This window comes from Arthrobacter vasquezii (assembly GCF_029455255.1).
GTDB lineage: Bacteria > Actinomycetota > Actinomycetes > Actinomycetales > Micrococcaceae > Arthrobacter_D > Arthrobacter_D parietis.
Genome location: NZ_JAROKN010000009.1, coordinates 1 through 56,997 on the forward strand (window position 1 = coordinate 1; position 56,997 = coordinate 56,997).

Annotated in this window: 54 protein-coding genes, 1 tRNA gene and 1 riboswitch; of the genes, 32 read left to right on the plus strand and 23 right to left on the minus strand. The window is 63.7% G+C overall.

Going from position 1 to position 56,997, the window contains the following annotated elements; genetic code table 11:
* Positions 1-515, minus strand: a 515-nt coding sequence (locus P4U43_RS05755; RefSeq protein WP_404800708.1) for a diaminopimelate decarboxylase family protein, incomplete at its 3' end; no start/stop codon positions are given.
* Position 516: 1 nt separating this feature from the next.
* Positions 517-2,157, minus strand: a complete 1,641-nt coding sequence (gene argS, locus P4U43_RS05760; protein ID WP_277357860.1) for an arginine--tRNA ligase — start codon at positions 2,155-2,157, stop codon at positions 517-519.
* Positions 2,158-2,331: 174 nt separating this feature from the next.
* Between argS and P4U43_RS05765 the strand changes: the two genes are divergently transcribed.
* The 9 genes from P4U43_RS05765 (at position 2,332) to P4U43_RS05805 (ending at position 9,565) form a co-directional block, all read left to right on the plus strand.
* Positions 2,332-2,796 (plus strand): FMN-binding protein, encoded by a 465-nt coding sequence (locus P4U43_RS05765; protein WP_277357861.1) that lies wholly within the window; start codon positions 2,332-2,334, stop codon positions 2,794-2,796.
* Positions 2,793-3,662: an FAD:protein FMN transferase gene (locus P4U43_RS05770; protein ID WP_277357862.1), complete on the plus strand. Its 870-nt coding sequence runs from the start codon at positions 2,793-2,795 to the stop codon at positions 3,660-3,662. Before P4U43_RS05765 ends, P4U43_RS05770 begins: the two co-directional genes overlap by 4 nt.
* On the plus strand, positions 3,663-5,174 hold the full coding sequence (locus P4U43_RS05775) for a ferredoxin--NADP reductase (RefSeq protein WP_277357863.1): 1,512 nt from the start codon (positions 3,663-3,665) through the stop codon (positions 5,172-5,174).
* A gap of 99 nt (positions 5,175-5,273) precedes the next feature.
* A tRNA-Arg gene (locus P4U43_RS05780) sits at positions 5,274-5,346 on the plus strand.
* Between the two features lie 78 nt (positions 5,347-5,424).
* Positions 5,425-6,198, plus strand: coding sequence for a DUF4129 domain-containing protein (locus tag P4U43_RS05785; protein WP_277357864.1), 774 nt, complete (start codon positions 5,425-5,427; stop codon positions 6,196-6,198).
* Positions 6,195-6,698 carry a hypothetical protein gene (locus tag P4U43_RS05790; protein WP_277357865.1) on the plus strand — a complete coding sequence of 168 codons (504 nt, stop codon included), beginning with the start codon at positions 6,195-6,197 and terminating at the stop codon, positions 6,696-6,698. Before P4U43_RS05785 ends, P4U43_RS05790 begins: the two co-directional genes overlap by 4 nt.
* Positions 6,695-7,672 carry an AAA family ATPase gene (locus P4U43_RS05795; protein WP_277357866.1) on the plus strand — a complete coding sequence of 326 codons (978 nt, stop codon included), beginning with the start codon at positions 6,695-6,697 and terminating at the stop codon, positions 7,670-7,672. The genes P4U43_RS05790 and P4U43_RS05795 overlap by 4 nt, the downstream gene beginning before the upstream one ends.
* The gene (locus P4U43_RS05800) at positions 7,662-9,038 is read left to right on the plus strand and encodes a DUF58 domain-containing protein (RefSeq protein WP_277357867.1); all 1,377 of its coding nucleotides are present in this window, start codon (positions 7,662-7,664) and stop codon (positions 9,036-9,038) included. The genes P4U43_RS05795 and P4U43_RS05800 overlap by 11 nt, the downstream gene beginning before the upstream one ends.
* A gap of 8 nt (positions 9,039-9,046) precedes the next feature.
* Positions 9,047-9,565 carry a hypothetical protein gene (locus P4U43_RS05805; RefSeq protein ID WP_277357868.1) on the plus strand — a complete coding sequence of 173 codons (519 nt, stop codon included), beginning with the start codon at positions 9,047-9,049 and terminating at the stop codon, positions 9,563-9,565.
* On the opposite strand, the gene P4U43_RS05810 is transcribed toward P4U43_RS05805, so the two are convergent.
* Positions 9,543-10,124, minus strand: coding sequence for a DinB family protein (locus P4U43_RS05810; RefSeq protein ID WP_277357869.1), 582 nt, complete (start codon positions 10,122-10,124; stop codon positions 9,543-9,545). The two genes, P4U43_RS05805 and P4U43_RS05810, sit on opposite strands and share 23 nt — an antisense overlap.
* An 87-nt stretch (positions 10,125-10,211) precedes the next feature.
* Between P4U43_RS05810 and P4U43_RS05815 the strand changes: the two genes are divergently transcribed.
* The 3 genes from P4U43_RS05815 to hrpA are packed head-to-tail and all read left to right on the plus strand — an operon-like array spanning position 10,212 to position 15,903.
* Complete coding sequence (locus tag P4U43_RS05815) at positions 10,212-11,219, plus strand: helix-turn-helix transcriptional regulator (RefSeq protein WP_277357870.1); 1,008 nt, start codon at positions 10,212-10,214, stop codon at positions 11,217-11,219.
* Between the two features lie 33 nt (positions 11,220-11,252).
* Positions 11,253-11,939, plus strand: a complete 687-nt coding sequence (locus tag P4U43_RS05820; protein ID WP_277357871.1) for a DNA alkylation repair protein — start codon at positions 11,253-11,255, stop codon at positions 11,937-11,939.
* 37 nt (positions 11,940-11,976) lie between these two features.
* Positions 11,977-15,903: an ATP-dependent RNA helicase HrpA gene (gene hrpA, locus P4U43_RS05825; RefSeq protein ID WP_277357872.1), complete on the plus strand. Its 3,927-nt coding sequence runs from the start codon at positions 11,977-11,979 to the stop codon at positions 15,901-15,903.
* A gap of 85 nt (positions 15,904-15,988) precedes the next feature.
* On the opposite strand, the gene P4U43_RS05830 is transcribed toward hrpA, so the two are convergent.
* Genes P4U43_RS05830 through P4U43_RS05840 form a run of 3 tightly spaced genes read right to left on the minus strand, consistent with a single transcriptional unit; the run spans position 15,989 to position 18,360 of the window.
* Positions 15,989-16,414, minus strand: a complete 426-nt coding sequence (locus P4U43_RS05830; protein ID WP_277357873.1) for an HIT family protein — start codon at positions 16,412-16,414, stop codon at positions 15,989-15,991.
* Complete coding sequence (locus P4U43_RS05835) at positions 16,411-17,472, minus strand: NAD(P)-dependent alcohol dehydrogenase (protein WP_277357874.1); 1,062 nt, start codon at positions 17,470-17,472, stop codon at positions 16,411-16,413. The genes P4U43_RS05830 and P4U43_RS05835 overlap by 4 nt, the downstream gene beginning before the upstream one ends.
* Before the next feature lie 54 nt (positions 17,473-17,526).
* Positions 17,527-18,360: a sulfurtransferase gene (locus tag P4U43_RS05840; protein WP_277357875.1), complete on the minus strand. Its 834-nt coding sequence runs from the start codon at positions 18,358-18,360 to the stop codon at positions 17,527-17,529.
* 159 nt (positions 18,361-18,519) lie between these two features.
* On the opposite strand from P4U43_RS05840, the gene P4U43_RS05845 reads away from it, so the two are divergent.
* The gene (locus P4U43_RS05845) at positions 18,520-20,202 is read left to right on the plus strand and encodes an alkaline phosphatase D family protein (protein WP_277357876.1); all 1,683 of its coding nucleotides are present in this window, start codon (positions 18,520-18,522) and stop codon (positions 20,200-20,202) included.
* A 10-nt stretch (positions 20,203-20,212) separates the two neighbouring features.
* On the opposite strand, the gene P4U43_RS05850 is transcribed toward P4U43_RS05845, so the two are convergent.
* Positions 20,213-20,875, minus strand: coding sequence for an MBL fold metallo-hydrolase (locus tag P4U43_RS05850; protein WP_277357877.1), 663 nt, complete (start codon positions 20,873-20,875; stop codon positions 20,213-20,215).
* A gap of 151 nt (positions 20,876-21,026) precedes the next feature.
* On the opposite strand from P4U43_RS05850, the gene P4U43_RS05855 reads away from it, so the two are divergent.
* Positions 21,027-21,458 carry a Fur family transcriptional regulator gene (locus P4U43_RS05855; RefSeq protein WP_056548042.1) on the plus strand — a complete coding sequence of 144 codons (432 nt, stop codon included), beginning with the start codon at positions 21,027-21,029 and terminating at the stop codon, positions 21,456-21,458.
* Here the strand turns inward: P4U43_RS05855 and P4U43_RS05860 are convergent.
* The 6 genes from P4U43_RS05860 to guaB1 form a co-directional block, all read right to left on the minus strand.
* A complete protein-coding gene (locus P4U43_RS05860) occupies positions 21,455-22,336 on the minus strand; it encodes a metal ABC transporter permease (protein ID WP_277357878.1) in 882 nt (293 codons plus the stop codon). The genes P4U43_RS05855 and P4U43_RS05860 overlap by 4 nt on opposite strands.
* A complete protein-coding gene (locus tag P4U43_RS05865; protein WP_277357879.1) occupies positions 22,333-23,163 on the minus strand; it encodes a metal ABC transporter ATP-binding protein in 831 nt (276 codons plus the stop codon). Before P4U43_RS05865 ends, P4U43_RS05860 begins: the two co-directional genes overlap by 4 nt.
* A gap of 44 nt (positions 23,164-23,207) precedes the next feature.
* Complete coding sequence (locus P4U43_RS05870) at positions 23,208-24,179, minus strand: metal ABC transporter solute-binding protein, Zn/Mn family (protein ID WP_277357880.1); 972 nt, start codon at positions 24,177-24,179, stop codon at positions 23,208-23,210.
* A gap of 133 nt (positions 24,180-24,312) precedes the next feature.
* On the minus strand, positions 24,313-25,413 hold the full coding sequence (locus P4U43_RS05875) for a hemolysin family protein (RefSeq protein ID WP_277357881.1): 1,101 nt from the start codon (positions 25,411-25,413) through the stop codon (positions 24,313-24,315).
* On the minus strand, positions 25,410-26,759 hold the full coding sequence (locus tag P4U43_RS05880; protein WP_277357882.1) for a hemolysin family protein: 1,350 nt from the start codon (positions 26,757-26,759) through the stop codon (positions 25,410-25,412). The genes P4U43_RS05875 and P4U43_RS05880 overlap by 4 nt, the downstream gene beginning before the upstream one ends.
* A 390-nt stretch (positions 26,760-27,149) precedes the next feature.
* A complete protein-coding gene (gene guaB1 / locus P4U43_RS05885) occupies positions 27,150-28,598 on the minus strand; it encodes a GMP reductase (protein ID WP_056548034.1) in 1,449 nt (482 codons plus the stop codon).
* 233 nt (positions 28,599-28,831) lie between these two features.
* On the opposite strand from guaB1, the gene P4U43_RS05890 reads away from it, so the two are divergent.
* Entirely contained in the window at positions 28,832-32,686 is a 3,855-nt protein-coding gene (locus P4U43_RS05890) for a multifunctional oxoglutarate decarboxylase/oxoglutarate dehydrogenase thiamine pyrophosphate-binding subunit/dihydrolipoyllysine-residue succinyltransferase subunit (protein ID WP_277357883.1), read from the plus strand.
* Positions 32,687-32,815: 129 nt separating this feature from the next.
* Complete coding sequence (locus P4U43_RS05895; protein WP_277357884.1) at positions 32,816-33,415, plus strand: GDSL-type esterase/lipase family protein; 600 nt, start codon at positions 32,816-32,818, stop codon at positions 33,413-33,415.
* Between the two features lie 43 nt (positions 33,416-33,458).
* On the opposite strand, the gene P4U43_RS05900 is transcribed toward P4U43_RS05895, so the two are convergent.
* Entirely contained in the window at positions 33,459-34,430 is a 972-nt protein-coding gene (locus P4U43_RS05900) for a zinc-binding dehydrogenase (protein ID WP_277357885.1), read from the minus strand.
* A 193-nt stretch (positions 34,431-34,623) separates the two neighbouring features.
* On the opposite strand from P4U43_RS05900, the gene P4U43_RS18055 reads away from it, so the two are divergent.
* Positions 34,624-34,698: a 50S ribosomal protein bL37 gene (locus tag P4U43_RS18055; protein ID WP_369299106.1), complete on the plus strand. Its 75-nt coding sequence runs from the start codon at positions 34,624-34,626 to the stop codon at positions 34,696-34,698.
* 82 nt (positions 34,699-34,780) lie between these two features.
* On the opposite strand, the gene rsrA is transcribed toward P4U43_RS18055, so the two are convergent.
* Positions 34,781-35,041: a mycothiol system anti-sigma-R factor gene (rsrA, locus tag P4U43_RS05905; protein ID WP_056548021.1), complete on the minus strand. Its 261-nt coding sequence runs from the start codon at positions 35,039-35,041 to the stop codon at positions 34,781-34,783.
* Complete coding sequence (locus tag P4U43_RS05910; protein ID WP_235563265.1) at positions 35,038-35,715, minus strand: sigma-70 family RNA polymerase sigma factor; 678 nt, start codon at positions 35,713-35,715, stop codon at positions 35,038-35,040. Before P4U43_RS05910 ends, rsrA begins: the two co-directional genes overlap by 4 nt.
* 308 nt (positions 35,716-36,023) lie before the next feature.
* On the opposite strand from P4U43_RS05910, the gene P4U43_RS05915 reads away from it, so the two are divergent.
* The 7 genes from P4U43_RS05915 (at position 36,024) to P4U43_RS05945 (ending at position 42,874) form a co-directional block, all read left to right on the plus strand.
* Positions 36,024-36,572 carry a DoxX family protein gene (locus tag P4U43_RS05915; protein ID WP_277357886.1) on the plus strand — a complete coding sequence of 183 codons (549 nt, stop codon included), beginning with the start codon at positions 36,024-36,026 and terminating at the stop codon, positions 36,570-36,572.
* 5 nt (positions 36,573-36,577) lie between these two features.
* Entirely contained in the window at positions 36,578-37,912 is a 1,335-nt protein-coding gene (gene aroA, locus P4U43_RS05920) for a 3-phosphoshikimate 1-carboxyvinyltransferase (protein WP_277357887.1), read from the plus strand.
* Positions 37,909-39,030 (plus strand): ribosome small subunit-dependent GTPase A, encoded by a 1,122-nt coding sequence (gene rsgA / locus P4U43_RS05925; RefSeq protein ID WP_277357888.1) that lies wholly within the window; start codon positions 37,909-37,911, stop codon positions 39,028-39,030. The genes aroA and rsgA overlap by 4 nt, the downstream gene beginning before the upstream one ends.
* A 174-nt stretch (positions 39,031-39,204) precedes the next feature.
* Positions 39,205-39,408 (plus strand): cold-shock protein, encoded by a 204-nt coding sequence (locus P4U43_RS05930; RefSeq protein ID WP_026545912.1) that lies wholly within the window; start codon positions 39,205-39,207, stop codon positions 39,406-39,408.
* Between the two features lie 211 nt (positions 39,409-39,619).
* Positions 39,620-40,444: a histidinol-phosphatase gene (gene hisN / locus P4U43_RS05935; RefSeq protein ID WP_056548009.1), complete on the plus strand. Its 825-nt coding sequence runs from the start codon at positions 39,620-39,622 to the stop codon at positions 40,442-40,444.
* A gap of 70 nt (positions 40,445-40,514) precedes the next feature.
* A riboswitch (SAM riboswitch) is annotated at positions 40,515-40,629 on the plus strand.
* Positions 40,630-40,724: 95 nt separating this feature from the next.
* Positions 40,725-42,023 (plus strand): aminotransferase class V-fold PLP-dependent enzyme, encoded by a 1,299-nt coding sequence (locus P4U43_RS05940; protein WP_277357929.1) that lies wholly within the window; start codon positions 40,725-40,727, stop codon positions 42,021-42,023.
* A gap of 92 nt (positions 42,024-42,115) precedes the next feature.
* Entirely contained in the window at positions 42,116-42,874 is a 759-nt protein-coding gene (locus P4U43_RS05945) for a class I SAM-dependent methyltransferase (protein WP_277357889.1), read from the plus strand.
* Here P4U43_RS05945 and P4U43_RS05950 read toward each other — a convergent pair.
* A complete protein-coding gene (locus P4U43_RS05950; RefSeq protein WP_200954787.1) occupies positions 42,871-43,035 on the minus strand; it encodes a hypothetical protein in 165 nt (54 codons plus the stop codon). The genes P4U43_RS05945 and P4U43_RS05950 overlap by 4 nt on opposite strands.
* 152 nt (positions 43,036-43,187) lie before the next feature.
* Here P4U43_RS05950 and P4U43_RS05955 point away from each other — a divergent pair, with 152 nt between their 5' ends.
* The 7 genes from P4U43_RS05955 (at position 43,188) to P4U43_RS05985 (ending at position 48,441) form a co-directional block, all read left to right on the plus strand.
* Positions 43,188-44,099, plus strand: coding sequence for a metal ABC transporter substrate-binding protein (locus tag P4U43_RS05955; RefSeq protein WP_277357890.1), 912 nt, complete (start codon positions 43,188-43,190; stop codon positions 44,097-44,099).
* Positions 44,096-44,872: a metal ABC transporter ATP-binding protein gene (locus P4U43_RS05960; RefSeq protein WP_277357891.1), complete on the plus strand. Its 777-nt coding sequence runs from the start codon at positions 44,096-44,098 to the stop codon at positions 44,870-44,872. The genes P4U43_RS05955 and P4U43_RS05960 overlap by 4 nt, the downstream gene beginning before the upstream one ends.
* On the plus strand, positions 44,873-45,751 hold the full coding sequence (locus P4U43_RS05965; protein WP_277357892.1) for a metal ABC transporter permease: 879 nt from the start codon (positions 44,873-44,875) through the stop codon (positions 45,749-45,751). It begins immediately after the preceding gene.
* Position 45,752: 1 nt separating this feature from the next.
* Positions 45,753-46,478, plus strand: a complete 726-nt coding sequence (locus tag P4U43_RS05970) for a metal-dependent transcriptional regulator (protein ID WP_277357893.1) — start codon at positions 45,753-45,755, stop codon at positions 46,476-46,478.
* Positions 46,475-46,873: a fluoride efflux transporter FluC gene (locus P4U43_RS05975; RefSeq protein ID WP_277357894.1), complete on the plus strand. Its 399-nt coding sequence runs from the start codon at positions 46,475-46,477 to the stop codon at positions 46,871-46,873. The genes P4U43_RS05970 and P4U43_RS05975 overlap by 4 nt, the downstream gene beginning before the upstream one ends.
* Positions 46,870-47,268 (plus strand): fluoride efflux transporter FluC, encoded by a 399-nt coding sequence (locus tag P4U43_RS05980; protein WP_277357895.1) that lies wholly within the window; start codon positions 46,870-46,872, stop codon positions 47,266-47,268. Before P4U43_RS05975 ends, P4U43_RS05980 begins: the two co-directional genes overlap by 4 nt.
* Before the next feature lie 72 nt (positions 47,269-47,340).
* Entirely contained in the window at positions 47,341-48,441 is a 1,101-nt protein-coding gene (locus P4U43_RS05985) for a carboxylate-amine ligase (protein ID WP_277357896.1), read from the plus strand.
* 68 nt (positions 48,442-48,509) lie between these two features.
* Here the strand turns inward: P4U43_RS05985 and P4U43_RS05990 are convergent, their stop codons facing one another.
* The 5 genes from P4U43_RS05990 to P4U43_RS06010 are packed head-to-tail and all read right to left on the minus strand — an operon-like array spanning position 48,510 to position 55,458.
* The gene (locus P4U43_RS05990; RefSeq protein WP_277357897.1) at positions 48,510-50,234 is read right to left on the minus strand and encodes an alpha-glucosidase; all 1,725 of its coding nucleotides are present in this window, start codon (positions 50,232-50,234) and stop codon (positions 48,510-48,512) included.
* Positions 50,231-51,124 (minus strand): carbohydrate ABC transporter permease, encoded by an 894-nt coding sequence (locus tag P4U43_RS05995; RefSeq protein WP_277357898.1) that lies wholly within the window; start codon positions 51,122-51,124, stop codon positions 50,231-50,233. The genes P4U43_RS05990 and P4U43_RS05995 overlap by 4 nt, the downstream gene beginning before the upstream one ends.
* Positions 51,124-52,014 carry a carbohydrate ABC transporter permease gene (locus P4U43_RS06000; protein WP_277357899.1) on the minus strand — a complete coding sequence of 297 codons (891 nt, stop codon included), beginning with the start codon at positions 52,012-52,014 and terminating at the stop codon, positions 51,124-51,126. The genes P4U43_RS05995 and P4U43_RS06000 overlap by 1 nt, the downstream gene beginning before the upstream one ends.
* Complete coding sequence (locus P4U43_RS06005) at positions 52,011-53,288, minus strand: ABC transporter substrate-binding protein (protein WP_277357900.1); 1,278 nt, start codon at positions 53,286-53,288, stop codon at positions 52,011-52,013. Before P4U43_RS06005 ends, P4U43_RS06000 begins: the two co-directional genes overlap by 4 nt.
* Positions 53,289-53,298: 10 nt before the next feature.
* Positions 53,299-55,458, minus strand: coding sequence for an alpha-galactosidase (locus tag P4U43_RS06010; RefSeq protein WP_277357901.1), 2,160 nt, complete (start codon positions 55,456-55,458; stop codon positions 53,299-53,301).
* Between the two features lie 130 nt (positions 55,459-55,588).
* Between P4U43_RS06010 and P4U43_RS06015 the strand changes: the two genes are divergently transcribed.
* Positions 55,589-56,728, plus strand: a complete 1,140-nt coding sequence (locus P4U43_RS06015) for an ROK family transcriptional regulator (protein WP_277357902.1) — start codon at positions 55,589-55,591, stop codon at positions 56,726-56,728.
* 1 nt (position 56,729) lies between these two features.
* Here P4U43_RS06015 and P4U43_RS06020 read toward each other — a convergent pair whose 3' ends face one another.
* A complete protein-coding gene (locus tag P4U43_RS06020; protein WP_277357903.1) occupies positions 56,730-56,954 on the minus strand; it encodes a hypothetical protein in 225 nt (74 codons plus the stop codon).
* Positions 56,955-56,997 lie beyond the last annotated feature (43 nt).

Consider the following 56,997-nt stretch of genomic DNA (forward strand, 5'->3'; position numbering starts at 1 on the left):
CGGGCCTGGGCGAGCGCGCCGACCCGCTGCAGCTCGTCGAGGCTGTCAACCACGATGCGGCCGACCTCGAGATCGAGCGCACGGTTCAGCTCGGCGTCGGACTTGTTATTGCCGTGGAGTGCCAGCTGGCGTCCCTGCAGGCCGGCGCGTACCGCCACCGACAATTCACCACCGGACGCGGTGTCCAGGCGCAGACCCTCCTCCGATATCCAGTGCGCGACCTCCGAACAGAGGAATGATTTGCCCGCGTAGTAGACGTCCACTCCCCCGCACAGATCGCGGAATGCAGCATTGAATGCATCCCGGAAGTTCCGTGCCCGGGTGCGGAAATCCGTTTCCGATACCACGTACACGGGCGTCCCGAATTTCTCAGCGAGTTCGGTCACAGAAACACCGTCCACGGACACGGCGCCGCTTCGCGTCCTGGTGACAGTGGATGCCCACAACGCCGGGTTGAGCTCGTTGGCGTCAGCCGGGTAGGTAAGCCAGCCGGGAGCCAGAGGTGAGGCGGGCACGCTACATCCGTTCCGGCGCGGAGACGCCCAGCAGATCGAGGCCGTTGGCGAGCACCTGCGTCACGGCGTCATTCAGCCAGAGCCGGGTGCGGTTGGTGTCAGTGACCGGCTCATCACCCAAAGGCGTCACGCGGCAGGCGTCATACCAGCGGTGATACGCACCGGCAATGACCTCAAGATGCCGCGCAACCCGATGCGGCTCACGGAACTTCGCAGCCTGCGCCACAACGGCCGGGTAGGAACCGAGGTGGGCAAGCAGCTCACTGTCCGCCGGCTGGTCGAGGGCACCGGCGTCGAACGCCGAGCGGCCAACTCCGGCGGCGGCCGCGTTGCGTGCCACGGCGCAGGTGCGGGCGTGGGCGTACTGCACGTAGAACACCGGATTTTCGTTGGTGTTCTTCTTCAGCAGCTCCGGATCAAGGGACATCGCCGAATCAGCGGGAGACCTGCCGAGCGAGTACCGCAGCGCGTCCGCTCCCAGCCAGTCGAGGAGATCGCGGAGTTCGATGATGTTTCCGGCGCGCTTGGACAACCGGGCACCATTCACCGAAACCATCTGTCCGATGAGCACCTCGATATTGGCGTCCATGTTGTCTCCGGCGCAGGCGGCGATGGCCTTCAGGCGGCCGATGTAACCGTGGTGATCGGCACCGAGCAGGTAGATCTTCTCGGTGAAACCGCGGTCCTTCTTTGAGAGGTAGTACGCGGCATCCGAAGCGAAGTAGGTCGGCTCGCCGTTGGCGCGGATGAGGACGCGGTCCTTGTCATCGCCAAAATCGGTGGTGCGCAGCCAGACCGCACCGCCGTCGTCGAACACGTGGCCCTGCTCGCGCAGCCGGTCCACCGCCTGTTCAACAGCTCCGCCGGAGTGCAGACCTGTTTCGGAGAAGTAGACATCGAAGTGGACACGGAAAGCCGCCAGGGTCTCCTTGATATCATCCATCTGCGCGCGGTAGGCAATGTCCCGGATTACAGGCAACGCTTCGTCGTCGGGCAGGTCCGCGACCTCGGGGCGCTCAGCGAGCACCGTGCGTCCGAGATCGGCAATGTACTCACCCGGGTAGCCGCCCTCCGGCGTCGGCCGGCCCTTGACGGAAGCCAGCACGGACGCGGCAAAGTTATTCATCTGGGTACCGGCATCGTTGATGTAGTACTCCTTGGTGACATCCGCACCGCTCGCGATCAGCACGCGCGCAAGTGAGTCACCGAGGGCAGCCCAGCGGGTGTGCGCCAGATGCAGCGGGCCGGTGGGGTTCGCAGAGACGAATTCCATATTGATTGTGTGGCCTGCCAGCGCGGAGTTGGTCCCGTACACCGGGCCCGCCTCAACGATGTTCCGCGCCAATTCCCCGGCGGCGGCTGCGTCCACTCGGATGTTGAGGAATCCCGGACCCGCGATTTCCACGGAGGCAACGCCGTCGAGCGCGTCCAGGCGGCCCTTGAGCAGTTCCGCGAACGCACGCGGATTCATTCCGGCCTTCTTCGACAGCTGCAGCGCGATATTGGTGGCCCAGTCCCCATGCTCGCGGCTCTTGGGCCGCTCAACCCGCACCTCTGAGGGCAGCTCCACATCGATCTCGCCGGCAGCGACGGCGTCTTTCAGGCATGAGGAGATTGCGGAGGAGAGTTCTTCGGGAGTCACTCATCCAGCATAACGGCGCGGGTCTAATCCCCCGGATTCTGTGACGGACGCCTTACTCGGGGTTCATCCATACCGTGGCCCATCCGGAGTACTGCACTGAACCGAATCAAGTTCGCTAGCGTTGTACTTCGAGCGCAGACCGGCCCCAGCTGCGTCTGAAACCAAGGAGATTCTGTGACCCCCGCCGTAAACAAGCCATACCAGCGCTGGGCCCTGACGGGGCTCGCCGCCGTTTCCCTCCTGGGGTCGGCTGCCTGTGCTGCCAGCCCGACGCCGGCACCGGGCGCAGGTGGGGATGCCGCCAACGCAGCGGAACCGGACACCGCGGGGTCCGCAACCGGCGACTACGCCGACGGCACGTACTCGGCCACCGGCTCCTACCAGACCCCGGGCGGTGAGGAGGAGATCGGAGTAACGGTCACGCTCGCATCGGGCAGTGTCAGCGACGTACAGACAGAGCCGATGCCGAGCAATCCCACCACGGAGCTCTACCAGGGCAAATTCAGCAGCGGCATCGCGGAACAAGTCGTCGGAATGCCGCTCAGTGAACTGAACGTTGACAAAGTGTCCGGATCATCCCTGACCAGCGGCGGATTCAGCGACGCCATCGAGCAGATCAAGGGCGAAGCCGCACAGTGAGCCCCGCGGGCCAGTGGCAGCGGTTCAGCTTCGACGCCATCGGCACCGCCTGGCACATCGACACCCCTGCGGAGTTGTCGGCGAACGCGCTCGCCGTCGTCGTCCTTGCCGTTGAACAGTACGACGCCGTCTACTCCCGTTTTCGACCCGACTCACTCGTAGCGGCGCTCGCCGGGGGCGGCAGCATCACCCTTCCGCCGTCCGGTGAGGCGCTGGGCGATCTCTACCGGATGCTCTACCGGCTCACGACTGGCGCCATGTCTCCCCTGGTGGGAGGGTCCCTTGAACAACTGGGGTACGACGCCGGCTACTCCTTTGTGCCGCACGGCGGACCTGTGCCGGCGGCTGTCTGGGACGAGCAGTTCGAGTGGAGCGGGAGCACAATCCGGTCCGAGCGCCCGGTGACCCTGGATGTCGGCGCGGCCGGTAAAGGACAACTCGTTGACCTCGTGTCCACAGCACTGCACGACGCAGGCTACCCGGAGCACACCATTGACGCCGGCGGGGACATGCTGCACCGGGGGCCCACGCCGCTGCGGGTCGCCCTGGAGCACCCGTACACCGCTGATTCGGCGATCGGCGTGGTGGACCTCCAGGACCGCGCGCTGTGCGCATCCGCGTCCAACCGCCGCCGCTGGGCGGACGGCCTGCACCATGTCCTTGATGCCACAACCGGGCAATGCGTGGATACAGTGGTGGCTACCTGGGTACTGGCTGACGACGCGATGGTTGCGGACGCTCTCGCCACTGCCCTTTTCCTTGTTCCACCCGAGGTACTGCTGGCCGAGTTCGACTTCGACTACGTCCGGATCAGCTCCGAGGGACGCGCGCAGTATTCCCTATCCCTGGCAGGAGCGTTGTTCTAGATGGCCGGACGGCTGAAGTGGCTTAGCAGGTTCGACACGTTCCTCGGCCGCGCCACCATGTATCGGCTCGTACTGATCCTGCTGCTGATCCTGGCGGCGTACGCGTTTATCCTCTCTGCCCTCGGGCTTCTTGCCTTCACACCGGCGGAACTCGGCGTGACCTTTGCCACCGCTGTTATCACCTCGTGGGGCGGCACGCGCGTCATGGCGATGATGCTTCGTGCGCGCCCGCACACGGAATCCTCAGTCATCACCGGCCTGCTGCTCTTTTTCGTGATGTTCCCCTCTGACGACGCCAGCGGTGTGGCCGGAATTGCGCTGGCGGGGCTCCTGGCGTCCGCGTCGAAATACCTCATCGTCGTCCGCGGGCGGCACATCTTCAATCCGGCCGCGTTCGGAGCAGTGGCGGTAACGCTGCTGGGCCTTGGCGCCGCAGCCTGGTGGGCAGCCAATCCCGCCATGCTGCCGCTCGTGCTCCTCGCCACGCTCCTGATCCTCTACCGGACGCGGAAACTTCCGATGGGAGCCGTCTTCATCGTCCTCGCCGTCGGCATCCTGGTGGTGCGCCTCGCCGCCGGCGGCACTGATCCTGCCGCTGCCCTGCAGTTGGTCTTTGTGTCGTACCCCGTGCTTTTCCTGCTCGGTTTCATGCTGACCGAACCGCTGACCCTCCCGCCCCGGCGCTGGCAGCAGTTGCTCGTTGCGGGCGTCGTCGCAGTAGTACTGGCGCTGCAGATCAGTATCCCGCCGGTGTTCCTCGGGCCGGAGTACGCCCTGCTGATCGGAAACGCCGTCGCTTTCGGCATGGGCCAGCGGCGGCGCATCCGCCTGCGTTTCGAGGGATCGCGGCAGTTGACCCCGACCAGCGCGGAGGTCTCCTTCATTCCGGACAAACCCGTCCGGTTCGAACCCGGCCAGTACATGGAACTCACCCTTCCGCATGCGCGGGCGGACCGGCGCGGCTTCCGCCGCATCTTCAGTATCAGTTCAGCGTCCGACGACGGAACGGTCCGTTTTGGCCTGCGACTCTCGGACCCGCCCAGTTCCTTCAAGGCAGCACTGCTGAATCTCAGGCCCGGCGCTCACGTCGATGCAACGAGTGTTGCGGGTGACTTCCTCCTTCCTGCCGATCCGTCAGTGCCGCTGATGCTGTTCGCAGGAGGTATCGGCGTCACGCCGTTCCTCAGCCAACTGCGCTCGCCTGCAGGAGCAGAACGCGACATCATCCTCATCTATGTTGTGAGCGCGCCGGACGAGCTCGGCCATGTCGACGAGCTGGCCAACTTCCGGGTGGTGCTGTTTTGTCCCGGAGAGCCGGGACCACTGCCCGCTGCCTGGACGCACGGCGGCGGAAGCTTCCCCAGCGCCGATGAACTGCGCTCCCTTGTTCCGGACCTTGACCGGCGGCGCGTCTATCTGTCGGGTTCCCCGAGTACTCTCGCGCGGGCCAAACCCGTCATCCGCGACGCCGGCGGCAGGTCCATCCGAACCGACGCTTTCCTCGGTTACTAGCGCTTTTCCGGCACTGCCGGCAGGGGTTTCGTTCCGCCAACTTTTCCCTGCTAAGCTTCATAAGTCCCTTTCGACCAGCGGTTAACACCGGTTGGCCGTGCCCTCGTAGCTCAGGGGATAGAGCGTCTGCCTCCGGAGCAGAAGGTCGTAGGTTCGAATCCTATCGAGGGCACTTTTCGTAGCTGCCGGGCTCCCGGACAGAGCGCACCACCTAGACTGATCCCACGGACGAGTTACGCGGGAGGCCTTGATGCAGGTGCGCAGATTCGCCGCAGTGCGCGCCGAACCCCTCCTGCTTTTCGGCATCCTGACCTTGCTCCTTGTTATGGTCGCGGCCGGTTTCGTTGGCCCGCTGAGCGCTGTGGCTCCTGATCTGGAGCTGAACAATGGCGCCCTTCTTCCCACCGCTGAGCCCACCCCCTCCAGCACGGAGTCTGCACAGGACGAGTCGCGGGAGCTTCCTGATGCAACGGGTTCCTCGCTGCCTGTTGTGATCTTCACGATCGTTCTGCTCGTCTGCACCTTCTACCTCGTTTCCTTCCTGGTATCCCTTCGCCGCGAGAGGTTGCCGTACGCGGACCAGGTTGACTACGTGCATGATTCCAGCGCTGCCGGGAGTCGGGAGGCTGACCGGGGCGTCGTCGTCGACGGTCTCGCGCGCGCCGAAGCAGAACTGTATGGGCCAGCCGATTCGAGGAACGCGGCCGTTGCCTGCTGGCTCGCGCTTGAGCGCGCAACTTCGGCTGCCGGCCTGCCGCGAATACGCCAGGAAACGACGTCGGAATATGCCGGACGGGTACTCACGGCTTTCAGCGCACCGGCGGCCCACGTCGCTGTTCTGCGTCGCCTCTACGACCGGGCCCGGTTCGGCGTCAACGCCGGCGCCCGGATGACTGAAGAAGACCTTGACAGCGCACGGACGAGCCTCGCTGCCATCAGTGCGGCCGTCAGTAATCACGATCCGGCAGCTCGCCGGCCCGGCCGGCCAACGCTCCGTCCTTCGGTACGGAGGGATTACCCGTGACCGCGGGACAGTGGAGGGTAACCGCCCTGCTTGTGGTGCTCGCCCTCGCGTCCTCGATCTTCCTCACCCTCGATCCTGCGCACGCCGCGGTCCTGGTGACAGCGGCATTCACGGCCGGTGCGGTGAACGGCATCCTTGACAACCTTGACGCCGATCGCCTGCCTGCCTTGAGCACGCGGCCGCGGTCGAAAGGTTTGGCCGAGGTGCAGGCACTCGAATTTTCGCTGTCCGGCTCCCGATCCGGGCTGGGCGCGCGCGCGGTCAACCAGTTGGCCGACGTGGCAGCTCGAGTGCTTGAATCGCGGCGGATGGACCCTTCCACCATTGGAGGACCGCTTGGTACCCTCCTCGCTGCCCGGCGGGGAACGGACCCGTCAGCCGTGATTGACACAGGGGTGTTCGACGCCGCAATGGACCAGCTGGAGCAGCTGGTCCTGGCGGGTCCGGGCCAGCTGCCCGATTCCCGCCAGGTCCCCCAACCACCGAAGGATTATCTATGACGCGAGGCCTCCCGCCTGAAGAAGCCGCAGCTCGATGCGGGAACGTCCTGAGCGAGATCGGAACCGTGGTGGTCGGAATGGACACCACGCTCAAACTCACACTTGGAGCGGTTCTCGCAGGCGGGCACGTCTTGTTCGAGGACCTGCCCGGACTCGGCAAGACGCTCGCCGCAAAAACCATGGCGCAGGCTTTGGGACTGGAATTCCGACGACTGCAGTGCACGCCGGACCTGCTGCCCTCCGACGTCACGGGTTCCTCCATCTTCGACCCGGCCGAACGCCGGTTCGACTTCGTGCCCGGTCCCGTCTTCACCAATCTGCTGCTGGCGGACGAGATCAACCGCACCTCACCCAAGACGCAATCAGCACTCCTGGAAGCCATGGCCGAAGCCCAGGTGTCGGTCGAGGGCCGCACCCTTGTCCTCGATCAGCCATTCCACGTATTCGCTACTGCTAATCCGATTGAATTCGAGGGCACTTATCCCTTACCCGAGGCGCAGCTGGACCGGTTCCTCATCCGTGTCGACGTCGGCTATCCGCAGCCGTCGGCCGAGCAGGACATCATTCGCCGCCGCCTCGCCCGGGGCACGGAGGCCACCGCTGTACGCACCGTGCTGAAGCCCGGCGAACTCCTGGAGCTTCAATGGGCGGTCAACCGCGTTGACGTCGATCCCGACGTCATTGACTATGCGGTACGGGTCACCGCCGCGACCCGCACGCACGATGCCGTCGATGTGGGAGCCTCCCCTCGCGGTTCACAGGCGCTGGTCCTGCTGGGGCGTGCGTTGGCGCTCATGGACGGCCGGGCGTTTGTCCTTCCCGAGGACATCAAGCTGGGAACCAAACCCGTACTTGCACACCGGTTGACCCTGACGCCCGGTTCATGGGCACGCGGCATACGGGCAGTGGACGTCGTTGCAGAAGTTGTGGACCGGGTGGCTACTCCAACCACCGCGTCGGCCCATGAGCGGTAAGGGCGGCTTCCGCCCCGGAGGTCAGTGGAGTCTCGCCTCGATCACCATGATGGTGTGCGTCGTCGTCGGGCTGTTCATGGGCCGGCCAGACGTCGTCGTGCTTGGTCTTCCCCTCGCTTTTGCCGCCGCCTCAGGGTGGAGCGCACTCCGGCCGCCGCCGGCCGGTCAGGCACGATCCTCCGCTGGTATGGAGGCAACGACGTTCGGGATCGAGCCGGACCCTGGAGAGTCCGACGAGGGACGCCGCACCTTCCGCGTGGCCTCCGGCGGTCCAAGCGGCATCGCGCTGATTCAGGCCGCTGCCGCGGGAGGTCCAGCTGTCTCCGCCCTTGTGCTTCTCGGCGGGCCATTCGCTGTTTCGGTTCCCGTTCCGCGGTCAGGCCGAGCGAGGGTGCTCACGGTCGGGGCGGCCGCGCTGACCCTTGACGGCGTCATGCGTCAGGAGGCCCGGGAGCTTGAGCCCGTGCGGCTGACCGTTCTGCCGCGGGTTCGCGAAGCCAGGCTGCTTCCACTGCCTCACCGTCTGCAGGGCCGCACCGGCGAGCATACCTCTCGAAGCATCGGAGACGGCGGGGAGCTTCGGAGCATTGACGAGTTCCGTCCCGGGGACCAGCTGCGACGCATCGACTGGCGGGCAACGGCCCGCCAGTCAGCGAATGAAGACCGCCTCTTCGTCCGCCGCTCCTACGCCCGCTCCGAAGCGGGCGTCCACCTCGTTCTGGATACGGCACACGACTATCCCGCCCGGCTCCGCGCCTGGTTCCCGCTGCGCACTGAACCTGTGAACGCGCTCAGCTCGCTCCACCTCGCGCGGGAAGCAGCAACACTGCTCGCCGCGTCCTATCTTGCTGCGGGTGACCGGGTAGGGCTGAACGATCTCTCCGCCAGGCATTGGCCCGTGCGGGCCACGGGCGGGCACCGGCAGCTTGAACTGATCCGCACCCAGCTCGCCCTGATGACGGCGTCCGGACGGCCCGAGCAGTCCTCACGCGATCCCGGCGCGCCGGCAGGTTCCCTCATCTACGTGATGAGCACGTTTACTGACGAGGAACCGGCGAGACTCATGGGGTTGTGGCAGGCGGCAGGTCACCGGGTCATCGGTGTGGACATTCTTCCAGCGCTGGAAGGCAGCGCCGTTTCCCCTTCCGGCCGCCGGGCCTCGTGCCTCGTGCTGCTAAGACGCCGCGAAGTGATGAATGCTGTGGCGGTGTCCGGGATGGCGGTTCTTGGCTACCGCGGCGGAGGATCGATCGCCGCGGGCGGCGCGTTGGACTCGATTCCCGGACAACTTCCCCTCGAAACGGGGTTGGCGTCGCTGCGTCGGCCGACCGGGAGCTACCGGTCCGCGGTAGGCGGACCGGTATGAGTGGCAGGTTGAGTACACGCCCGCCGGAGGCCGACCGATCGCTGAATATCGGCCCCTCATTTTCGGCGGGTTGGCTGCGGATCTTCGCCTTCGCACTGTCTGCCGTGCTCGGTCTGTCGCTATGGCAGAACACTGCCCTGGTACTTCTGCCGCTGGCTTTCTTCGCGGCTTCGGTGCTGGTTCCATTCGTCCTGCTACCTCTTGGATCACTCCTGTTGATCGTCGGCAGCTATGCGGCGATCGTTCCGAGTGGATCCTGGGCGGTCTTCCCTTATGCCGCCGGACTCCATCTGCTTTTCGTGTGTTACGCCCTGCTGCTCGGCATCCCGCGACGGACAGACCTGAGCACAGCGGCGGCGCTGAAGTTCCTTGTTCGCGCCGGGAAGATTCAGATGCTTGTGCAGCCGGCGGCGGCCGTCGCCCTGCTCGTGCAGGACGCCGGAACTCAACCGGTGCTCGTCACTATCGCCTGCATTGTCCTGGCAGCGTGGACGTTCTGGCTGGTCAGGACGTTGCGGCGAATCTAGCATCCCTGCCAAGTCCATGCGCCCAAAGGTCCCGCAGCAGCGCGATCTCGGCAAGATGATGGATCATCTCACGGTTGATGTGCTGTATGAGCGCAGCCATGGGAGCCTCTGCAAACGGACCTTCGGCAGGTCCCACCGGCCGCTCCAGGGCATCGGGTGACAGTGCGGACACAGCACTGTGCCAGTGCGCGTACATGCCGTCCAATTGTTCGAGAGCCGCGACAGCTGTACCCGGGTACTCATACGTTTCGTAGCTGACCGGCACACCGCCGAAGTGCGACTCCAGCCGCCCTCCCAGCACGCCGACCAGGATGTGGCCAAGCCGCCAGGCAATGGTGGTGACTGGAGCCGGCGCCGGTTCAGGAACGGCAAAGTCGATCGTATAGTCTCCGCTGCCGACCTGCAGCGGTGCTGTGCCCGTGCCGCGCGGCCTCACGCTCCAGCTACCGGGTACGGGCTCCCAGAAGTACTCGTCATCACCCAGCCCTTCCAATCGTGGCCGCGCGTGATTCTTCCAGTGCCATTGAAGCTGGTCGGTCAGCTCCCTGCGAATGTCCATTGATATTTCCTTCCGTGCGTGGGGACCATTCCAGTGTAGAAAGCATTGCGGACAGCAACTGTCCGCATGGATCGGTACCGTGGTGTCATGTTGGAAACCTCGGCGCGGCTGCTGCAGCTTCTTTCCCTGCTTCAACTCCGGCGCGAGTGGACTGGGCCTGCCCTCGCGGAGCGGATGTCCGTCACCGAGCGCACCGTCCGCAGGGACATCGGCAAGCTGCGCACCCTCGGTTACCCTATTCACGCTTCCCCGGGCATCGCCGGCGGATACCAGTTGGGCGCGGGTGCCCAACTGCCTCCGCTGCTCCTCGATGATGACGAAGCCCTCGCCGTTGCCATCGGCTTGAGTGCCGTCACAGCGAGTCCTGTCTCGGGCCTCGGTGAAGCGTCGGTGAGAGCCCTCACCAAGTTGGAACAGGTCCTTCCCGGCAGGCTACGGCCGAAGTTCGCCGGACTGCGGACCGCCGTCACCCGGATGGCTGCGGTCAGCACACCGGTCAATCCGGAAGTGCTCACTGCTTTCTCAGCCGCCATTACGGAGCGTCGGGTGGTGGTCTTCCGGTATGAACGCCATGACGGTGAATCTTCCCGCCGGGTCGTTGAGCCGGTTCGTCTGGTGGACACCGGCCGCCGGTGGTATCTCGTGGCGTGGGACACCGGCCGGCAGGACTGGCGGACGTTCCGCGTGGACCGGTGCCGGAGCGTGCCCTCGCCCCGGGACAGATTTCCCGGACGTCCCCTTCCTGCCAGCGATCTTGCCGGCTACGTGCAAAAATCCATCACACGTTCGCCGTACAGCCATGACGTGGTGGTTCGGATTCACGCCTCTGTTGCAGATGTCAGCCAGTTGGTCCCGCCCAATATCGCTGAACTCGAGGACGACGCCGGACGCACCATTATGCGGTTCGGCGCAGATTCGCTCGAATGGCCTCTGATGCATGTCGCGGCTCTTGGCTTCGATTTTGACATCCTCGAACCTCTCGCACTCCAGGAACACGCCATCACCGTTGCCGCGCGGCTGATCCACGCGGCCGGACCCGCCGCCCACGCCACGGCGCCCGGTGACGGTCATGGCCCAGTTTCACGTTCGTCATAGGCTGGATCCGGCACACAAGGACAGGAGACCACCATGGTTGAAGCAAAGCACGCGGAGACGACGGTCGATGAGGTAATGGCCGAGCTTGCCGCGCTCGAGGACCCGAAGATGCGCGCGGTGAACCTCAGGCACGGCGATGACCACGGAGTGAACCTCAGCAAGCTGCGTGCGCTCGCCAAGCGCCTGAAGACGCAGGAGGTGCTGGCCTCTCAGCTCTGGGAGACAGACGACACCGCAGCGAGGCTCCTCGCGATTCTGATCTGCCGCCCCAAAACACTCCGACCGGATGAGCTGGATACGATGCTGCGCACGGCACGCGCACCCAAAGTCGAGGACTGGCTCATCAGCTACGTGGTGAAGAAGAATCCGCACGCGGAGGATCTGCGCCTCACCTGGTTTGCTGATCCGGATCCGGTGGTCGCCGGCGCAGGCTGGGCGCTGACCGCGGACCGGGTGGCGAAGAACCCCGATGGGCTTGACCTGCCGGTTCTTCTGGATGTCATCGAGACGGAGATGAAGAACGCACCGGACCGCCTGCAGTGGGCCATGAATACCTGCCTGGCCCAGATCGGGATCGCACACCCCGAACACCGCACCAGGGCGCTGGAGATCGGCGAGCGGCTGGAGGTGCTGAAGGACTACCCGACCTCCCCCGGCTGCACCTCGCCGTTCGCACCCGCATGGATCAACGAAATGGTGCGTCGACAGGAGGCCGGATAGGGCAGCCGGATGGCTCCGAGTAAACTTTGAAGCAATCATGTCCCTGACAATCACTTACCCTGCCCAGCTCCCGGTCTCGGAACGGCGGGCAGACATCATGGCTGCCATCGCGGCGAACCAGGTCACCATCATCGCCGGCGAAACGGGCTCGGGAAAAACCACGCAGATTCCCAAGATGTGCCTGGAACTCGGCCTTGGCCGGTCCGGAATGATCGGCCATACCCAGCCCCGCCGCCTTGCGGCCCGTACGGTTGCCGAACGCATCGCCGAGGAACTGGACGTCAGGCTCGGGGAGGAAGTCGGCTACCAGGTCCGGTTCACCGGAGAGGTGGGCCGGAGCACGCGCATCAAGCTGATGACGGACGGTATCCTGCTCGCCGAGATCCAGCATGACAAGCTGCTGAAGAAGTACAGCACCATCATCATCGACGAGGCCCATGAGCGCAGCCTCAATATCGACTTCATCCTGGGCTACCTCAAGCGCATCCTGCCCAAGCGCCCCGACCTGAAGCTCATCATCACTTCGGCCACCATCGATCCGCAGCGCTTCGCAAACCACTTCGCGGCGGATGAGGCTGCGCCGAATAAACAGCCAGCGCCTATCATCGAGGTGTCCGGGCGGACCTACCCGGTGGAGATTCGTTACCGCCCGCTCAGCCAACCCGCCGGTGACACAGGGTCTGACGCTGAGCTCGGCGCACAGGACGAGCTTGAGGAAGACCGCGACCCACTGGACGCTGTGTGCGACGCCGTTGACGAGCTTGCCCGTGAAGCGCCCGGCGACATCCTGGTCTTCTTTTCCGGCGAGCGCGAGATTCGGGATGCAGCCGATGCACTCCGCGCGCGTGTGCAGGTGAACCCGCGGCTTCGTGGCACGGAGATCCTGCCCCTCTTTGCCCGCCTCTCCCTGCAGGAGCAGCACCAGGTCTTTAAGCCGGGCGGGACGGGACGGCGCATTGTCCTCGCTACCAATGTCGCCGAAACGTCACTGACCGTTCCCGGGATCAAGTACGTCATTGATACCGGAACCGCCCGCATTTCCCGGTATTCGCACCGTACCAAGGTGCAGCGGCTGCCTATTGAGCGGGTGTCGCAGGCCTCTGCGAACCAGCGGTCCGGCCGCTGTGGCCGCGTATCCGACGGCATAGCGATCCGCCTCTACTCCGAGGAGGACTTCGAATCCAGACGCCCCTTCACGGATCCGGAAATTCTCCGTACCAATCTCGCTGCGGTCATCCTTCAAATGACGGCCATGGGAGTGACCCGCGGACCGAAGGACGTCGCAGCCTTCCCCTTTGTGGAGCCACCGGACTCAAAAGCAATCAACGACGGCGTCACGCTCCTTCGCGAGCTCGGCGCGCTTAGCGCGGACGGCAGCATTTCGCCGGTGGGTCGGCAACTGGCCCAACTGCCCGTTGATCCGCGGCTCGGGCGCATGATCGTTGAGGCCGGGCGCCGCGGCTGCACCAAAGAGGTCATGGTCCTGGCTGCGGCACTCACCATCCAGGACCCGAGGGAGCGTCCGCAGCCGGACCAGGCTGCGAAGCTCCAGAGTGCAACCGAAAAACACCGCCGGTTTGCGGATGAGAAGTCAGACTTCACGGGATACCTCAACCTGTGGCGGTACCTGCAGGAGCAGCAGAAGGAACTGTCCTCCACCCAGTTCAGAAAACTGTGCCGCAACGAATTCATCAATTACCTGCGCGTACGCGAGTGGCAGGATCTCTTCGCTCAGCTGCGGCAGCTCGCGAAGCCGCTGGGGATCACACTGGCTCCCAGCGCAGTGGATCCGGTGGGCCGCCATGATGCGATCCACATCAGCATGCTGTCCGGCCTGCTCAGCCACATTGGCCTCTATGATCAGCGCAAGCGCGAATACTCAGGCGCGCGCGGCACCCGCTTTGCCATTTTCCCGGGCAGCGCGCTGTTCAAGAAGAGCCCTGATTGGGTGATGGCCGCGGAGCTGGTGGAAACTTCCCGGCTATGGGCCCGTGTGGTGGCAGCGTTTGATCCTCTCTGGGCCGAGGAGGTGGCGCCGGATCTGGTGAAGCGCAGCTATAGCGAGCCCCATTGGTCCCGCAAAATGGGCTCAGTCATGGCCTATGAGAAGGTCACCCTCTACGGCGTACCGATTGTGCCCCAGCGGCGCATCAACTATGGCCGCATCGACAGGGAGCTGGCCCGCGAGCTCTTCATTCGCCATGCCCTGGTGGAGGGCGACTGGCGCACCCATCACAAGTTCTTCCACCGCAACAAGGCGCGCATCGCCGAGATCGAAGAGATGGAAAACCGGATGCGCCGCCGCGACCTCATGGTGGACGACGAAACACTGTTTGCCTTCTACGATGCCCGCGTGGGGCAGGATGTGGTGTCCGAGCGCCACTTCGACAAGTGGTGGAAGCAGACACGCCAGGACCATCCGGATCTGCTGGACTTCAAGCCCGAGGAACTGCTCAGCCGCGATGCCGACCTTGACGAGACGGCATTTCCGAAGACATGGCACCAGCAGGGCTTTGACCTGCCGCTCCGTTACGAGTTCTCCCCCAACATCCCGGGTGCCTCGGACGGCGTCACGGTGCAGGTGCCCATCCTGTTCCTGAACCAACTGGAGCCTGCCCCTTTCCAGTGGCAGATTCCCGGGTTGCGCGTCGAACTTGTTGCCGCGCTCATCAAATCGCTGCCCAAGCAGGTGCGCAAGAATTTCATTCCCGCACCCGACGTCGCACGGAGCGCCGTCGATGCCCTGCACGCCGATTTCGATCCGGGCAGAGACGCACTTGAGCCATCGCTGGAACTGGCCCTGCGCAGGTTGAAAGGACACATCATTCCCCCGGGGTCCTGGAACCGTAATGCCCTGCCGCCGCACCTCTTGATGAGCTTCGAGGTGGTGGACGGGAACGGCCGCATTCTGGACGAAGACAAGGATCTGCAGGCGCTCCAGGAGCGGCTTGCCGCGCAGACCCGGCGGGCAATCGCCGAATCACTCGGGGCCACCCCTGGATCTGTTCAGCGGATTTCGAAGGCAGCAAGCCGAAAGCAGGAGGCAGCGCCGTCGTCGTCACCGTCAGCGTCGCCAGCGGCCACACCAGGCATCAAGGAGGTCAGCGGCGCAACCGCGTGGACTTTCGGAACTATCCCGCGGGACGTTTCCAGGCTTGTCGGCGGTCACCGGGTGACCGGGTATCCCGCGCTCGTAGCTGAGGATAACGCCGTCGGACTCAGGGTTTTCCCCGACGCCGCCGGGCAGGCAGCTGCCATGCGGGCGGGTGTTATCCGCCTGCTTGCGCTGCGGGTTCCTAGCCCAGCGCGCTACGTCCTTGAGCACCTGAGCAACGCCGAGAAGCTCACGTTCAGCCAGAATCCACACGGCAGTGTCGCGGCGCTGATTGAGGACTGCGCCATCGCGGCCATCGACAAGCTCACGCCCGAGGAGCTGCCGTGGACCGTCAGCGAGTTCGATGCGCTGTACGAGAACGTCCGCGCCGAACTCATCGATACCGTGTTCATCGTTACGGCAACGGTTGAGAAGATCCTCGCAAGTGCACGCAGGATCGAAAAACGACTGAAAGGCACCACGAGTCTGGCGCTCATCACCGCACTCAACGATGTGAAGAGCCAGCTTGAGCAGCTCGTCTTTCCCGGTTTTGTCGCAACGACCGGATACGCGCAATTGACCCATCTGCCGCGGTATCTTGCCGGCATCGAAAGGCGGCTCGAGAAACTGGAGACCAGCGTCCAGCGCGACGGCGTGAATACCGCAGCAGTGCAGCGCCTGGAAGACGAGTACGACGACGCCGTGGCCGCAGTGGCTCCAAACGGACGGCCCGTGCCGCCGGCGTTACGACGGGTTCGCTGGATGCTCGAGGAACTCCGGATCAGCCTGTTCGCCCAGGAGTTGGGAACCGCCTACTCGGTCTCCGAAAAGCGTATCCGGACAGCTTTGGGCGAAGCACTCGCCGCCTGAGAACCGGGAAATTTTGCGCAGCTCCGGCGGGTTCGGCACCCCTCGAACCCGCTGAAGGTGCCCAAAAGTTCGGTTGGTTGAGGGTTCAGTCAGGGACGTTGTCGCCGAACCCTGCGCTTCGCAGGCCCGCGCGGAGCCGTTCCGCATTTTCGTCGAGCTTCGCCGGATCGGGATTATGGTCCACGTTGTGTACGTCAAAGTCAGCCGGGCTCTGCGTCGGCCAGATGTGCACATGCACGTGCGGAATTTCGTAGCCCTCCATGAGCACTCCGATGCGCCGGGAGTGAAAGGCTGACTCCTGAACTTTGGCAATTTTCTGCGCCACATCCATGACCTTGCCGAGCAGGTCCGGGTCCAGGTCCACCCAGTGCGCAACCTCGTGGCGTGGCACCACCATGAGGTGCCCGTCAGTGATGGGCTCTATGGTCAGGAACGCCACCACGTCCTCGTCCTTCCAGACGAACCTGCCCGGGATTTCCCCGGCGATGATCCTGGTGAACAGCGTGCTCATAAGTCCTCCTTCAGCGATCCGGCATCAAGCACGAAGCGGTACTTCACGTCGCCTGCAACCATGCGGTCATACGCGGAGTTGAGCTGGTCAGCAGAAACGAGTTCTATATCCGATGCCACCTGGTGCTCGGCACAAAAATCAAGCATCTCCTGGGTTTCTGCGATACCGCCGATGAGTGAGCCCGCGTACTTGCGTCTCTTCCGGACCAGCAGTCCCGGGTCAACGGCGGGCATCGGGTCCGCCGGCAGCCCGAGCTGGAATAGTGCACCGTCCAGGCGAAGCGCGCGGATCAGGGGGTTCAGCTCATGAGGCGCCGCCACCGTATCGATGACGACGTCAAGCGTGTTGGATACGGCTGCCATGGCGTCCGCATCCCTGGACAACACCACGTGATCCGCTCCCAGTTCGCGTGCGGCGTCCATCTTGCCGGACGAGGTGGTGAAGACCGTCACCTCCGCCCCCATCGCCTTGGCGATCTTCACCGCCAGATGTCCGAGGCCACCGAGCCCGACGACGCCGACAGCGTCACCTTTTTCCACGCCGAAGTGATTCAGCGGCGAGAAGGTGGTGATACCGGCGCACAGCAGCGGCGCAGCGGCGGCAGGGTCCATGGACTCCGGTATCCGGAGAACGTAGCCCTCATTCACGACAATCGAGGTCGAGTAGCCGCCCTGGGTGACTTCACCGTCGCGCCTTCGGTCCGGTGTGCCGTAGGTAGCGGTCATTCCTTTGACGCAGTACTGCTCCAACCCGTCCATACAGCTCTCGCATTCGCGGCATGAGTCCACCATGCAGCCGACTCCCACCCTGGCGCCGACCGCAAAGGACGTCACGGATGCCCCGACCCGGGTGACCCGACCTACAATCTCGTGGCCGGGCACCAGGGGGTAGCGGGCAGTGCCCCATTCGCTGCGGGCTGCATGGACATCCGAGTGGCATAGTCCGCAGTATTCGATGGCGATTTCCACGTCGTCGTGCTCAGGTTCCCTGCGTTCGACGGTTGTGCGTCCCAGTCCGCTGGAGGCCGAGGTGGCAGCGTAGGCGTGTGCGATGCTCATAACGGCTACTCTCTCACGGGCGAACGCCTGCAACCGAGCCCGTCCGGTGCAGGATCAGGGACCGGTGGCCACCGGCAGATCCGCACGCTGGGACCACTGAGACCATGAGCCGGGGTAAAGCGCCGCTTGATAGCCGGCAACCTCAAGCGCGGCGATCTCGTGCGCAGCAGTGATACCGGAGCCGCAATAGACGCCAACCTCTGCTGTCTCGGTAATGCCGAGCGCAGCGAAACGCCGGCGCAGTTCCGGCGGCGGCAGGAATGTGTTTTCCGCCGTGAGGTTCTCGGACGTGGGAGCGCTGGAGGCACCGGGAATGTGCCCGGCCTTCGCATCGACCGGCTCGGTCTCGCCGCGGAAGCGTTCAGACGCCCGGGCATCAAGCAGCACGCCGTTCCCAGCCAGAGCGAGAACGCCGTCGGCCGTCGTCAGGACCGGCATGTGTCCGGAACTCAGGGTGACTTCGCCCAGGCAGTGCTGCTCCTCGCCCCGCTCCGTCTCATACCCGGCCGCCTGCCACGCATTCAGTCCGCCATCGAGTAGATAGACGCTGGTGAGGCCCGCATCGCGAAGCAGCCACCAGAGGCGCGCTGCCGAAAGGTTCCCCTTGTCGTCATAGGCAACAACCACATCGCCGTCGTTGATGCCCCACTGACGGGCCGCCTCCTCGAGCGCGGCCGGTTCGGGCAGCGGGTGCCGTCCCTCCGCTGCTGATGGACGGGAGCACAGCTGCGTTTCAAGGTCAACGTAGACGGCGCCGGGAATGTGAGCTGATCGGTACTGCTCGTGACCGTGGGGGTTGCCCAGCGTCCAGCGAACATCCAGCAGGACGGTCTGCTGACCGGAGGTCATCCGGTTCCGCAGCGCCTGCACGTCCATCAGAGTCTCCATGAAGATCTCCTTATGAATGTGTGACCGGTGGCACGCCGGTCACAGGTGTGAGCCAAGTTCACCACAGCTCCGCGGTCCCCTCCAAGCCGGCGGCGCACACCTGGTGACCAAGCGGGCAGGGCTCTGGTCCTGAAGGGCGTCACGGGGTACAAAAGGGTAATGACAGCTTCACTGGTGCTCGGTCCCATGCTCCGGTATGTCGATGAAACCTCGGCGACGCTATGGATGGAAACCAGTACAGCCTGCACGGTCGAGTTGCGCGCGGATGGAAAGACGTGGACCGCTGCCACGTTCGGCGTCCATGGTCATCACTATGCGCTGGTCGAGGCGGAGCATCTTCCGCCGGGCACCACCGTGGAGTACACCGTAGACATAGCCGGCGAGCGCGCATGGCCGGAACCTGCCTCTGAATTCCCTGCACCGTCCATCCGTACGCTTCATCCTCAGGGGCGGCTGCGCCTCGCCTTCGGCTCATGCCGGACCAGCGTCCCGCATGACGCGCTCGGCAACGCCGGCCACGGCGTCGACGCGCTGCGCGCCTTCGCCCTGCATCAGGCCCTCCACAACGACGACGGTGCCCGCCCCGATCTGATCGCCTTCCTCGGCGATCAGGTCTATGCGGATTCAACGAGTAAGGAGATGCAGGACTTCATCCGTTCACGGCGCTCCCTTGATGATCCGCCGGGTGAGGAGCTGAAGGACTACGAAGAGTATGCCCACCTGTACAAACTCGCCTGGTCCGACGACGCCAACCGCTGGCTGCTCTCCACCGTTCCCAGCGCGATGATGTTCGACGACCATGACATCCGCGACGACTGGAATGCCTCCCTCACGTGGCGGGAGAAAATGCACGGCACCTCCTGGTGGCAGGGCCGCATCGTTGCCGGACTAGCCTCCTACTGGGTATATCAGCACCTCGGGAACCTTTCTCCGGTTGGACGCGCCGACGACATTCTCTGGCAGAGAATCCGCGCCCATCAGGGCCCTGACGAACTCGATCTCACCGCGGACCTCGAAGCTTTTGCCGAACGGGCAGACGCCGAGCCGTCCAGCTACCGCTGGAGCTATTGCCGGGACATCGGGGACGTGCGGATCATCACTGTCGATTCACGTGCGGCACGCGTGCTCGATCCTGGGCAGCGCTCCCTTCTGGATGATGCCGAACTCGCCTGGCTGGACGAACACTTCCAGGGCGGAGTGCGGCACTTGATCGTTGCAACCTCGCTTCCGTTCCTCCTCCCGCGCGGGCTGCACCATATCGAGTCATGGGACGAAGCCCTGGCAGAGGGTGCCTGGGGGAAGCGGGGGTCGCGCATCGGCGAGGCGCTGCGGCAGGCACTGGACCTTGAGCACTGGGGCGCGTTCCAGCGCAGCTTCAAGGTGGTCGCGGACCTCGCGACCGAGGTGGCTGACGGCAAGCGCGGGTTGGCACCCGAGACCGTGACCTTCCTTTCCGGTGACGTGCACTTTTCCTACATAGCAGAGGTTGAACGGTCCTCGGGCAGCCGGATCATCCAGGCCGTGTGTTCCCCGATCCGCAACCCGCTCCCCCGCGCTCTGCGCTTTGCCACAGTGGTGATGTCCTACGGCGTCGCAGGCCCGGTGGGAGCACTGGCTGCCCGTTCCGTGAAGGTGCCGAAGCCGCCCTTCTCCTGGAAGAGCATCAGGGGTCCCTGGTTCGACAACAACCTGGCGGTTCTTGAAGATACCGACGACGGGTTGAGCCTGCGCTGGGCAACCGGCGCCACTGACGGCGATCCGCGCGCTCCGCAGCTGAAGGAAGTTGCAACCTACACCGTTTCACCGCGCAGCCCGGAATCCCGGAAGTCGCCGGATGGATGATGCCCGAGGCTCAGAGCTCGACGCTCCGGCCTGGATCCAGGTGCTCGAAGTCCGTCCCGTAGTGCTTCCCCAGCCGGGAGACGTGCCCCTCGACCATCGCCAGTCCGGTCCCGTTCAGCAGTGCGTCATGAATCTGGTGCGCCCTCTCTGCGCGGACTGAGGTGACGAAATCAATTACCTCAGCCGTCTTCGACCACGGGGCGTGAACCGGCACGAGGAGCGTCTGCACCTGCACGCCGTGAGGAACGATGAACGAATCGCCCGGGTGGTAGAGGGCACCGTTGATCAGGTAGCCGATGTTCCTCACCACCGGGATGTGCGGATGGATGAGGGCGTGTTGTCCGCCGAAGGTCTGCACCGTGAAGCCCGCGATGGTGTAGCTGCGCTCCGGTTCGACTGAGTGCACGCGCGCGGCCGCGCCGTCATCGTCCAGCGCCTCCCTCAACTGGGCAGCGACGCCCTGGGGTGCATACACCTCCAGTAGTGAGTCGGCGCGGATGGCAGCGCTGATTCGTTCCCGGTCGAAGTGGTCGGCATGTTCATGGGTAATCAGGACCGCCGCCGCGCCGGACACTGCCTCCTCGACTTCGGAGAAGTTCCCGGGATCCAGGACAAGAGCTGTCCCGTCCTTCTCGACCCGGACGCACGCGTGGGTGTACTTGGTGAGCAACATGCGCCCACACTACCGCCGTCGCGACGCTCCGTCTCCGGTTCCGCGCAACCGATAGGGACAACGGCCGGTGCTACCCTTGACCCGGGTTCATTCCGGAGCATCGGTCCGGAAATCCACTGCAGATTCCGAGAGTGAGGTGACCTAAGCGGACATGCCAGCTGAAGCAGGCCAGCCAACACGCAAGGGCTCGGAACAGCGCGTCACACGGCAGCGCCGGGCAGTCAGCGCAACCCTCGATGAGCTGGACGACTTCGTCAGCACTCAGGAGCTCTACCGCAAAATGCACGAGCGCGGCGAGTCGGTCTCGCTGGCAACCGCCTACCGGATCCTTCAGTCGATGGCCGACGACGGCCTGGTGGATGTGCTGCGGAACGGCGAGGGAGAGGCTGTCTACCGCCGGTGCGCCGTCGAACATCACCACCATCACCTGCTCTGCCGCAGGTGTGGACGGGCAGTGGAAATCGAAGCGCCGGCGGTCGAGCAGTGGGCTGCCCGCATGGCGCAGGAGCACGGGTACACCGAAGTTGCGCACACGGTTGAGATTTACGGGCTGTGTCCGGAGTGCAGCGCCGCAAAGGCTTAGGCGGGCTGGACGGCCCGGGATTCCGACGCCGTCGCCTTCTGTGCGCGACGCCAGCTGATAGCTCTGCACACCAGGTAGATCACGAAGGAAATGGTGGTCACGTAGGGACTGATGGGGATCCGTCCACCCAGCGCCAGCAGGATCCCACCAACCACCGATGTGCACGCGAATGCGACGCTCAACAGCACCACCAGCCGCGGTGACGAGGTGACCTTGAGCGCTGCCGCAGCGGGAGTGATCAGCAGCGCGAGCACCAGCAGGGCGCCCACAACCTGAATGGACAGCGCCACGGAGACTCCAAGCAGGAACATGAAGATCAGCGAGAGACCGCGCACCGGCACACCGCGCGCCTCTGCAAGATCCGGGTCCACGCTGGCGAAGGTCAGCGGACGCCAGATGGCGCCAAGGGCAACCATGACGACGACGGCGCACCCCGCCAGGAGCGTCAGTTGAACCTGGTCAACTGAGACGATCTGCCCCGTGAGCAGACCGAACTTGTTGGCCGCCCTGCCCTCGTAAAGGGCCAGGAACAGGATGCCCAATCCGAGCCCGAACGGCATGATGACGCCGATGATCGAGTTACGGTCGCGCGCCCGGATGCCCATCAGTCCAAGCAGGATCGCGGCGATCACTGAGCCGATCAGCGAGCCGAACACCACATTGGCCCCGATCAGCAGTGCGAAGGCGGCTCCGGCGAAGGAGAGTTCGGCAATGCCGTGAACTGCGAAGGCAAGGTCCCGCATCATTACGAAAGTGCCGATCAGGCCGCCCAGCAGGCCCAGCACTGCGCCGGCCCAGATCGAATTTTGCACCAGCGGCAGGAGTTCGCTGTAGTTGTCGAACGTGAAAACGGCCTGGAGCATCTCCTCGAACGTCATTGCTGCGCTACTTCCGCGTGGTGGTGGGTGGTTGCATCCGGCAGGCCCACGACAACAATGCGGCCGTTGTTGTGGATGACGTCCACCCTGCTGTCGTAGAGATCGGACAGCACTTCGCTGGTCATCACGTCCTGTGGCCTGCCCACACGGAACTGTCCGCCTGCCAGATAGAGGACGCGGTCAACATAATCGATGATCGGATTGATCTCATGCGTCACGAAGACAACGGCGGTGTTGTGCTTACGGCATTGATCATTGATGAGCCGGCTCACCGCCTGTTGGTGGTGGAGGTCCAGCGAAAGCAACGGTTCATCGCACAGCAGTACCTGCGGGTCGGTAGCCAGCGCCTGCGCGGCACGCAGGCGCTGCTGCTCGCCGCCGGACAGTCGCCCGACCGGCGCATCCGCATACGACGACGCGCCCACCTTTTCCAGGAGGGCATCCACGGTTCGCCGGTAGGATGCGCCGCCTCGGCGAAAACCCCAGCGGTGCCCGTCCGCTCCCAACCCCACCAGGTCCCTCGCACGCAGGGGGGTCTCCGGCGCGAACGACTTCTGCTGCGGTATGTAACCGAATGCCCGGCTTCCACGGTGCAGTGCGTGGCCGTTCACGGTGGCTGTCCCCGAGTCCAACTCCTGCAAGCCCAGGAGAACCCGCAGCAAGCTGGTTTTCCCCGACCCGTTGGGACCAAGCACAGCAAGGAACTCACCCGGCCGGATGTCCAGCTCCAGGTCATGCCATAGGCTCCGGCGACCAAAAGAGAGCGAGGCTGAGCGCAGGCTCACCACGGGGTGAGCGGCAGCATCGCCGTCGTCGTCGGTGACCATGAAGTCTCCTAAAGCCGTGGGAGGGAGGGTCTTGGCCAATTCTGTCAGGACTTCAGGGCTTCAGCGATGTTCTCGACGTTGGCGCTCATCCAGGAGAGGTAATCCTCGCCCGCCGGAAGCGTCTCAGTGAACTGAACGACCGGCACGGACGCGGCCTCGGCGGTGCTGCGTACCGCCTGTGTCTGCGGGCCTTCGGTTTGCTCGTTGTAGGCCAGGAAGGCAACGGACCGGCTCTGAACGAGTTCCTGCATCTCGTTCAGCGCCGCAACGGGCACATCGGCCCCCTCCTCGATGGCCTCCGTGTAATCGGCGGGGGTGGCATCCTTCAGCCCGGCGGCCTCCAGCAGGTAGGCGGGAACGGGTTCGGTTGCGGCCACGGTCCTACCGTCCGCCTCCGAGGCCAGGGCCTCGGCCTGGCCCTGCAGCCCTGCGACTTCCTCTGCGAACGTGTCCGCGTTGCTCTCATAGGTGTCTGCATTAGCCGGGTCCAACTCAGCGAGCTTTTCCCCGATAGCATCAGCAAGGTCTGCCATGGCATCGAGGTTGTACCAGACGTGTTCGTTGAAGGATCCGTGGTCATGCTCGTCCTCCGAGTGCGCCTCCTCCTCCGCGTGGGCTTCATCCTCGGGAGCTACGCCCGAAATCCCGACGGCGCTGAGCACGTAGTCATGATCCATTTCCACCGAGTCGGCGAGCTGGTGAAGGAAGGGATCATAACCTCCGCCGTTTTCCACCAGCAGGTCAGCTTTGGACACAGCGAGTTTGTCCTGCACTGTCGCCTCATAGGAGTGCGGATCCTGGCTAAGGCTGTTGACGATCGCCGTTACCTCGACGTTCTGCCCACCCACGGTTTCAACGATGCTGCCGTAGACATTCGTGGAGGTCACAACCTGCAGGGCTCCCGACTCTGCCGTCTCTCCGGCGCTGCCGGCGTCCTGTCCGCAGCCGGCCAGAGCCAGCGGAAAAAGGGCTACAGCGGTGAGCGCCGCCGTCGTTCGCGCGGAAATGCTGCGCATGAAGGTCCTCGATCTGTTCCAGGGGATAGCAAAGCGGTTCAAGTGGATGGACCAACTCTAACCTAAACGCGAATCATTCGCATTTCGCGTCCGGTGCCGCCCGCTCGCAGGAGGAGGGAGCCGAAGCGCTCGCCTAGCGTGCTTCTGTGGTGCCGAGGTTGACGCCTTCCTGAAGCGATTCGCCGGTTCTCCTCAACCCCTGGTTCTGCGTAGCATCGCGGATTTCGCCAATCAACTGCTCGATGACGTCCTCCAGAAAGAGAACACCGCGCGCCTGGCCGTCCTGCGTCATGACACGAGCGAGGTGGGATCCAGTGCGCTGCATGGTGGCCAGCGCGTCCTCGATCTCATCGTCCATGCTCAGGTTCGCAAGCGCGCGAACCTTGTTCTCCGTAATGGGCCTGGCGTACGCCTGTTCCGGCATGGACATGACATCTTTCAAGTGCATATAGCCGGTGAGATTGCCGAGTTCATCCACCAGCACAAAACGGGAGAACCCGGTGCGGCCGACCGCCCGCTCAAACTCCTCGGGAGTGGAATCGGTTCCGAGGGTAACCAGCTCATCCAACGGGACCATGACTGTCCCTGCTGTCTGCCCTGAAAACTCCAGTGCGCTGCTGATCAGCCCGGCGTCGTCATCCACGAGCCCGTGGCGCGTCGATTCCTGCACAATGGACTGCACCTCTTCCAACGTGAAGGACGAGGTCACCTCATCCTTCGGCTCGATGCGCAGGGCGCGCAGGATGTGGTTGGCGGTCCAGTTCAGGCTGGAAATCACCGGGTGCACAACCTTCGCTACCATAACCAGCGGCGGCGCGAGGAGCAGGGCAGCCTTGTCAGCTACCGACACCGAAATGTTCTTCGGCACCATTTCGCCGAACGTCACATGCAGGAACGTCACGAGCGCCAGCGCGATACCGAATGCAATGCCGTCCGCAAGGCCTCCCGGCAGACCGATCGCCTCAAGCGGTACCACCATCAGATGGTGGATGGCAGGCTCGGCCACCTGAAGAATGAGCAGCGAACATACGGTGATGCCCAGCTGCGCGCAGGCAAGCATGAGCGAGACGTGTTCCATCGCCCAGAGCGTAGTGCGCGCCCGCTTGGACCCCTCCTCCGCGAGCGGTTCGATCTGGCTCCGGCGTGCGCTCATGATCGCGAATTCCGCACCGACGAAGAACGCATTGCCGATCAACAGAAGGACCAGCCAAAGAATTCCTGCCCAGTCGCTCATCGGATGCCCCCTACTGACGAGGCGCCGTCGCCGGACTGCCCGGATTCCGCGGGCTCGACCGGGAGGAAGCTGATGCGGTCAATGCGGCGCCCATCCATGCGTTCCACCTCGAGGATTCCACCGGGCACCTCCACCCGGTCACCGACCTCGGCGATCCGGCCCAGGACAGACATCATGAAACCGCCGACCGTCTCATAACCTGCTTCATCGGGCACCGACAGGTGCGGGACCTGGTCGCTGACCTCGTCCGGGCGCATGATTCCGGGGAAGAACCAGTTCCCGGCGGCGCTTTGCAGTACACCGGGCTTGAGCTTGTCGTGTTCATCTGCCACCTCGCCGACGATCTCCTCGACCAGGTCTTCGAGCGTGACCACACCAGCCGTGCCGCCGTACTCATCGAGTACTACAGCGAGCTGCAGGTTGGCCTCCCGGAGCTCACTGAGCAGGGAATCAAGATGCACCGTCTCGGGAACCCGGAGCACGTCGGTCATGATGGTGCCGGCCGGAAGTTCGGCGCGTCTGGACCGCGGCACGGCGACCGCCTTCTTCACGTGCACCACCCCGCGGATGTCGTCGGGCGATTCCCCGATCAGCGGGAACCGGGAGTATCCCGTTCTTCGTGCCAGATCAACGACGTCGGCCACAGTTTCATCGGATTCGATGGTCGCCATCCGGATCCGCGGCGTCATGACGTCCGCTGCTGTGCGCTCGGAGAAGCTGAAGGTGCGAGCGAGGAAGTTCGCTGTGCCCTGATCCAGGGTTCCCATTTCTGCCGACCGGCGCACGAGTGAGGACAGCTCTGACGGTGACCGCGCTCCCGAAATCTCCTCTTTCGCTTCCAGGCCGAACAGGTGCAGGACCCGGTTGGAGAAACCATTGAGGACAACGATCGCGGGTTTGAAGATTGCCGTGAAGAGGAGTTGCGGGCGTGCGAGTGCCCTGCCGACTTTGAAGGGCAGGGATATTGCCATGTTCTTGGGCACCAGCTCACCGATGAGCATCGAGAGCAGCGTCGCCAGGACCATCGCGAGGATGAGTGAGATCGAAGACCGCGCGGTGTCCGGGACACCGAGGGCAGCCAATGGCGACTCGAGAAGACGCCCCACTGACGGTTCCATGACGTAACCGGTCAGCAGGGTGGTCAGCGTGATGCCCAGCTGACAGCTGGAAAGCTGGGTGGAAAGCGACTTGAGGCAGCGAAGAAGCGGCTCCGCGCGCTTGTCGCCCTCGTCGACTGCCCGCTGGACGTAGGTCTGATCCAGTGCGACGAGCGCAAACTCGACGGCAACGAAGAAGCCGGTGCCGAGGATCAGCAGCAGGCCGATGGCCAGGTAAAACCACTCCATTAGCTGATCACCGCCAGGGTGAGCCTGGATGCGCCGATTCCAACCGGCGCGCCGGGTTTCGGAGGTTCCGCCGGTTCGGAGGAGTCATCCAGCTGGGTGACGTCCGTCGACGGGGAAGTCCCGCACGTGGGCTCTCCTAGAGGGACGGTAACCGCGCCGGCCGCACTAACTGCAGCTGGTCCGCTTACCGCGGACCGCGAAGGGGGTAGGTGATGGGCATGGAGACGGGGATTGCCGGCACTGGATGGCTGCGCTGCGCGTCGGATCAATGCTGACTGTCGCTGCGTGCGCGCCATGGTCCGGCCCCTAGAAGGACTGTCCATAAGGTTTCCAGTTTACAGCAACAGCACCGCAGCTGACACGGAAACGGGCAGTGCCGCCGTCGTAGTTTTACCAGCTCTGCTGCAGCGGGCGGCCTTCCTCATAGCCCGCCGCCGACTGCACGCCGACAATGGCGCGTTCGCGGAATTCAGCGAGGGAGCGCGCGCCCGCGTAGGTCATTGAACTGCGGACACCGGCAGTGATCATGTCCAGCAGGTCCTCCACACCGGGGCGGGCAGGGTCGAGGTACATCGTCGAGGTCGAGATGCCCTCCTCGAACAAGCCCTTGCGTGCCCGCGCAAAGACGTCATCGCGCTGGGTCCGGTTCTGCACTGCGCGGGCGGAGGCCATGCCGAAGCTCTCCTTGTACTGTCGGCCCTGGCTGTCCGTCTGCAGGTCCCCGGGGCTTTCGTAGGTACCGGCAAACCAGGATCCGATCATTACCTGGCTGGCCCCGGCAGCCAGCGCCAGGGCGACATCCCGCGGGTATCGGACTCCACCGTCCGCCCAGACATGCGCACCCAGCTCTGCGGCCGCCTGCGCACATTCGCGGACGGCAGAAAACTGCGGACGACCAACCGCGGTCATCATCCGGGTGGTACACATGGCGCCCGGACCGACACCTACCTTAATGATTGACGCGCCTGCTTCGACGAGGTCGCGAACGCCGTCGGCGCTGACCACGTTGCCGGCGACCACCGGCACGGATGGATCGAGCGACGCGACAGCCTTGAGCGCATCCAGCATCTTGCGCTGGTGACCATGGGCGGTGTCCACCACCAGCACGTCCACGCCGGCAGCAAGCAGCTCGGCTGCCTTGGCGGCGACATCTCCATTAATTCCGACCGCCGCTGCGACGCGCAGGCGCCCCTCGTTGTCCGTGGCCGGCTGGTAGATCGTGGAGCGCAGTGCCCCTTTGCGCGTGATGACACCCGCCAGCTGTCCGTCCCGCGTGACTGCCGCGAGGGAAGCGCCGGCAGCATCGAGTTCTTCGAAGGCCTGCTGCAGCGCGGTGTCACGATCCTGGGAGAAACGCGAGGCGTCGAGCGTGAGCGCACTCCGCATCACCGACTCCAGCGAGGCGAACCGGTCCACTCCCTCGCAGTCAGCTGCGCGGACCATTCCCACACAACGGTTGGCGTCGTCGACGACCATCACGGAGCCATGGGCGCGCTTATTGATCAGGTGCAGCGCATCAATCACAGTGTTCCCGGGCTGCAGCTTCAGCGGGGTTTCGAAGACGAGGTCGCGCTGCTTGACCCATCCGGTGACTTCGCTGATGACCTTCGTGGGGATGTCCTGCGGCAGTACGGCCAGTCCGCCGCGCCTGGCCACGGTTTCCACCATGCGGCGACCGGTAACGGCCGTCATGTTCGCAACGACCAGAGGGATGGTGGTTCCCGTTCCGTCGTCGCTCGCGAGATCGACGTCGAACCGTGAGATCACTTCGGATGAGGACGGAACGAGGAAAACGTCCGAATAGGTAAGGTCAGTTGAGGGCGTGTTGATGAAACGCACGGGAGCTCCTGCAGTCGGTTACACAAGCGAGTGTATGCCGAATCCGGCACCTGTCCGGGCACATGGCGAGCCATTGGAAAAGCTACGCGGGGGTAAGCCCCGGAGATTGGCTTGTTGCCTGAAACTGTCATTAGACTGAAGGGCAGGTCAACAGGGTCAGGCGAGCGCCGATTGGAACCTTCTGCGGATCTTTTTGGGCCAAAGGGCAACTCATGGAAGAGGGCGTATAACAAGTGCCACAACAACCCAACCACCGTCTACCGGAAGAATTCGGCGGGAACGAATGGCTTGTGGATGAGCTCTATGAGCAATTCCAGCAGGACCGAAACTCGGTAGACAAGAAGTGGTGGAGCCTTTTCGAATCGTTCGAGTCGGACAACACCGGCTCAGACAACGGGCGGCATTCAGCCAAGCGTTCGTCCGGTTCGGACCCAAATCCGCCTACGCGGGAGCTACCCGTTGTCCAGGCGGAACAGGATGCTCCGAAGGCGTCGGGTGAATCCCCCGCTGCAAGCCAGGAGTCCGGAATGCCCCCGGTGCCCAAGGAAGAATCAAAGAACAAGAACTCAGGTGAGCCGGCAGCCTCGGCGAAGCCGTCGGGTGAGGCCAAGCCGGCCGCTAAGGCTGAACCGAAGACCGAAACCAAGCCGGAAAAGGCTCCCATTCCCGCCCAGCTCCCGAAGTCCGAGCTGAACCCCGAGATGGATGAAGACTCAGTCACGGTGCTTCGCGGGCCCGCCAAGGCGATCGCCACCAACATGGATGCCAGCCTTACGGTGCCCACCGCCACCAGCGTGCGTGCCATTCCGGCGAAGCTGCTCATCGACAACCGCGTCGTGATTAACAACCATCTGGAGCGTGCGCGGGGCGGCAAGGTCTCCTTCACCCACATCATCGGATACGCGATCATCCGCGCGCTTGCCCAGTTCCCGTCGCAGAACGTGTATTACGACATCGTGGACGGCAAGCCCGCCGCCGTGCAACCGGCTCATGTGAACTTCGGTCTGGCTATCGACATGCCTCGCCCGGACGGCAGCCGGCTGCTGGTGGTGCCCAACATCAAAAAGGCGGAGACGCTCAACTTCTCCGAGTTCTGGCACTCTTACGAAGATCTCGTCAAGCGGGCGCGCGGGGGCAAGCTCGGTGCGGACGACTACGCCGGCACTACCGTTTCCCTTACCAACCCGGGAGGAATCGGGACCGTGCACTCGGTCCCGAGGCTCTCCAAGGGGCAGGCCTGCATCATCGGAGCCGGCGCACTGGAGTACCCGGCGGCCTTCCAGGGCGCCAGCGAAAAGACACTTGCCCAGCACGCCATCAGCAAGACAATCACCCTGACCTCCACCTATGACCACCGGGTCATCCAGGGTGCGGGCAGCGGTGAGTTCCTGCGGATCGTGCACCAACTTCTCCTGGGCGAGCAGAACTTCTACGATGAGATCTTTGAAGCGCTGCGTATTCCGTACGAGCCCGTCCGCTGGAGCGCAGATATTCAGGTTGATCCCATGGATGAGATCAACAAAGTTGCCCGAATCCAGCAGCTCATCCATGCCTACCGCGTACGCGGACACCTCATGGCGGACACCAATCCGCTGGAGTACGTGCAGCGCAAGCACGCGGATCTCGATGTACGTACCCATGGACTTACGCTGTGGGACCTCGACCGCGAATGGCCGACCGGCGGCTTCGGCGGCAAGCCTGCCCTCAAGTTCCGCACCATCCTCGGTGTGCTCCGGGACGCTTACTGCAGGACCACCGGTATTGAATACATGCACATTCAGGACCCTGAGGAACGCCAGTGGTTCCAGGACGAGCTTGAGCATTCATACTCCAAGCCCAGCCGCGAGGAGCAGCTGCGCGTCCTCCACCGCCTGAATGCCGCTGAGGCGTTTGAAACCTTCCTGCAGACAAAGTTCGTCGGCCAGAAGCGGTTCTCACTCGAAGGTGGTGAGTCGCTTATTCCGCTATTGGACGCAATCCTTTCCGACGCCGCAGACGACGGCCTTGATGAGGTCGCGATCGGCATGGCCCACCGCGGACGCCTGAACGTCCTCACCAACATCGCCGGCAAGACCTACGCCCAGGTTTTCCGGGAGTTTGAGGGTACACAGGATCCGCGCTCGGTCCAGGGTTCCGGTGACGTGAAGTACCACCTCGGAACGGAGGGCACCTACACCTCGGACAGCGGCAACGAGACCAAGGTCTACCTTGCGGCCAACCCGTCACACCTCGAGGCTGTTGACTCGGTGCTTGAGGGCATTGTCCGCGCCAAACAGGACCGCCTGGACCAGGGAGATACCTTCCCTGTCCTGCCCATCCTGGTTCACGGCGACGCCGCCTTCGCAGGCCAGGGAGTGGTGGCGGAAACGCTGAACCTCTCCCAACTGCGCGGGTACCGCACCGGTGGAACTATTCACATCATTGTCAATAACCAGGTCGGCTTCACCACCTCGCCCACAGCATCCCGCTCGTCTGTCTACTCCACGGACGTGGCAAAGATGGTGCAGGCACCGATCTTCCACGTAAACGGTGATGATCCGGAGGCCGTGGTCCGCGTAGCACAGCTCGCCTACCAGTTCCGTCAGCGGTTCAACAAGGACGTCGTTATCGACATGGTGTGCTACCGCCGGCGCGGTCACAACGAGGGCGACGACCCCTCGATGACCCAGCCGATGATGTACAACCTGATCGAGGCGAAGCGTTCGGTGCGCAAGCTGTACACCGAGGCCCTCATCGGTCGGGGCGACATCAGCCAGGAAGAAGCCGAGCAGGCTTTGCGCGACTACCAGGAACGGCTGGAGCGGGTCTTCGCTGAGACCCATGCAGCCCAGACCTCCCCCATCCCGGTAGTCACCAAGGATGCAGCGGCCGTCTCCGACATCGAGCGCCCTATCGCGCAACGCGGAGACAACAGTGTCGGAGCCCCGGCAAGCACGGCAATCACGGCGGAGACGCTCGCGCACATCGGCAAGGCGCACCTTGCCTTCCCGGAGGGCTTCACGGTCCACCCCAAGCTCAAGGCCCTGCTTGAAAAACGCGAGCAGATGTCCCGCGAAGGCGGAATCGACTGGGGCTTCGGCGAGATCGCAGCGTTCGGGTCGCTGCTCATGGAGGGCGTCCCCGTGCGCCTTGCCGGGCAGGACTCCCGCCGTGGGACGTTCGTGCAGCGGCACGCAGTGTTCCACGACCGCGCCAATGGCAACGAGTGGCTACCGCTTGGTGAACTCAGTGAGGGGCAGGCCAAGTTCTGGATTTATGACTCCCTACTGTCAGAGTATGCGGCCATGGGCTTCGAATACGGCTACTCGGTGGAACGCCCTGACGCGCTGGTGCTGTGGGAAGCGCAGTTCGGCGACTTCGTCAATGGCGCGCAGACCATCATCGACGAGTTCATCTCCTCTGCCGAGCAAAAATGGGGCCAGCGTTCGTCGCTGGTGCTGATGCTCCCGCACGGTTATGAGGGACAGGGACCGGACCATTCGTCGGCGCGCATCGAGCGTTTCCTGCAGATGTGCGCTGAGGACAACATGGTGGTAGCCAACCCCACGACGGCGGCATCGCACTTCCACCTGCTGCGGCGACAGGCCTACACCCGCCCCCGCAAGCCGCTCGTGATTTTCACGCCGAAACAGCTGCTGCGGCTCAAGGCTGCAGCGAGCGCCGTCGAGGACTTCACGCAGGGCAGCTTCAAGCCGGTCATCGAGGACACCGCGGGGCTCAACCCGTCGGACGTCACGCGGGTCCTGCTGGTATCCGGTCGGCTCTACTATGACCTGGCAGCAGCGCGGCAGAAGGCGGACGACACTTCCACCGCCATTCTGCGGGTTGAGCAGCTGGCGCCCCTCCCGGTCGATGCGATCAAATCCGCGATCGCCGCCTACCCCAATGCTGACCTGGTGTGGGCGCAGGACGAACCGGCCAACCAGGGACCGTGGCCCTTCATCGGCCTGAATCTTCCCCAGCACCTGGACCGCGGGCTGAACCTGGCCTCCCGTCCTGCTTCAGCCTCGACGGCTACCGGATCCGCGAAGCACCACGCGGTGGAGCAGGAGATCCTCATCAAGAAGGCTTTCGACCGCAATCCCTGAGCCTTCAGCCCGAACGTACAATGGGCAGGGCCTGTCGGGACCCTGCCCATTGGCGTTCCCCGCACCAGGTCGCAGCCGCGGCTTGACGGCCCGACGAGTAACAACCCGACAAGCAACCAGAGGGAAAACGTGGAACAACGCAGAATAAGGCTTGCCGCTGTGGGAGACGAGCTGCTGGCAGGACTCGGTGATCCACGCGCGCTCGGTTGGCTGGGCCGGGTGCTGGCGCGAACAACACCGGATAACGCAACGCTGGAAACGTTCAGCCTTGCTGCGCCCGGCGAGGGCACGGAAGCGCTGGCGGCACGTTGGTTGGAAGAAGCTTCCCGCAGGTTCTCGGACAGTACCGAGAACCGGCTGCTGATTGCGCTCTCGGATCGGGACCTTGACCTCGACCTTTCAACGGCACGCAGCCGGCTCAACCTTGCCAACATCCTCGACGGCGCAGCACACATGAGCGTCAAGGTGCTCGTTGTTGGACCGCCGCCCGGGCTGGACGCCGAGCGCAACCGCAGGCTCGCTGACCTCTCAGCGGCGTTCGCTGACGTGACCACCCGACGAAAGCATGTCTATGTGGACACTTTCACTCCCCTGCACGCGCACGAACAGTGGCGCTCGGACCTCGCTGCCAACGGTGGCGGACCAGGGCAGTCAGGCTACGGCCTGATGGCCTGGCTTGTCCTGCACCGCGGCTGGTTCCAGTGGCTGGAGATTCCCGCGCCCGCCTGATTCATCAGGCCCTCTCAGGGTCATGATTCCGCAGGAAGCGCGCCTACGCTCCGTGGTCGAAGACCACCTTGCCGAATACCTCTCCGGCCGCCATGCGCTCGAAGCCTGCCCGCGCGTCCTCCAGCGGATGCACAGAGTCGATGACCGGACGCACGCCGGTTACCGCAAGGAACTGTGCGAGGCGTTCCAGCTCGTTCCGGGTCCCCATCGTGGAACCCAGGACACGCAGCTGCAGAAAAAACACACGGTTAAGGTCCGCTGACGGAGCGGGGCCGCTCGTAGCACCGCAGGTGACCACAGCGCCGCCCGGCTTCAGCGCTTTCAGGGAGTGCGCCCAGGTGGCTTCCCCAACGGAATCGAACACCACGTCCACCCGCTCCGGGAGGCGGGCACCGGCGTCGAACACTTCGTGTGCGCCGAGCTTCCTCGCCCGGTCCTGTTTCCCGGCGCTGCGGCTGGAAACCCATACCCGGTAGCCCGCCGCGCGCGCCAGCGCGATAAGCGCGGTGGAAACCCCTCCCCCGGCGCCCTGTACGAGGATGGTCGAGCCCGGTGCTGCCGGCGACGTGGTGAACAGCATTCGGTACGCCGTCAGCCAGGAAGTCGGCAGGCATGCGGCCTCCTCGAAACTGAGATCCGCAGGTTTGGGTACGAGGTTCCGCTCCGGCACCCACACGAAGTCCGCTATGGTGCCCGGATAACTTTCCGACAGTAGTGAACGGCGGGGGTCAAGGGTCTCGTCGCCCTGCCAACCGGAAGCGGAAATGACACTGTGCACGATCACCTCGTTGCCGTCGTCGTCCACTCCCGCGCCGTCGCAGCCCAGAATCATGGGCAATTTGTCCTCGCCGAGGCCAATGCCGCGCAGTGACCAGAGATCGTGGTGGTTCAGGGCTGAGGCACGCACGCGGACCCTCCGGAAACCTGCCGGTGGCTCGGGTTCGGGGAGCTCACCCATCCGCAGGCCGTCGAGCGGGGATTGGGCGGACACTGACTCGGCATACACTGCGCGCATTCGGCGCTCCTTCGCTAGGGACCGGCTGAGAGACGTTCCGCTCCATCCTAGGCAGGTGCTGCGGCGCATATGGGTTGCAACGAGCCGGCCTGCACGTTTAGGTTCGTGCCGCCTGCGTGTGGGAGAATGGAGGGCAGTCCGGACCCATGTGGTCGATCGGCAAAGCCACAACAGGCAACATAAGGAGGCAGCCATGAGCAAGCGTGCACGTAAGCGCCGTGATCGCAAGCGCGGCGGCGCTAACCACGGTAAGCGCCCCAACACCTGACATCACGGTCATAGCAAACAGAAAAGCCCCCGCACGCGTGCGGGGGCTTTTCTGTTTGCTATGGCCACACCGGCCGTCCGGCCTAATGATCCACTGTTTTGATCTGGCTGATGCGGTCGAGGATGCTGGCCTTCAGCTTCGCCGGTGCAACCTCCGTACAGGAGCGCTTCACCACTGACCGGATCAGGCATTCCAGATCGTGTTCCTGCGCGCATTCCGGGCAATCCTCGAGATGATCTTTGATCTCGACAAGGTCTGCATGCGAAAGGGCGCCGTCGAGGTATTCGTAGAGCCGCTCGATCCGCGTGTCATCGCAGTTGCCGAGGCTATGGCAGTCGCTCATTTTCCGCCCTCCTGTGTAGTTCCACCATCAGCGGTGGACGCGCGTACCGAACTACCCATGCCGCGCTCATGCGCATACTCGGACAGCGACTCGCGCAGGAGCTTGCGTCCTCGGTGCAGCCGTGACATGACGGTGCCGATCGGGGTGTTCATGATTTCTGAAATTTCCTTGTACGCGAAGCCTTCGACGTCCGAGAAGTAGACTGCCAGCCGGAACTCCTCCGGAATTGCTTGCAGGGCCTGCTTCACATCGGAGTCCGGAAGATGATCCAGCGCCTCCACCTCAGCCGAACGCAGACCGAGGGAGGTGTGCTCCGCTGCTTTCGCCAACTGCCAGTCCTCAATGGTGTCCGAGTGGGACTGCAGGGGTTCCCGCTGCCGCTTGCGGTACAGGTTGATATAGGTGTTGGTGAGGATGCGGTACAGCCACGCCTTCAGGTTGGTTCCCGGCTTGTACTGGTGGAACGCGGAGAATGCCTTGGTGTAGGCCTCCTGAACCAGGTCTTCCGCGTCTGCCGGATTACGGGCCATTCTCATGGCAGCCGAATACAGTTGGTCCACGTACTGCATGGCGTCCCGCTCGAACCTCGCCGTGCGATCAGCAACGGATTCGGTGGACAGGTCCAGTTCCTCGTCTTCGGCTGGGGTGGGCCCCGCCGCGGCTGTGGTATTCATTGCTGCAAAGTCTACGCGTCCGCGGGTTTGCCGGCGCTGCGCCGGACCGGCCGGCGCATCAATGTGGATGCGCGGGATGTGGCCCCGCACCGATGTTGCTGTGCCCATCTGCTCCTCGTATCCGTTTACTGCGTGTTCATGTATCTCCAACCATGGGCAGCAGGTGAATATTCCGGTGCACACGCGGCGGCCGGATCGCCTCGGTCCGCCAAAAGTGCAAAACTAGACACATTCATCCACGGTTGTAACTGACTTTGTTCGCCAAGTAGATCCGGTGCCGCCCACGGTGCTGGAAGCCAGGAGGCATTGTGACCCTTGTTCGCGTATTCGCCCGCCCATTGCTTGCCAGCAGCTTCGTCCTCACGGGCATTGACCGCCTCCGGAATACCGAGGCCACAGCTACTGCCCTTCGTCCCACCCTTGACCGCATCAACAAGGCGGTGCCCGCAACGGCCTCGGCAACGAGCAACGAACAGCGTGTCGCGAAGGTGCTCGGCGCTGCCCATCTCGGTGCGGCGGTTCTGTTGGGGATCGGGCGCTTTTCCCGCGTCTCTGCTCTGGTGCTGGTCGCCACGTCCACGCTGAACGCCGTTGTTGAGTTCAACAGCGCGGATTCGTCCACGTCCAAGACCCGCAAGGACCGCCGCAACCAGCTCCTCAAGAACCTGTCGCTGATCGGTGCTGTGCTGCTCGCCGCCGTGGACACCAACGGCCGGCCGAGCTGGGCCTGGCGTGCAGAGCATTTCGCCGAGGATGCGCGCCGTAATGCCCTGGCCCTCAGCCATGACACCCGCAAGAGCATCAAGAAGGCGGAGAAAGCTGTACGCAAGACCGCTTCGGAAGTCACGGGCAGCTAAGGAGCATGAGCGCGCTGTCCGCCGCACCGTCCGCCACATCCTTTTGGCCGGCACCGTACGCAGCCGGTCCCGTTGATGCAACAGTGGAGGTCCCGGCGTCGAAGTCACTGACCAACCGGTACCTTATTCTCGCTGCGCTTGCGGACGGCCCGAGCAGGCTGCGCGCACCGTTACACTCGCGGGATTCCCTGTTGATGGTGGAAGCCCTTCGGTCGCTGGGTGCCACGGTGGAGGAGCTCGACGGCGACGGCACGTATGGCCCTGACTTGCTCGTTACGCCCATTCCGCCCGACGCGTCCGGGGATGTGAGCGTGGACTGCGGGCTGGCCGGCACGGTCATGCGCTTTGTTCCTCCGCTAGCGGCGCTTCGTGCGGGGCGCACCTCGTTTGACGGTGACCCTCACGCCCGCAAACGCCCGATGGGCGCGGTCATCAGTGCTCTCCGCGAACTTGGAGTACAGCTCGAGAACGACGACGGCTCCCTGCCCTTCACGGTCGCAGGAACCGGAGCGGTAGAGGGCGGCACGCTGGTGATAGACGCGAGCGCCTCGTCCCAGTTTGTCTCTGCGCTGCTGCTCGTTGGCGCCCGCTTCACGGAGGGCCTCAACCTGCAGCATGTGGGCAAGCCGGTGCCGAGCCTTGACCACATCGCCATGACGGTTGCAGTGCTGCGGGAGGCCGGCGTCGTCGTCGACGATTCCATTCCGAACTCGTGGCGGGTGGAGCCGGGAACCATCAGCGCGTTCGATGTGCGCATCGAGCCTGACCTCTCCAATGCCGGTCCGTTCCTCGCCGCTGCCCTCGCTACCGGCGGCACCGTGCGTGTGCCGCACTGGCCTTCGGACACCACTCAGGTCGGAGCGAAGTGGCTGACCATACTCCCCCTGCTGGGCGCCGAGGTTGAGCTGACCGATGACTCCACTCTGGTGGTCCGCGGCACCGGGACGATCACCGGCGCCGAGTTGGCCGACACCAGCGAGCTGGCGCCGACCGTCGCTGCGCTGTGCTCGCTCGCGCGGACACCGTCGGCATTGTCGGGCATTGGACACCTGCGCGGGCACGAGACTGACCGGCTCGCCGCCCTCGTCGCGGAGATTACCCGCCTCGGCGGTGATGTCGAGGAGACCGTTGACGGCCTGGTCATACGCCCGGCTCCGCTGCACGGCGGTCCTTTCCACACCTATGAGGATCATCGGATGGCCACGGCCGGCGCCATCCTGGGGCTCGCAGTGGACGGCGTGGAGATTGAGAACATTGCGACCACCGGCAAGACCATGCCCCAGTTCCCCGAGCTGTGGAAGGCACTCGCTGCCACCGCTGGTCCGAGCGGCTCTCGGTGACATCCGCCGGGTCGCGCCGCGGGACCGCTTCCTGGGATGAATCCGATGTTCGGATCCGGCCGAACAAGAAGGGTTCCCGGCCACGCACGAAGGACCGTCCGGCTCATGAAGATGCAGTGACCGGACGAATCATCACGGTGGACCGCGGACGCTATACCGCGGTTGTGGATGAGGACACCAACGCAGAGCGGGTTGTCATTGCCGCCCGGGCACGGGAACTCAGGCGGTCCCCCGTCGTCGCCGGAGATCTGGTGGCGCTGGTGGGAGATGTGAGCGGTGAACCGGACACTCTCGCCCGCCTGGTCCGGATTCAGGAAAGACGCACGCTGCTTCGCCGCAGCGCGGATGACACCGATCCCGTGGAACGCGCTGTGGTTGCCAACGCCGACCAGCTGGTGATCGTGGTTGCGGCCGCGAATCCGGAGCCGCGCACGGGGTTCATCGACCGCGCGCTGGTGGCCGCCTACGACGCCGGTATTCAGCCCCTCCTCTGTGTCACCAAAGCAGACCTGAAGGATCCGTCGGATCTGCTGGCGAATTACGAACATCTTGACCTGCTCATCATCACCAGCCAGACTGCGTCCACACCGGACGCAGTGGAAACCACATCCGCTACCGGCGCCTCAGCGCTCCTCGCGCCCGGCGCCGTCGAGCAGTTGAAGGAGCTTTTGGACGGCAAAGTGAGCGTACTGCTCGGTCACTCCGGCGTGGGCAAGTCGACGCTGGTGAACGCGCTCACCGGAGCCAATCGGGCGACGGGCGGAGTGAACGCGGTCACCGGGCGGGGGCGCCATACCTCCTCATCGGCTTATGCCCTCAAAGCTGCAGACTCAGCACCCGGTACGTGGATTATCGACACTCCGGGCATTCGTTCCTTCGGCCTTGCCCATGTCGAGGCCGACCGCATCCTCGCCGCCTTCCCGGATCTTGCACCCGGCACCGAGGACTGCGAGCGGGGCTGCCGCCACGATGCCGCCGCCGTCAACTGCGGACTGGACGGCTGGGTCGCGTCGGGCGCTGCCGGCGAATCCGGTCCGGTGCGCCTGTCTTCGCTGCGCCGGCTTCTCGGGGCGGGCGTCGAACCTTCCCAGGGTGCCAAGGAGCTGGGGATGCAGTGAGTGATGTGACTACGGCGCCGATTGCCTGCTAGACTGAACGGAGTTGTTGTGTTGCGCACGAATGTTAAGCCTTGATTTCTCTCCGGAGTTCGAAAGCTTTTTTTGCAGGCGAAATGAACACCGCGACAGGAACCCCGAAGTACGGGGGGATCCTCACACTCAAGGAATAAAAAAATGGCAACAGGTACAGTCAAGTGGTTCAACGCTGAAAAGGGCTTTGGATTCATCGCTCCTGACGACGGCGGCGCTGACGTTTTCGCTCACTTCTCCGCAATCAACTCCGGCGGCTTCCGCTCGCTTGAGGAGAACCAGAAGGTCAGCTTCGAGACCACCCAGGGCCCCAAGGGCCCCCAGGCTGAGAACATCTCCGTTCTCTAAGTCTCCGTTCTCTAAGTTTCAGCGCTTCAAGATCTAGCGCTTCAAGAAAGGGGACATCGGCTTCGGCCGGTGTCCCCTTTCTTGCGTTTAACAGCACACCGTTCAATGACACCCGTTCCTGTGCGTGCGTGAACCGATCGTAGCCCAGCGCTGAGCGCGTCCGCATCGGGACCTCCCGCATCTGTGCACCCTGACCATATAGGTTGAAAGTATGAACCTCCAGAGCTACAACGATGACCTCCGCCTTGCCCATGTAATGGCCGACTCCGTAGACGACCAGACCATGTCCCGGTTCAAGGCGCTGGATCTGGCGGTCGAAACCAAGCCGGACTTCACCCCGGTCACGGATGCGGACAAATCGGCGGAAGAGGCTATCCGCGGGCAACTCTCGCGTGCGCGTCCGCGCGATGCCGTACTCGGTGAGGAGTACGGCAGCAGCGGCGCCGGCTCGCGGCGCTGGATCATCGATCCTATTGACGGAACCAAGAACTTCGTCCGGGGCGTACCGGTATGGGCTACCCTCATTGCATTGGTGGACGAGGGCCGGCCTGTCGTCGGTGTTGTGAGCGCCCCCGCGCTCGGAAAGCGTTGGTGGGCTGCAACGGGCACCGGTGCGTTCATGGGTAAGTCTCTCGCGGCAGCCAGCCGGCTCCGGGTTTCGAGCGTATCCCGGCTGGAAGACGCCTCGCTCTCCTACTCGAACCTGTCCGGCTGGAAAGAGCGCGGCAACTTTGACGAATTCGTATCGCTCACCGAATCCGTGTGGCGTACACGCGCCTACGGTGACTTCTGGTCCTACTGCCTTGTCGCCGAAGGCGCTGTGGACATCGCCTGCGAACCTGAGCTGAACCTGTATGACATGGCCGCGCTGGTACCCATCGTCACGGAAGCCGGCGGTCGCTTCACGTCACTCGAAGGCTCCGACGGACCCTTCGGAGGCAACGCGCTGGCAACCAACAGCACACTTCACAATGATGTCCTGAAGCGGCTGAACCCCTCGCTGGACGATCTGCTTCAGGAAGGTACCGGCGTCTGACGTGGTCGCTTAACACCAACACGTAACACAAGGACCGGATATTCCCGGCCTGCTTTAGTCTGGATTCCTAGGTCACGAGTGCCAGCGTTAAACCCCGGTTTGCTGGCCGGCAACCCTCCTTCCGCGGCGGGGTGCCCCGGGTGACGACCTGGCCGGGCCAGAACGTGGTTCGGCAAGCGCGGGGCCTGGTGAAGCAGGTCCCCTGAACCTACGTGGGGTACCTCCTGTGAGCAACGCACTTCTTGAGAACGAACTCTCCGCTGCACCGCTGGCGTCCGTGATGGGCGCTGAGCTGCAGGCGCCGCTGGTGGACGGCACTGCCGTCCGTTACGTCAACCTGGACTATGCCGCTTCAACGCCGGCGCTGCAGCAGGTCAATGACTATGTGCAGAGCGTGCTTCCCTACTATGCGAGTGTGCACCGGGGCGCCGGGTACGCATCGCAAATCTCCACCTCGCTCTACGAGAATGCACGAAGGACTGTGCGGAACTTCGTCGGCGGCCGGGAAGATGATGCGGTCATCTTCACCCGCAACACCACCGATTCGCTGAACCTCCTGGCTGGATGCCTGCCGGAGGACGGTGAGGTCCTCTACCTCGACGTGGAACACCATGCCAATCTGCTGCCCTGGCTGCAGCTTCCCCATCGCGGGCTGGTCGCCGCGGGAACCATCGAGGAAACGCTCGCCGCTGTGGAAGAGGAATTGGCATCCGGAGGAATCAGCCTGCTTGCTGTAACCGGTGCGTCGAATGTCACCGGAGAAGTTCTGCCCATCGTCCGGTTCGCAGCGGCGGCTCATGCGCACGGCGCGCGGATCGTCGTCGACGCGGCTCAGCTCGCTCCCCACCGGCGGCTGGATCTGCTCCGCGACGGTATCGACTACGCGGCCTTCTCGGGCCACAAACTGTATGCGCCTTTCGGCGCGGGCGTCCTGGTCGGTAGAGGCGACTGGCTCGATTCCGGAAGGCCCCACCTCGCCGGAGGCGGCGCAGTGAAGACTGTGAAAGTGGACTCGGTGTCCTGGGCAACCGGTTCCGCGCGCCATGAGGGCGGGTCACCGAATGTGCTCGGTGCAGCCGCGCTGGCGAAGGCAACAGAGGCCATCGCTGGGTTGGATGAACCGGCCTGGCTTGCGCATGAATCAGAGCTGCGGGATGCCCTCGTGGAAGGGCTCTCCAACCTTCCCGGCATAGCAGTTCACCGCATCTTCGCTGACAGCACCGATGCGATCGGCGTAGTGAACTTCTCTGTCCACGGTTACGACGCCGGGCTGGTCGCCGCATATCTGTCCGCAGAACACGGGGTTGGACTGCGGGACGGGAAGTTTTGCGCTCATCCGCTGCTGAAGCGGCTGGGCCTGCCGTCAGGTTCGCTACGAGCGAGTTTCGGGCTCGGATCACGGCAGGACGACGTCGACAGGCTGTTGACCGGTTTGCGCTCGCTTCTTCGGGATGGACTGGGGACTGACTATGCGGTCGACGCCGGGCGCTGGGTGCCCGCGGTCGAGACCCGCCCTTTCCCTGACTGGGCTCCGCCCACGCCGGGAACTGCCGGCGCCGCGCCCTGCACAACCGACTGAGCGCTGCGACCGCACTTCCTCGGCGCGACGCCGCCTTCAACCGGGTGCTTTAATTGACGGGTTCCGTACCCGTCATGCGAGGAGTTCCCAACATGGGTGTTGGAGGTCCGCGCCTCGCCGAGCACCGCCGTCGTGAATTGGCGCGGGGCTATCTGCAGGAAAGTGACCGCTACGAGCGCGTGCGTCCGGGCTACCCCCAAGACAGCGTGGACTGGCTCATACCCGCCGGAGCGTTGCGCGCAGCAGACGTTGGCGCCGGCACCGGCAAGTTCACCCGGGAGCTCATCCGCCGCTGCCCGGAGGTGACAGCTGTTGACCCATCCCTGGACATGCTTGCAGTCCTCGGACAACAACTCCCGCGCGTAGCCAGAGTGCAGGGAACTGCCGAGGCATCGGGACTCGCAACGGCGAGCGCTGATGTACTCACAATCGCCCAGGCCTGGCACTGGTGTGATCCTGCTGCGGCAAGCCAGGAGGCCGCACGTGTGTTGGCGCCGGGGGGAAGATTCGCGCTCGTCTGGAATCAGCTGGACGTCAGCGTTGCCTGGGTACACCGACTCTCCCGCATCATGCATGCCGGAGACGTTTTCCGGCCGAGCTACCGCCCTATGCTTGGTCCGCGCTTTTCGGAGCCGGAGTCAAGGGTCATTCCATGGACGCAGGTTCTTCCGGTCTCGGACATCGTGGAACTTGCGCGCTCCCGCACCTACTACCAGAACGCATCAGCCGGTGTGCGCACCAAGGTGGAAAACAATCTGTCGTGGTACCTGCACGATCACTTGGGGCACCAGCCGGACGCAGTCCTCGAGCTGCCGTACCTTACCTACTGCTGGCGGGCCGGCCGGCTTTAGCCCTCAGCGTCCGTCCCGTTCGTTTCCGGCCCGGAATCTGCACCCTCAGCCGGGTCCTGTGAGTGAGTGCCTGTGTCGGCGGGATTCTGAGCGCGATCCCCCTCTGCCGGCTGTTCAGAGTGCTCGCGCGGCACTTCCTCGTGTTGTGGTTCTTCGCTCATAACCCGACCTCCTGATAGTGGTCCCGCCGTGCCCTGCCGGCAACATACCGTTAGGCCCACCATGCCCTGTCGATTGCTCTCCTGTCGAGTGCCGTGGCTCCGGCTGCACAGGAGCAGTGGCGGCAGCAGCGTGATCGGGCTATATTTTCGGTATGCCGAAACTTCGGATTCAGGTTCTCCTCATCCTGACAACGTTGGTGCTTGCAGGCTGTGGCACCCCACTTGTGGAGCGGACCAGTTCACACAAGGACCCGCGGCCTGTTGTACTGACCACCTTTTCCGTTCTCGCGGACCTCACACGCTCGGTGGCAGGTGAGCATATCCGGGTTGAATCGATCACCAAGTTCGGAACCGAAATCCACGGCTACGACCCCACTCCCTCAGACCTCGTCAAGGCGCAGGACGCGGATCTCGTCCTTGACAACGGCCTGGGCCTGGAGCGCTGGTTCGAACGTTTCGTCCTGTCCATCGATGCGCCGCATGTGGTGCTTTCCGAAGGCGTGGAACCCGTTGACATCCGTTCCGGCGATTACCAGGGACTGCCCAACCCCCATGCCTGGATGTCCCCGAAGGCGGCGCAAACGTACGTAGACAACATTGTTACGGCACTGTCAGAGCTTGATCCCGCACATTCCGGAGACTACCAAGCCAACGGCGCCGGCTTGAAGCGGGAACTCCAGGGCATGCTGACCGCTCTGCAGAATGCGTTCAGCACTGGTGAGGCAACGCCGGCTCTGGTCACGTGTGAGGGTGCGTTCTCCTACCTCGCGCGGGACGCCGGAATCAAAGAAGCCTTCATCTGGCCTGTCAATTCCGACACCGAGGGAACCCCCCGGCAGATCAGCGACGTCATCTCCTTTGTTCAGGAGCACAACGTGCCCACAGTCTTCTGCGAGTCCACCGTCAATCCGTCCGCGCAGCAGCAGGTTGCACGAAGCACCGGCGCTGAATTGGCCGGTCCGCTCTATGTGGATTCGCTGTCGGAGGAGAACGGGCCGGTCCCCACGTTCCTCGACCTGCTCCAACACGACATCGACCTCATCATTGCAGGACTGACCCGATGACCCTGACAGCCAGCGAACAGCCGGCCATCGCCGTCGAAGGTTTGGGCGTCAACTATGGAGACGTGACTGCGCTCCACAGCGTGAGCTTCACCATCAACCGCGCCCAGATCTGCGGACTGATCGGGGTGAACGGCTCAGGAAAATCGACCCTCTTCAAGTGCCTCATGGGGTTGGTGACGGCGCAGCAGGGAACGCTCTCGCTCTTCGGCCGAACGTCCACGGCAGCCCGCAAAGGCAAGCTCGTGGCCTATGTTCCGCAGGCTGAGGACGTGGATTGGGACTTCCCTGTCTCCGTCGCCGACGTCGTCATGATGGGGCGGTACGCTCACATGGGTTTGCTGCGGCATCCCTCACGGACTGACCGTGCCGCGGTGACGGAGGCGCTGGAACGGGTCGGGTTGTCAGAGCTTCGCCACCGGCAGATCGGGGAACTCTCCGGCGGACAGAAGAAGCGCGCCTTCGTTGCCCGCGGAATCGCCCAGGACGCCCAGCTCCTTCTCCTCGATGAACCATTCGCAGGCGTAGACAAGGGCAGCGAGGCCACCATTGTGGAGCTCCTCCGCGAACTGAAGAATGAAGGCCGGACTGTGCTGGTGTCCACCCATGACCTCGCCGGCCTGCCCCGCCTGTGCGACCGCGCAATCCTCCTGCACCAACGGATCCTTGCCGAAGGAACCCCCGATGACGTGCTCACCCATGCCAACCTCGCGCGCGCGTTCGGGCCTGCGGACACTCTTGACTCAGCGGTGGCGCCTACCCGGGCAGGTGCCTAGATGGATCCCGTCATATTCCTCCTTGAACCGCTGCAATACGGCTTCCTGACCCGCGCTCTGTTGGTGACGCTGGCGGCTGCCGTAGTCGCCTCGGTTCTATCCTGCTGGCTCATCCTGATGGGCTGGTCCCTGATGGGTGATGCCGTTTCCCATGCGGTGCTGCCCGGGGTCGCGCTCGCCTACATCGTCGGTATTCCGTTCTCGATCGGCGCCTTCATTTTCGGTGCCGGTGCCGTTGCGCTGATCGGCGCTGTGAAGTCGACCACCAGGCTGAAGTCCGACACCGTGATCGGTGTGGTGTTCACCGCTCTTTTCGCCGTGGGACTGGCCATCATTTCGCGAACGCCCTCGCAAGTGGACCTTATGCACATCCTCTTCGGCAACGTTCTCGGTGTCACGGACGGTGAGCTGTGGCAGGTTCTGATCCTTGGTGCGTTGACCCTGGTGATCGTGCTGGTCAAGCGGCGGGATCTCACGCTGCTCGCCTTCGACCGCACGCATGCACACGTCATCGGGCTCAACACCAAGGCGCTGGCTGCGCTCCTGTTGGGATTGCTCGCCCTCAGCGTGGTGGTGGGGCTGCAGGCTGTCGGTATCATCCTCGTCGTGGCCATGCTGATCACGCCTGGCGCCACTGCTTTCTTGCTGACACGCAGTTTTGACCGGATGCTGATACTCGCTGTTCTGATCACTGCGACCGCCGCGGTCTCCGGCATCTACGCGAGCTACTACTTCGACATCTCAACCGGAGCCGCAGTTGTGCTTGCGCAGGCACTCGCGTTTTCAGTTGCCTACATCGCGGCGCCCCGGACTGGCCTCATCGCACAACTGAGACAGCGACGCCGGCGGGCCGGTTCACCGGCAAGGCAGGCTGTCTGACATGGCGTCGAAAGTGAGCACACCCGGCAGCGAATCCTCAAGTGTCCAAGACTATGTGAAGACCATCTACGCGCTCTCTGAGTGGCATGATGAGCCCGTGACATCATCGCGGCTCGCCGCCCGGCTGTCGGTTGCCAACTCGTCGGTCTCCGAAATGATCCGGAAGCTGGCCGAGCTCGGGCTGGTGAACCACACACCGTACCGGCCCGTCGAACTCACTGCTGACGGTCGCCGCCTGGCCCTGGCCATGGTTCGGCGGCACCGGCTGATCGAGACGTTCCTGGTACGCGATCTCGATTACCGCTGGGATGAAGTCCATGATGAGGCGGAACTGCTGGAGCATACTGTCTCCGATACCTTCATCGACCGGCTCGACGCCCGGTTGGGCTTCCCTTCCGTTGACCCGCACGGTGATCCGATTCCGACGGCTGCGGGGGCGATCACGCTTCCCGACGCATTACCCTTGGACAGCTTCGACGATGGCCACTCCGGACGGGTTACCCGGATCAGCGATGAGGACCCACAGCTCTTGAGGTTCCTGGCGGCCGAAGACATCGGTATTGGTTCTCCGGTGGAAGTGCTGGGCAGGGCTCCCTTCGGAGGTCCGCTTCAGGCGCGCGTCGGCACCGGGACCGGTGCCCGGGACTTCAGCTTCGGTAAGGAACTCACCGGGGCCATCTGGGTCGAGTCAGTGGGCCGACACGCCGGCTGTAGCTTGGTGCCATGACCGCTCAACCGGATGCCCTTCCTGCACCTCTCGGCTGGAAGGTATGGACCGCCGTCGCCATGGGAGGCTTCGCAGGAACCGAGGCACGATATCTGCTCGGCCTGCTCTTTCCCGAGCCGCCCGGCGCGTTCCCCTGGACCACGCTCGCGATCAATGCGGGTGGAAGTTTCCTGCTTGGCTGGCTGACCGCGCGCTGGGCAGGAACCTGCGGGCCGCGGGAGTTGCGGGCCGGGTTGGGGCCGGGCCTCCTTGGGTCATTCACAACCTTCTCCGCGGTTTCGCTTGCCGCGGTGATCGAGCCGGCGCTGATGGTGCCGTACGTCGGGTTGTCGCTCGCGCTCGGTGTATCGGCCGCTGCCGCCGGAATCATCGTGGGGCAGAGGCGGGCGCCATGATGACTGCGGCTCTGGTGGGCCTTGGAGGAATGGTCGGCACGCTGCTCCGCTTCGCCGTCGACACCGCGTATGAAGCGCTCCGTGCACGACGGCGGCACCGGTCTTCGCTGGTGCCACCCTTTCCCATGGGAACGCTGGTGGTCAACATTCTTGGATCGGGTGGAATCGGCATCCTTTGGGGACTGCTGCTGAACTCTGCACTCAGTAACCCCGTCTACACCGCGCTCAGTGCGGGGCTGGCCGGTGGGTTCACCACGTTCAGCACCTTCACTGTCGCGGCTGTTCTCCTGTGGCGGGGCAGGAGGCGGGTGGCCGCCGTCGTGCATGTGCTTGCAAACACCGGCTGCGGGCTGGCCGCGGCCGCGCTGGGACTTCTGATCATCGGCACAATATGACGCGGGAAAACACAAGTACAAAGCTGGCTGACTAGACTGAAGTGGATCCTTGAACGCATCGAAAGGCGCTCCATGACCACGCTGGGAATCGAAGAAGAGTACCTCCTGCTCCATCCCGAATCGGGGTTGCCCGTCTTCAATGCAGCGGATGTCCAGGCACTTCTCGAATCCGGCGGCGCAGTCAGCGGCGAGGATATCCAACGCGAATTGCTGAGCTGCCAAATCGAAACCGCAACGCCGGTGTGCCATACGCTCACCGAAGCGGAGGAGTCGCTGCTGAATTTCCGGCGGCAACTGGCGGCAGCGGCGCGGAAGTCAGGAGTTCGGGCCAGCGGATCGGCAACGGCTCCCCGCATCCAGGAGGGGTACCCCGAGCTCACTGATAAACAGCGCTACCACGAACTGAAATCGAGCGCCCGCGGGATCGTAGCGGACCAGTTCGTTAACGGGCTTCATGTGCACGTGTCCATCCCGGACAAGGAAATCGGTGTACAGGCGCTCAACCGGATCCGACCCTGGCTTCCCATCATCACTGCGTTGAGCACAAACTCTCCGTTCTGGCTTGACCGGGACAGCGGCTTCTCCAGCTGGCGGACGGTGCACTACCGTCGTTGGCCGGTACAGGGCATTCCGCCGATTTTCGCGGATGCTGCGGAGTACGAGCGCCGGATCGAACGCCTCGTGGATACCGGCGTCATCATCGACCGCGGGGTTCTCACTTGGGTTGCCCGGCTCTCCGACAGCTACCCCACCCTGGAGGTTCGCACAGCAGACGCACAGCTGGAGGCGCAGGACTCCGTGCTCATCGCCGGCCTGGTGCGCGGCCTCGTCAGCACAGCGGTCAGCGATGCCCTGAACGGCACGCCGTATCCGGATCCCGACGCCGAGTTGCTGGATGCGGCACAGTGGCAGGCCGCGCGCCAGGGGCTGAGCGACGTCGTCGTCAATCCACTGACCGGAAAGCTGACGCCCGTCCGTGAACAGATGGACCGCCTGCTCGAGTACGTCGGCACGGCACTGGAGGACGCGGGCGATTCCCACTGGATTGAAACCGGCCTCAAGACGGTGTGGGAGCGCGGTACCGGCGCTGTCCGCCAGCGCCGCGCAATGGAACAAAGCGGTGTCACCGGGCTGATTGACCTTTACACCGAGACGCTGATCGCCGAACGCTGAACGTTCAGTCGCCGATCACGCCCCTAATGGCGAAGCATTAGGGGCGTGTCCTGCCGAATCAACGCCGATCACGCAGTGCGGAGGATCCGCACTTCCCAGGGTCGAAGCTCAGGCGTGGGTTCGTCGCCGTAATTGCCGAGGATCAGTGTTCCGCCGCTGACCTGATCCGCTAGCTCTGCGTCGTCGGGGAGGCTCAGCGTGTCACCCGAGACGTTGCCGACAATGAGGAGCGACCCGCCGCCCAGCGTACGGGTGAAGGCGTAGAGGGTGGGATGGTCTTCAGCGAGCATCACAAACTCGCCGAGACGGACTACCTCGTCCTTGTGCCGGAGTTCGATGAGCTGCTGGTAGAACCGGAAGACCGATTGGTCGGCTGCGCGGTCCGTGTCCGCATTGACCGTCGGATAATTCGGGTTGACCGCAATCCAGGGCGTACCGCTTGTGAAGCCTGCCTGCTCCCCCGCCGTCCACTGCACGGGCGTGCGGGCATTGTCCCGGCTCATGATGCGCAGGTTTCGCAGCACTTCCGCCGGTTTGTGGCCCAACGGACCTGTGGCCTCATAGAAGTGGTTGATCGACTCGATGTCACGGAAATCCTCGACGCTCTCGAACGGAGCGTTGGTCATACCGATTTCCTCGCCCTGGTAGACATACGGCGTCCCGCGGTGCAGGTGAAGCAGCGCCGCCCACAGGGTGGCGGATTCGTAGCGAAAAGCCTCGTCATTGCCGAACCGGGAAACCAGGCGCGGTTGGTCGTGATTGTTCAGGTACAGGCTGTTCCAGCCTGTACCGGCCAGTCCCTTCTGCCAGCGGTTCCATGAGGTCTTGAGATCACGAAGGTCCAGTCCCTTGTAGTCCCACTTGCCGCCTGGCCCATGATCGAGGCCGACGTGCTCGAACTGGAAAACCATGTCAACCTCGCGGCGGGCAGGATCAGTGAAGAGCTTCGCCTCGTCGATGGTGACACCTGGCATCTCGCCGACCGTGATGAGCTCGGCTTTCCGCCCCTCGAAAACCTCGCGGTGCATTTCCTGCAGATAGTCGTGGATGCGGGGTCCGGACACGAAATACTGGGAGCCGTCGCCCCACAGTTTCCCGGGCTGCACCGGGCCGTCCGGCAGCGCAGGGTCCTTGGAGATGAAGTTGATGACGTCCATCCGGAAACCGTCCACTCCCCGGTCGACCCACCAGTTCATCATCTCGTAGACAGCCTGGCGTACCTCCGGGTTCTCCCAGTTCAGGTCCGGCTGCTCGGGTGCGAAGAGGTGCAAGTAGTACTGGTTCGTGGCGGGATCCAGTGTCCAGGCCGGACCGCTGAACGCCGAGCCCCAGTTGCTCGGCTCGGCGCCCTTCTCCCCCGTGTCAAAGCCCTCCCGTGCGTCCCGCCACCAGTACCAGTCCCGCTTGGGATTGTCGGTCGACGACGCCGATTCAACGAACCACGGGTGCTCGTTCGATGTGTGGTTCACTACGAGATCCATCACCAGCTTCATCCCGCGCCGGTGCACGCCCTCAAGGAGCTCATCGAATTGCTCGAGCGTGCCGAAGGTCGGGTCGATTCGGCGGTAATCGCTGATGTCATAGCCGTTGTCGTGCTGGGGCGAGGAGTAGATCGGGGAGAGCCACACGACGTCCACGCCGAGTTCCGCGAGATGGTCGAGTTTGCTGATGATCCCGCCAAGGTCCCCGATTCCGTCTCCGTTGGAGTCGGCGAAGCTGCGGGGGTACACCTGATAGACGACGGCGCCGGTCCACCAGGCGGGTTCGGTTTCAGGACTGTTGGTGGTGCTCATTTGGTTGATCCTCTCATCACACCGGAGATAACCCATCGCTGTGCGAAAAGGTACACCAGAAGCAGTGGCGCCATGGCCATCAGGTAGGAGGCGAACGCCACGGAATAGTTGGTGTTGAACTGGCCCTGGAAGACGTACTGGGCCAGGGGCAGGGTTTGAGCCGACGGGTCGGAGAGGATGACCAGCGGCAGCATGAAGTCGTTCCAGGCCCACAGGCAGGTGAGAATTCCGACCGTGGCGTTCATCGGACCAAGAAGCGGAAAGATGACCTTCCAGAAGACCGTCCAGGTGCTGGCGCCGTCGGTGATCGCCGCTTCCTCGAGCTCCATCGGGATGGACCGAATGTACGCGACGTAGACGAAGATATTGAAGGAGAGGCCGTACACCGTATAAAGCAGGATCAGGCCGAGCTGATTGTCCAGCCCGAGCAGCGCAGTCTCCTTCACGACGGGAAGCATGATAATCGGGAAGGGTACAAAGAGCGCTGCGATGAAGTAGAAGTACAGCCCCTTGAAGAGCTTCCGGTGCATGTTGCGGGCAATCGCATAGGCCACCATGGAGTTGGTGAGCAGGGTCAGCAGCACTGCCCCCACCGTGATCAGCGCGCTGTTCATCAGCGCCTGCGGGAAGTCGGTGAGGGTCCAGGCTTCGGCGAAGTTGCTCCAGGCCGGAGTGCCGGGCAACCCGAATCCGGAACCGCCCAGCTCATCGGGAGTCTTCAGGGCCGTCACCACCGTGAAGTAGAGCGGAATGAAGATCGTCAGGGAGAGCACGGCAACCAGCGCGGTCAGCCACCAGTTGATCTGCCGCCGATCGGGACGGTGGACGCGTGAATCTCGGTCGTTATTCCCGAGGGCACTTCGCTCGGCGGAGTAGGCAGTTGCAGTCATTAGAACGAGGCCTCCCTACGCTGCAGGATGCGCAGCTGGATGAACGAGATAGCAATGATGACAAACAGGTAGATCACTGCGTTGGCGGTCTGGTATCCGTATTCGCCGCCCTGGAATCCACCCCGGTAGATGAGCACGGAAATCGACTCCGTGGAGGTGCCCGGTCCGCCTCCTGTCAGGGAGATGATCTGGTCGAAGACCTGAAGGAAGTTCTTCAGCGACAGGACCATGTTGATGGTGAAGAACGCACCGATCAGCGGGAAGGTGATGGTGCTGAACTGCTTCCAGGCCGAGGCGCCGTCAAGCGACGCCGCTTCGTAGAGCTCACCGGGAATGGTCTGGAGGCCGGCCAGGTAGATGATGATGTTGAAGGCCGCCGCCTGCCAGACCGAGAGGATGACGACACCGATCCACGCCGTATCCCCGCTCGCCAGGATGCTGCTCGTGAGCGCATTGATTCCGAGCGCTTCGGCGATGGCCGGCACGGAGTTGGAGAAAAGGTAGTTGAAGACATACCCGACGATCAGGATCGAGAGGATGTTCGGAATGAAGAAGATTCCGCGGAATCCCGTCTTGAACTTGATCCGGCTGTTCAGCGCCATGGCCACCGACAGAGCGATGATGTTCACTGCGATGGTGGAGACGATGGCGAACAGGAAGGTGAATCCGTAGGCGTTCAGGATCCGTTCGTCACGGAACAAATTGATGTAGTTGCTGAGTCCGATGAAGGACCACTCGCCGTAGCCGGCGTAGTTGGTGAAGCTGTAGTAGATGCCCGTCAGCACCGGTACGGTGTGAAAAATCAGGAACAGCGCGAAGGCCGGCAGCACCATGATGTAGAAAGCGCGTGGCAGCTTCTTCGCGGGCCGGGACAGGGTGGGAACGCTCATGAGCGTGCCTCCTCACGGGTGATGGTGCGCTCGGCAATCTTGTCCCATTCGTTGTCCATCCTCGCGAGGAAGCTCTCGGTGTTTCCGCTGAGGATGAATTCCTGGAGGTAGGCGGGCAGTGGAAGGCTGGGCGGGATCTGGTGGTCGATGAATCCGATGATGCGACCGCTCTCGAAGTACGGGGCCAATCCTTCGAGGGCGGGATCCGTGTTGGAGGGGCTTTCACTCAGCGGCGAGAACGTGCTTTGCGCTTCCGAATACCGTTCGACGATGTCAGGTGACATCATGAACTCGACGAAGCGGCGTGCTTCTTCCGGATGCTCAGTGTCCCGTCCAATTGAAAGTCCGACGTCGACACCTGAGACCACGACCGTGTCCTGCGGATCGTTGGTGGCCGGGTACGGAAACGTACCGACGTTGACGTCGGGGTTCGCGGCTCGGATGGGCGGTATGGCGTAGCTGCCCTGCAGGTACATGGCGGATTCCCCGTTGGCGAAGGCTGCGTTCCCTGCGTTGTAGTCCCGGCTGGGCGAGTTTTCCTGACTGTAGGAGAACAGTTTTGAAACCTTCTCCATGGCTTCTTCGTACTCAGCAGAGAATGAAGTCTCGTCCTGCCGCAGCGCATCGTAGAAACCCTCCGGTTGGAGGGCCCCGCCGAGGTTGACGAAGGCGGGGCTTACGGTCCACCCGTCCTTCAGCGTTGTGTAGAACGGGGTAACACCGTTTGCCTCGAACATGTCGGCGAGCGCCACCAGTTCATCCCACGTTCCCGGCACCTCGGCACCGTACTCCTCGAAGATGGCCTTGTTGTAGATGATCCCGCTTGCGTTGTTCGCGAAGGGCAGCGCGTTGATCTCCGAGCCGTCGCAGCTTCCGAGCTCCTGCACGATGTCCTGCACCGCGGGAAGGACCGTCTGAGCAGAGGGCATGTCCGTCAGGTCGGCGAAGACGCAGGCCTCGGCGAGCAGCCCATAGTTCCCGTTTGCGTTCAGCGTCAGCACGTCCGGGGTCTTGTTCTTGACCAGCAGTGTGCGAATTGCCGTGTCGGCGTCCGGGACGTGGTTCTGGACTACGTCGATATCGGGGTTGGCAGCTTCGAAATCGGCGATGATTTCCTCGAAGTTGCCCACCGCCTCGGGTTTGAACTGAAAGAAATCGAGGGTGACGACGTCGTCGTTCCCGCTGGCGGGAGTGCAGCCGGACAGCGTCAGCGCCGCCAGGGCCGCAGCCGATGAGGCAGCCGCCAGTTTCCTTCGTGTAGCGGAATGCTTCACGAATCTCTCCTTAGGATGTGTGGTGTCGCTCTGGTGTCTGTGCCCGGACTTCGATGAGAACGGACTGTTCGGGGAAAAGTACCGGCGCCTGGACGCCGAGTGCGCCCAGAAGCCGGCCGCTCATGGCAAGGGGTGCGCCATTTCGGGCGGCTTCGACCCAGGCAAGGCCGGATTGGCCCTGGTCCTCGTAGTCGAAAGCAGCCGGTGTGATGCTGTAGGTCGTCATGGGATCAAGGCCGGGAAAGGTGATTCGGCCGGGTGGGTAGGATGCGCTTGAGCCCGTGAGCGAGTAGCCGTACAGGGCGCTTCGTTTGTCGCTCGCAACAACGCCGCGCAGGTCCATTGACGGGTCCGGGAGATCCGCGTGCACGGTCGTCCCGGCGTGGAGCACATCCCGCCAGCGTTTGTGGAGGTCAATCCAGGAACCGAGCCGGCCAAGTTCTTCGGCCGTGAGGTTGGAGATGTCCCACTCCACGCCGAAGTGGCCGAAGATCGCCGTAGCAGAGCGGAATGAGAGGCTGTGTGTGCGTCCGGTTGAATGGGATCGGGGACCGCCCACGTGCATGCCCATCAGCTCCGGCGGAACCAGGAGCCCGGTGTATTTCTGGTTGACCAGCCGTTCGATGGGGTCGATGCAGTCGCTCGTCCAGATGCGATCGGTGTGACGCAGGATCCCCATGTCCACGCGTGCGCCGCCTGAGGCGCAGGACTCGATCTCCAACCTTGGGTGGCGTTCCTTCAGCTCGGCCATGAGTCGATAGACGGCCTCCACATTGGAATGGACGACGGCGGCACCGCTCGTCGCGTCGGCGGCTTCCAGCAGGTCGCGGTTATGGTCCCACTTGATATAGGCGATGTCGTTGGTTCTGAGCACATCATCGATACAGGTCAGGATGTAGTCGTACGCCTCCGGGATCGCCAGGTTGAGCACCTGCTGCTGGCGGGCGGCGACCGGCAGTCGGCCCGGCGTCTGGATGATCCATTCCGGGTGATTGCGGGCAAGCTGGGAGTCCGGGTTCACCATCTCCGGTTCGAACCAGAGCCCGAACTCCATGCCCAGGGAGCGCACGTGATCGATCAGCGGGGCCAGGCCATCCGGCCAGATGGTCTCGTCGACGAACCAGTCCCCCAGACCCGCGGTGTCATCGCGGCGTCCGCTGAACCAGCCGTCGTCGAGCACATAGCGTTCGATGCCCGCCTGGGCAGCCCTGTCTGCAAGTGCCTTCAGAGTGGGAAGGTTGTGATCGAAGTAAACGGCTTCCCAGGTATTGAGCGTGACCGGCCGCGGCCGGTCGGGGTGTTCCGGCCGGCTGCGGAACTCGGTGTGGAAGCGGGATGCAAGTTCATTGAGCCCATCGCCCCAGGAACCGAATGCATCCGGGGCCGCATAGGTGGCACCGGGAGCCAACGACATCTCCTGGGGCAGCAGGAGCTCACCGCACGCGAGGAATCGATCACCGGACGGCGTCTGCTCCACAATGTACTGGTGGTTCCCGCTCCAGGCCGTATGCACGGCATGCACGCGCCCGCGTTCGAAACCAAATGCTCTCTCCCCCGCTGCAACGAGCAGGGTTGCGTCTGCGCCGGGGCGGCCGCGCCTGCTCTCGCGGTGATAAGAGCCGGTGGTGAGGTTGTGGCGCTGGGGCGATCGTTCGCGCAGATGGCGCCCGGTGTGGTCGAGGACTTCCTGCGCACTGTCGGGAAGGGGAAAAAAGGCGAGGAGGGAACGCACCTCATACTCCTCCGTTCCAGTGTTTGTCACGGCAAGCCGCTGGCGGAGAAGCCCTGCTTCCGTGAGGGTGAGCTGTATTTTCAGGGCGAGGCCGGCGTCGTCGTCGTTCGCGGTGATGGTGAGTTCGTTTTGGCCTGCGGTCAGGTCTGTCACCTGGAAGGCAGGGGTCAGGAATCCGCTGCCGCGTTGTCCGGTGAACCCAGGGGTGCCCTGCCAGCCGTAAGACTCCTGGGGAATCAGCGTGAGACGGGCAGGGGAGTCAATACTTCCGGATACCCGCTGCGGAACGGAGGCCGAGGCAAGCGCCGCCAGCTCGGCAGCAGGGCATTCACCGAGCGCCGGCCCCCAGTACAGGATGGACGGCAGCCCGGCGGTGGAGGTGTCGACGACGACGCTGGTGCCGCCGCGGGCGAGATGGAGGGGACGTGATGAATGCATGCAATAATTTTTATCGTAGAACTAAGTAAGTGTCAATCATCACATTGCGCCGCAAATCTGCGTGTGACAGATCCAGAAACAACGATTATATTTTCGTTATGGAAACTAATCTCCGGTGAAAGGTACGCTCATGAACGTGGTCGCGTCCCTCTCTCCTGACAGCCCCTCCCGTCTGCTTGCCAGGGAGGTCCTGATCGGCGGTCCGCTGTCCCGCGGCGAATTGTCACGGCGTCTTGGCCTCTCTGTGGCGAGCCTGACCCGCCTGAGTAAGCCGTTGATCGAAGCCGGGATCCTGCAGGAGGGCCGCGAAGTAATCGAGGGCGGAGTCGGCCGTCCCACCAGGCCACTTGAGGTGCCCGGCGGCACGCACCGGTTCATCGGCATCAAACTCACCGGTACCGCCGCTTCCGGCGTGGCAACGGACCTGCGGTGCCAGACAGTTGCCACTGCCGAGAAACCGCTTGTCAGCCACGCTGTCTCCGACGTCCTTGAAGCGATCATCTCCGTGGTCGGTAGGCTGAACGACGGCCAGGCGGTGGACGGCATTGGGATCAGCATCGGCGGCAAGGTCAGCGACGACGGCACGGTCCTGCGGGCACCCTTTCTGCAGTGGCGCGATGTACCGCTCGGTTCCCTGCTTCAGGAGCGAACCGGCATTCCGGTCACGGTGGAGAACGACGTCGTTGCCCTCACCGTGGGTGAGCAATGGTTCGGGGCGGGCCGGGGCGTCAGCAACTTCGCGGTGCTTACGGTGGGGGCGGGCGTGGGCTACGGCCTGGTGATCAATGACCGGGTCATTGCCCCCGTGGATGCCGGGCTGGGCCTCGTGGGGCATTACCCCGTAGACTCCGCCGGCCCACTGTGCAGGGAGGGTCACCGTGGATGCGCTGGGGCTGTGCTCACCATGGCGGCCATCAGTGGCCAGGTGCGAATGGCCACCGAAGAGGAATGCACCTACGAGGAGGTCCTGCAACGGGCGCGAAGCGGCGAAAGGCTCGCCTCGCTGGTGGTGAAGAACGCAGGCGCTGCCCTCGGTGTGCTCATTGCTGCGGTAGCCAACCTCACCATGGTGAATTTGGTGATCCTGTCCGGCGAGGGCGCGGCTCTCGCCGATATTGCAGCCGAGGAGATCAGGGCGTCAGTCCACGAACACCGGGACCCCGAGGCAGCGCCGGTGCACCTGACACGTGAACCGACCGACTTCGGCCAGTGGGCTCGAGGCGCCGCAGCGGTGGCAATCCAGAGCTCGATCCTGGGCCCGAGACGCTGACCTAGCGCCCCTCGTTTCGTCTGGTGAGGCCTACGATGAGGCAGATCAGTCCGGTTGCCAACGGCAGCAGCGTGTATAGCGTGTGCGTTCCACCGACGTAGCTCATGATGAAGATGTAAATAAATGTCGCGATGACTAGCACCAGACCCACCGCGATCAGCGCACGGCCACGGTGCGGAGGCGGAAGCGGGGGCAGCCACGACGGGCGGCCGTTCACCGAACTCATGTGTTCAGTGTACGTTCGCGGGTCCTTGAGGTGGTTCGTGTGC

Bases quoted from the DNA above. Each gene is read 5' to 3' on its own strand.
- P4U43_RS05775 (WP_277357863.1), top strand. From the start codon at position 3,663: ATGGCCGGACGGCTGAAGTGGCTTAGCAGGTTCGACACGTTCCTCGGC.
- P4U43_RS05785 (WP_277357864.1), top strand. From the start codon at position 5,425: ATGCAGGTGCGCAGATTCGCCGCAGTGCGCGCCGAACCCCTCCTGCTT.
- P4U43_RS05795 (WP_277357866.1), top strand. From the start codon at position 6,695: ATGACGCGAGGCCTCCCGCCTGAAGAAGCCGCAGCTCGATGCGGGAAC.
- P4U43_RS05800 (WP_277357867.1), top strand. From the start codon at position 7,662: ATGAGCGGTAAGGGCGGCTTCCGCCCCGGAGGTCAGTGGAGTCTCGCC.
- P4U43_RS05810 (WP_277357869.1), bottom strand. From the start codon at position 10,124: ATGGACATTCGCAGGGAGCTGACCGACCAGCTTCAATGGCACTGGAAG.
- P4U43_RS05815 (WP_277357870.1), top strand. From the start codon at position 10,212: ATGTTGGAAACCTCGGCGCGGCTGCTGCAGCTTCTTTCCCTGCTTCAA.
- P4U43_RS05820 (WP_277357871.1), top strand. From the start codon at position 11,253: ATGGTTGAAGCAAAGCACGCGGAGACGACGGTCGATGAGGTAATGGCC.
- hrpA (WP_277357872.1), top strand. From the start codon at position 11,977: ATGTCCCTGACAATCACTTACCCTGCCCAGCTCCCGGTCTCGGAACGG.
- P4U43_RS05830 (WP_277357873.1), bottom strand. From the start codon at position 16,414: ATGAGCACGCTGTTCACCAGGATCATCGCCGGGGAAATCCCGGGCAGG.
- P4U43_RS05835 (WP_277357874.1), bottom strand. From the start codon at position 17,472: ATGAGCATCGCACACGCCTACGCTGCCACCTCGGCCTCCAGCGGACTG.
- P4U43_RS05840 (WP_277357875.1), bottom strand. From the start codon at position 18,360: ATGGAGACTCTGATGGACGTGCAGGCGCTGCGGAACCGGATGACCTCC.
- P4U43_RS05845 (WP_277357876.1), top strand. From the start codon at position 18,520: ATGACAGCTTCACTGGTGCTCGGTCCCATGCTCCGGTATGTCGATGAA.
- P4U43_RS05850 (WP_277357877.1), bottom strand. From the start codon at position 20,875: ATGTTGCTCACCAAGTACACCCACGCGTGCGTCCGGGTCGAGAAGGAC.
- P4U43_RS05855 (WP_056548042.1), top strand. From the start codon at position 21,027: ATGCCAGCTGAAGCAGGCCAGCCAACACGCAAGGGCTCGGAACAGCGC.
- P4U43_RS05860 (WP_277357878.1), bottom strand. From the start codon at position 22,336: ATGACGTTCGAGGAGATGCTCCAGGCCGTTTTCACGTTCGACAACTAC.
- P4U43_RS05865 (WP_277357879.1), bottom strand. From the start codon at position 23,163: ATGGTCACCGACGACGACGGCGATGCTGCCGCTCACCCCGTGGTGAGC.
- P4U43_RS05870 (WP_277357880.1), bottom strand. From the start codon at position 24,179: ATGCGCAGCATTTCCGCGCGAACGACGGCGGCGCTCACCGCTGTAGCC.
- P4U43_RS05875 (WP_277357881.1), bottom strand. From the start codon at position 25,413: ATGAGCGACTGGGCAGGAATTCTTTGGCTGGTCCTTCTGTTGATCGGC.
- P4U43_RS05880 (WP_277357882.1), bottom strand. From the start codon at position 26,759: ATGGAGTGGTTTTACCTGGCCATCGGCCTGCTGCTGATCCTCGGCACC.
- P4U43_RS05900 (WP_277357885.1), bottom strand. From the start codon at position 34,430: ATGCGCGCAGTGTATGCCGAGTCAGTGTCCGCCCAATCCCCGCTCGAC.
- rsrA (WP_056548021.1), bottom strand. From the start codon at position 35,041: ATGAGCGACTGCCATAGCCTCGGCAACTGCGATGACACGCGGATCGAG.
- P4U43_RS05910 (WP_235563265.1), bottom strand. From the start codon at position 35,715: ATGAATACCACAGCCGCGGCGGGGCCCACCCCAGCCGAAGACGAGGAA.
- aroA (WP_277357887.1), top strand. From the start codon at position 36,578: ATGAGCGCGCTGTCCGCCGCACCGTCCGCCACATCCTTTTGGCCGGCA.
- P4U43_RS05930 (WP_026545912.1), top strand. From the start codon at position 39,205: ATGGCAACAGGTACAGTCAAGTGGTTCAACGCTGAAAAGGGCTTTGGA.
- hisN (WP_056548009.1), top strand. From the start codon at position 39,620: ATGAACCTCCAGAGCTACAACGATGACCTCCGCCTTGCCCATGTAATG.
- P4U43_RS05940 (WP_277357929.1), top strand. From the start codon at position 40,725: ATGGGCGCTGAGCTGCAGGCGCCGCTGGTGGACGGCACTGCCGTCCGT.
- P4U43_RS05945 (WP_277357889.1), top strand. From the start codon at position 42,116: ATGGGTGTTGGAGGTCCGCGCCTCGCCGAGCACCGCCGTCGTGAATTG.
- P4U43_RS05950 (WP_200954787.1), bottom strand. From the start codon at position 43,035: ATGAGCGAAGAACCACAACACGAGGAAGTGCCGCGCGAGCACTCTGAA.
- P4U43_RS05955 (WP_277357890.1), top strand. From the start codon at position 43,188: ATGCCGAAACTTCGGATTCAGGTTCTCCTCATCCTGACAACGTTGGTG.
- P4U43_RS05960 (WP_277357891.1), top strand. From the start codon at position 44,096: ATGACCCTGACAGCCAGCGAACAGCCGGCCATCGCCGTCGAAGGTTTG.
- P4U43_RS05965 (WP_277357892.1), top strand. From the start codon at position 44,873: ATGGATCCCGTCATATTCCTCCTTGAACCGCTGCAATACGGCTTCCTG.
- P4U43_RS05970 (WP_277357893.1), top strand. From the start codon at position 45,753: ATGGCGTCGAAAGTGAGCACACCCGGCAGCGAATCCTCAAGTGTCCAA.
- P4U43_RS05975 (WP_277357894.1), top strand. From the start codon at position 46,475: ATGACCGCTCAACCGGATGCCCTTCCTGCACCTCTCGGCTGGAAGGTA.
- P4U43_RS05980 (WP_277357895.1), top strand. From the start codon at position 46,870: ATGATGACTGCGGCTCTGGTGGGCCTTGGAGGAATGGTCGGCACGCTG.
- P4U43_RS05985 (WP_277357896.1), top strand. From the start codon at position 47,341: ATGACCACGCTGGGAATCGAAGAAGAGTACCTCCTGCTCCATCCCGAA.
- P4U43_RS05990 (WP_277357897.1), bottom strand. From the start codon at position 50,234: ATGAGCACCACCAACAGTCCTGAAACCGAACCCGCCTGGTGGACCGGC.
- P4U43_RS05995 (WP_277357898.1), bottom strand. From the start codon at position 51,124: ATGACTGCAACTGCCTACTCCGCCGAGCGAAGTGCCCTCGGGAATAAC.
- P4U43_RS06000 (WP_277357899.1), bottom strand. From the start codon at position 52,014: ATGAGCGTTCCCACCCTGTCCCGGCCCGCGAAGAAGCTGCCACGCGCT.
- P4U43_RS06010 (WP_277357901.1), bottom strand. From the start codon at position 55,458: ATGCATTCATCACGTCCCCTCCATCTCGCCCGCGGCGGCACCAGCGTC.
- P4U43_RS06015 (WP_277357902.1), top strand. From the start codon at position 55,589: ATGAACGTGGTCGCGTCCCTCTCTCCTGACAGCCCCTCCCGTCTGCTT.
- P4U43_RS06020 (WP_277357903.1), bottom strand. From the start codon at position 56,954: ATGAGTTCGGTGAACGGCCGCCCGTCGTGGCTGCCCCCGCTTCCGCCT.